Source organism: Bacillus sp. PAMC28571 (genome assembly GCF_014250435.1).
Taxonomy (GTDB): domain Bacteria; phylum Bacillota; class Bacilli; order Bacillales; family Bacillaceae; genus Bacillus; species Bacillus safensis.
Map to the genome: position 1 here is coordinate 115,343 of NZ_CP060191.1, position 57,671 is coordinate 173,013.

General features: G+C 42.4%; 55 protein-coding genes and 1 pseudogene (2 of these 56 running past the window's edge). 36 read left to right on the forward strand and 20 right to left on the reverse strand.

From position 1 onward, the window contains the following. From H7F25_RS00360 to H7F25_RS00375, 4 genes are all read right to left on the reverse strand, one after another. Window positions 1-558: the start of an MFS transporter gene (locus H7F25_RS00360; protein ID WP_185854091.1), read on the reverse strand. The gene continues 993 nt to the left of window position 1, outside the view; only the first 558 of its 1,551 coding nucleotides appear in the window; its start codon is at window positions 556-558; its stop codon lies beyond the left edge, outside the window. A gap of 84 nt (window positions 559-642) precedes the next feature. Next, on the reverse strand, window positions 643-1,497 hold the full coding sequence (locus H7F25_RS00365; RefSeq protein WP_185854092.1) for an SDR family oxidoreductase: 855 nt from the start codon (window positions 1,495-1,497) through the stop codon (window positions 643-645). Beyond that, entirely contained in the window at window positions 1,491-2,588 is a 1,098-nt protein-coding gene (gene uxuA, locus H7F25_RS00370) for a mannonate dehydratase (protein ID WP_034622951.1), read from the reverse strand. Before uxuA ends, H7F25_RS00365 begins: the two co-directional genes overlap by 7 nt. Before the next feature lie 18 nt (window positions 2,589-2,606). After that, entirely contained in the window at window positions 2,607-3,284 is a 678-nt protein-coding gene (locus H7F25_RS00375; protein WP_073203778.1) for a GntR family transcriptional regulator, read from the reverse strand. Window positions 3,285-3,633: 349 nt separating this feature from the next. On the opposite strand from H7F25_RS00375, the gene H7F25_RS00380 reads away from it, so the two are divergent. The 3 genes from H7F25_RS00380 (at window position 3,634) to uxaC (ending at window position 7,488) form a co-directional block, all read left to right on the forward strand. Next, window positions 3,634-4,800: a Gfo/Idh/MocA family protein gene (locus H7F25_RS00380; RefSeq protein WP_185854093.1), complete on the forward strand. Its 1,167-nt coding sequence runs from the start codon at window positions 3,634-3,636 to the stop codon at window positions 4,798-4,800. A 58-nt stretch (window positions 4,801-4,858) separates the two neighbouring features. Beyond that, window positions 4,859-5,956 carry a Gfo/Idh/MocA family protein gene (locus H7F25_RS00385; RefSeq protein ID WP_185854094.1) on the forward strand — a complete coding sequence of 366 codons (1,098 nt, stop codon included), beginning with the start codon at window positions 4,859-4,861 and terminating at the stop codon, window positions 5,954-5,956. Between the two features lie 80 nt (window positions 5,957-6,036). Next, window positions 6,037-7,488 (forward strand): glucuronate isomerase, encoded by a 1,452-nt coding sequence (uxaC, locus tag H7F25_RS00390; protein WP_185854095.1) that lies wholly within the window; start codon window positions 6,037-6,039, stop codon window positions 7,486-7,488. Window positions 7,489-7,559: 71 nt separating this feature from the next. On the opposite strand, the gene H7F25_RS00395 is transcribed toward uxaC, so the two are convergent. Next, window positions 7,560-9,053, reverse strand: a complete 1,494-nt coding sequence (locus H7F25_RS00395; RefSeq protein WP_056765124.1) for a peptide MFS transporter — start codon at window positions 9,051-9,053, stop codon at window positions 7,560-7,562. A gap of 262 nt (window positions 9,054-9,315) precedes the next feature. Between H7F25_RS00395 and H7F25_RS00400 the strand changes: the two genes are divergently transcribed. The 10 genes from H7F25_RS00400 to H7F25_RS00445 all read left to right on the forward strand — a co-directional run bounded on the left by H7F25_RS00400 (window position 9,316) and on the right by H7F25_RS00445 (window position 20,361). After that, window positions 9,316-11,103, forward strand: a complete 1,788-nt coding sequence (locus tag H7F25_RS00400; protein ID WP_185854096.1) for a right-handed parallel beta-helix repeat-containing protein — start codon at window positions 9,316-9,318, stop codon at window positions 11,101-11,103. A gap of 198 nt (window positions 11,104-11,301) precedes the next feature. Further along, window positions 11,302-12,627 carry an LLM class flavin-dependent oxidoreductase gene (locus H7F25_RS00405; RefSeq protein WP_034283773.1) on the forward strand — a complete coding sequence of 442 codons (1,326 nt, stop codon included), beginning with the start codon at window positions 11,302-11,304 and terminating at the stop codon, window positions 12,625-12,627. A 17-nt stretch (window positions 12,628-12,644) separates the two neighbouring features. After that, window positions 12,645-13,148, forward strand: coding sequence for a GNAT family N-acetyltransferase (locus tag H7F25_RS00410; RefSeq protein WP_024427303.1), 504 nt, complete (start codon window positions 12,645-12,647; stop codon window positions 13,146-13,148). Window positions 13,149-13,169: 21 nt separating this feature from the next. Beyond that, window positions 13,170-13,964, forward strand: coding sequence for an amino acid ABC transporter substrate-binding protein (locus H7F25_RS00415; RefSeq protein ID WP_024427304.1), 795 nt, complete (start codon window positions 13,170-13,172; stop codon window positions 13,962-13,964). Between the two features lie 24 nt (window positions 13,965-13,988). Beyond that, window positions 13,989-14,663, forward strand: a complete 675-nt coding sequence (locus tag H7F25_RS00420; protein WP_149125991.1) for an amino acid ABC transporter permease — start codon at window positions 13,989-13,991, stop codon at window positions 14,661-14,663. Window positions 14,664-14,675: 12 nt separating this feature from the next. Next, the gene (locus H7F25_RS00425) at window positions 14,676-15,422 is read left to right on the forward strand and encodes an amino acid ABC transporter ATP-binding protein (RefSeq protein ID WP_044332617.1); all 747 of its coding nucleotides are present in this window, start codon (window positions 14,676-14,678) and stop codon (window positions 15,420-15,422) included. 34 nt (window positions 15,423-15,456) lie between these two features. After that, the gene (locus H7F25_RS00430) at window positions 15,457-16,614 is read left to right on the forward strand and encodes an amidohydrolase (protein WP_151040605.1); all 1,158 of its coding nucleotides are present in this window, start codon (window positions 15,457-15,459) and stop codon (window positions 16,612-16,614) included. Continuing rightward, window positions 16,605-17,939 carry an MmgE/PrpD family protein gene (locus H7F25_RS00435; protein ID WP_185854097.1) on the forward strand — a complete coding sequence of 445 codons (1,335 nt, stop codon included), beginning with the start codon at window positions 16,605-16,607 and terminating at the stop codon, window positions 17,937-17,939. The genes H7F25_RS00430 and H7F25_RS00435 overlap by 10 nt, the downstream gene beginning before the upstream one ends. 312 nt (window positions 17,940-18,251) lie before the next feature. Then, window positions 18,252-18,944, forward strand: a complete 693-nt coding sequence (locus tag H7F25_RS00440; RefSeq protein WP_185854098.1) for a response regulator transcription factor — start codon at window positions 18,252-18,254, stop codon at window positions 18,942-18,944. Next, complete coding sequence (locus H7F25_RS00445; protein WP_041106553.1) at window positions 18,934-20,361, forward strand: sensor histidine kinase; 1,428 nt, start codon at window positions 18,934-18,936, stop codon at window positions 20,359-20,361. The genes H7F25_RS00440 and H7F25_RS00445 overlap by 11 nt, the downstream gene beginning before the upstream one ends. 38 nt (window positions 20,362-20,399) lie before the next feature. Here H7F25_RS00445 and H7F25_RS00450 read toward each other — a convergent pair whose 3' ends face one another. The 5 genes from H7F25_RS00450 to H7F25_RS00470 form a co-directional block, all read right to left on the reverse strand. After that, on the reverse strand, window positions 20,400-21,245 hold the full coding sequence (locus H7F25_RS00450) for a GAF domain-containing protein (protein WP_172881227.1): 846 nt from the start codon (window positions 21,243-21,245) through the stop codon (window positions 20,400-20,402). A 164-nt stretch (window positions 21,246-21,409) separates the two neighbouring features. Beyond that, a complete protein-coding gene (locus H7F25_RS00455) occupies window positions 21,410-22,786 on the reverse strand; it encodes an aspartate kinase (RefSeq protein ID WP_024425532.1) in 1,377 nt (458 codons plus the stop codon). 174 nt (window positions 22,787-22,960) lie between these two features. Continuing rightward, the gene (locus H7F25_RS00460; protein WP_024425533.1) at window positions 22,961-24,397 is read right to left on the reverse strand and encodes an MDR family MFS transporter; all 1,437 of its coding nucleotides are present in this window, start codon (window positions 24,395-24,397) and stop codon (window positions 22,961-22,963) included. Window positions 24,398-24,413: 16 nt separating this feature from the next. After that, window positions 24,414-25,280, reverse strand: coding sequence for a TetR/AcrR family transcriptional regulator (locus H7F25_RS00465; RefSeq protein WP_244948499.1), 867 nt, complete (start codon window positions 25,278-25,280; stop codon window positions 24,414-24,416). 139 nt (window positions 25,281-25,419) lie between these two features. Further along, on the reverse strand, window positions 25,420-25,794 hold the full coding sequence (locus H7F25_RS00470; protein WP_122631475.1) for a hypothetical protein: 375 nt from the start codon (window positions 25,792-25,794) through the stop codon (window positions 25,420-25,422). Between the two features lie 126 nt (window positions 25,795-25,920). Between H7F25_RS00470 and H7F25_RS00475 the strand changes: the two genes are divergently transcribed. After that, complete coding sequence (locus H7F25_RS00475) at window positions 25,921-26,232, forward strand: ArsR/SmtB family transcription factor (RefSeq protein WP_024425536.1); 312 nt, start codon at window positions 25,921-25,923, stop codon at window positions 26,230-26,232. 31 nt (window positions 26,233-26,263) lie between these two features. Here H7F25_RS00475 and H7F25_RS00480 read toward each other — a convergent pair whose 3' ends face one another. After that, entirely contained in the window at window positions 26,264-27,688 is a 1,425-nt protein-coding gene (locus H7F25_RS00480; RefSeq protein ID WP_185854099.1) for a MocR-like transcriptional regulator GabR, read from the reverse strand. A 109-nt stretch (window positions 27,689-27,797) separates the two neighbouring features. On the opposite strand from H7F25_RS00480, the gene gabT reads away from it, so the two are divergent. From gabT to H7F25_RS00495, 3 genes are read left to right on the forward strand one after another with little or no spacing between them, the layout of a single operon-like run. Continuing rightward, entirely contained in the window at window positions 27,798-29,114 is a 1,317-nt protein-coding gene (gene gabT, locus H7F25_RS00485) for a 4-aminobutyrate--2-oxoglutarate transaminase (RefSeq protein WP_133744765.1), read from the forward strand. Between the two features lie 21 nt (window positions 29,115-29,135). Then, a complete protein-coding gene (locus H7F25_RS00490) occupies window positions 29,136-30,524 on the forward strand; it encodes an APC family permease (RefSeq protein ID WP_034622930.1) in 1,389 nt (462 codons plus the stop codon). After that, the gene (locus tag H7F25_RS00495) at window positions 30,499-31,893 is read left to right on the forward strand and encodes an NAD-dependent succinate-semialdehyde dehydrogenase (protein ID WP_185854100.1); all 1,395 of its coding nucleotides are present in this window, start codon (window positions 30,499-30,501) and stop codon (window positions 31,891-31,893) included. Before H7F25_RS00490 ends, H7F25_RS00495 begins: the two co-directional genes overlap by 26 nt. Window positions 31,894-31,937: 44 nt before the next feature. On the opposite strand, the gene H7F25_RS00500 is transcribed toward H7F25_RS00495, so the two are convergent. The 3 genes from H7F25_RS00500 to H7F25_RS00510 all read right to left on the reverse strand — a co-directional run bounded on the left by H7F25_RS00500 (window position 31,938) and on the right by H7F25_RS00510 (window position 34,978). Continuing rightward, window positions 31,938-32,534 (reverse strand): NAD(P)H-dependent oxidoreductase, encoded by a 597-nt coding sequence (locus H7F25_RS00500; protein WP_185854101.1) that lies wholly within the window; start codon window positions 32,532-32,534, stop codon window positions 31,938-31,940. Window positions 32,535-32,712: 178 nt separating this feature from the next. Continuing rightward, the gene (locus H7F25_RS00505; RefSeq protein ID WP_024425541.1) at window positions 32,713-33,327 is read right to left on the reverse strand and encodes a YcnI family copper-binding membrane protein; all 615 of its coding nucleotides are present in this window, start codon (window positions 33,325-33,327) and stop codon (window positions 32,713-32,715) included. 16 nt (window positions 33,328-33,343) lie between these two features. Next, entirely contained in the window at window positions 33,344-34,978 is a 1,635-nt protein-coding gene (locus tag H7F25_RS00510) for a copper resistance CopC/CopD family protein (RefSeq protein ID WP_025093630.1), read from the reverse strand. A gap of 507 nt (window positions 34,979-35,485) precedes the next feature. Between H7F25_RS00510 and H7F25_RS00515 the strand changes: the two genes are divergently transcribed. The 6 genes and pseudogenes from H7F25_RS00515 (at window position 35,486) to H7F25_RS00540 (ending at window position 41,734) form a co-directional block, all read left to right on the forward strand. Then, window positions 35,486-36,928 carry a PTS mannitol transporter subunit IIBC gene (locus H7F25_RS00515; RefSeq protein WP_024427324.1) on the forward strand — a complete coding sequence of 481 codons (1,443 nt, stop codon included), beginning with the start codon at window positions 35,486-35,488 and terminating at the stop codon, window positions 36,926-36,928. Window positions 36,929-37,023: 95 nt separating this feature from the next. Further along, on the forward strand, window positions 37,024-37,458 hold the full coding sequence (locus tag H7F25_RS00520) for a PTS mannitol transporter subunit IIA (RefSeq protein ID WP_012008933.1): 435 nt from the start codon (window positions 37,024-37,026) through the stop codon (window positions 37,456-37,458). Window position 37,459: 1 nt separating this feature from the next. After that, the gene (locus H7F25_RS00525; protein ID WP_185854102.1) at window positions 37,460-38,581 is read left to right on the forward strand and encodes a mannitol-1-phosphate 5-dehydrogenase; all 1,122 of its coding nucleotides are present in this window, start codon (window positions 37,460-37,462) and stop codon (window positions 38,579-38,581) included. Window positions 38,582-38,681: 100 nt separating this feature from the next. Further along, the gene (locus H7F25_RS00530; protein ID WP_125587528.1) at window positions 38,682-40,430 is read left to right on the forward strand and encodes a methyl-accepting chemotaxis protein; all 1,749 of its coding nucleotides are present in this window, start codon (window positions 38,682-38,684) and stop codon (window positions 40,428-40,430) included. A gap of 226 nt (window positions 40,431-40,656) precedes the next feature. Continuing rightward, a pseudogene (locus H7F25_RS00535) lies at window positions 40,657-40,920 on the forward strand (RidA family protein); the annotation flags it as partial. 181 nt (window positions 40,921-41,101) lie between these two features. Continuing rightward, window positions 41,102-41,734 (forward strand): SDR family NAD(P)-dependent oxidoreductase, encoded by a 633-nt coding sequence (locus H7F25_RS00540; protein ID WP_247721754.1) that lies wholly within the window; start codon window positions 41,102-41,104, stop codon window positions 41,732-41,734. Window positions 41,735-41,816: 82 nt separating this feature from the next. On the opposite strand, the gene H7F25_RS00545 is transcribed toward H7F25_RS00540, so the two are convergent. Genes H7F25_RS00545 through H7F25_RS00555 form a run of 3 tightly spaced genes read right to left on the reverse strand, consistent with a single transcriptional unit; the run spans window position 41,817 to window position 42,772 of the window. After that, window positions 41,817-42,050 carry a DUF2651 family protein gene (locus H7F25_RS00545; protein WP_073203838.1) on the reverse strand — a complete coding sequence of 78 codons (234 nt, stop codon included), beginning with the start codon at window positions 42,048-42,050 and terminating at the stop codon, window positions 41,817-41,819. A gap of 25 nt (window positions 42,051-42,075) precedes the next feature. Next, window positions 42,076-42,369: a DUF5316 family protein gene (locus H7F25_RS00550; RefSeq protein ID WP_073203842.1), complete on the reverse strand. Its 294-nt coding sequence runs from the start codon at window positions 42,367-42,369 to the stop codon at window positions 42,076-42,078. Window positions 42,370-42,394: 25 nt separating this feature from the next. Beyond that, on the reverse strand, window positions 42,395-42,772 hold the full coding sequence (locus H7F25_RS00555; protein ID WP_073203845.1) for a VOC family protein: 378 nt from the start codon (window positions 42,770-42,772) through the stop codon (window positions 42,395-42,397). A 184-nt stretch (window positions 42,773-42,956) separates the two neighbouring features. Here H7F25_RS00555 and H7F25_RS00560 point away from each other — a divergent pair, with 184 nt between their 5' ends. The 8 genes from H7F25_RS00560 (at window position 42,957) to H7F25_RS00595 (ending at window position 49,654) form a co-directional block, all read left to right on the forward strand. Continuing rightward, window positions 42,957-43,226: an excalibur calcium-binding domain-containing protein gene (locus H7F25_RS00560; protein WP_080652949.1), complete on the forward strand. Its 270-nt coding sequence runs from the start codon at window positions 42,957-42,959 to the stop codon at window positions 43,224-43,226. 176 nt (window positions 43,227-43,402) lie between these two features. Continuing rightward, complete coding sequence (locus H7F25_RS00565; protein WP_044335092.1) at window positions 43,403-44,110, forward strand: Cof-type HAD-IIB family hydrolase; 708 nt, start codon at window positions 43,403-43,405, stop codon at window positions 44,108-44,110. 182 nt (window positions 44,111-44,292) lie between these two features. Further along, window positions 44,293-45,051, forward strand: coding sequence for a LamB/YcsF family protein (locus H7F25_RS00570; RefSeq protein ID WP_073203848.1), 759 nt, complete (start codon window positions 44,293-44,295; stop codon window positions 45,049-45,051). A 26-nt stretch (window positions 45,052-45,077) separates the two neighbouring features. Then, window positions 45,078-46,295: an NRAMP family divalent metal transporter gene (locus H7F25_RS00575; RefSeq protein WP_073203851.1), complete on the forward strand. Its 1,218-nt coding sequence runs from the start codon at window positions 45,078-45,080 to the stop codon at window positions 46,293-46,295. Window positions 46,296-46,300: 5 nt separating this feature from the next. Beyond that, entirely contained in the window at window positions 46,301-47,092 is a 792-nt protein-coding gene (locus H7F25_RS00580; protein ID WP_041106507.1) for a putative hydro-lyase, read from the forward strand. Between the two features lie 18 nt (window positions 47,093-47,110). Next, on the forward strand, window positions 47,111-47,857 hold the full coding sequence (gene pxpB, locus H7F25_RS00585; protein ID WP_073203854.1) for a 5-oxoprolinase subunit PxpB: 747 nt from the start codon (window positions 47,111-47,113) through the stop codon (window positions 47,855-47,857). Then, a complete protein-coding gene (locus H7F25_RS00590; protein ID WP_185854103.1) occupies window positions 47,854-48,900 on the forward strand; it encodes a 5-oxoprolinase subunit C family protein in 1,047 nt (348 codons plus the stop codon). The genes pxpB and H7F25_RS00590 overlap by 4 nt, the downstream gene beginning before the upstream one ends. Then, on the forward strand, window positions 48,884-49,654 hold the full coding sequence (locus tag H7F25_RS00595; protein ID WP_073203860.1) for an IclR family transcriptional regulator: 771 nt from the start codon (window positions 48,884-48,886) through the stop codon (window positions 49,652-49,654). Before H7F25_RS00590 ends, H7F25_RS00595 begins: the two co-directional genes overlap by 17 nt. A 34-nt stretch (window positions 49,655-49,688) precedes the next feature. On the opposite strand, the gene H7F25_RS00600 is transcribed toward H7F25_RS00595, so the two are convergent. Beyond that, window positions 49,689-50,324, reverse strand: a complete 636-nt coding sequence (locus tag H7F25_RS00600) for an FMN-dependent NADH-azoreductase (protein ID WP_024425558.1) — start codon at window positions 50,322-50,324, stop codon at window positions 49,689-49,691. 406 nt (window positions 50,325-50,730) lie between these two features. Between H7F25_RS00600 and H7F25_RS00605 the strand changes: the two genes are divergently transcribed. From H7F25_RS00605 to H7F25_RS00615, 3 genes are all read left to right on the forward strand, one after another. Next, entirely contained in the window at window positions 50,731-51,363 is a 633-nt protein-coding gene (locus tag H7F25_RS00605; RefSeq protein WP_044335074.1) for a GDSL-type esterase/lipase family protein, read from the forward strand. 88 nt (window positions 51,364-51,451) lie between these two features. Continuing rightward, on the forward strand, window positions 51,452-52,534 hold the full coding sequence (locus H7F25_RS00610; RefSeq protein ID WP_185854104.1) for a C45 family autoproteolytic acyltransferase/hydrolase: 1,083 nt from the start codon (window positions 51,452-51,454) through the stop codon (window positions 52,532-52,534). Window positions 52,535-52,663: 129 nt separating this feature from the next. Then, on the forward strand, window positions 52,664-54,751 hold the full coding sequence (locus tag H7F25_RS00615) for a BglG family transcription antiterminator (RefSeq protein WP_024425559.1): 2,088 nt from the start codon (window positions 52,664-52,666) through the stop codon (window positions 54,749-54,751). 16 nt (window positions 54,752-54,767) lie between these two features. Here the strand turns inward: H7F25_RS00615 and H7F25_RS00620 are convergent, their stop codons facing one another. Beyond that, window positions 54,768-55,403, reverse strand: coding sequence for a class I SAM-dependent methyltransferase (locus H7F25_RS00620; protein ID WP_236626603.1), 636 nt, complete (start codon window positions 55,401-55,403; stop codon window positions 54,768-54,770). Window positions 55,404-55,532: 129 nt separating this feature from the next. On the opposite strand from H7F25_RS00620, the gene H7F25_RS00625 reads away from it, so the two are divergent. Together H7F25_RS00625 and H7F25_RS00630 are read left to right on the forward strand one after the other, a co-directional pair. Beyond that, complete coding sequence (locus H7F25_RS00625) at window positions 55,533-56,402, forward strand: SDR family oxidoreductase (protein WP_024425561.1); 870 nt, start codon at window positions 55,533-55,535, stop codon at window positions 56,400-56,402. A 294-nt stretch (window positions 56,403-56,696) separates the two neighbouring features. After that, window positions 56,697-57,119, forward strand: coding sequence for a pyridoxamine 5'-phosphate oxidase family protein (locus H7F25_RS00630; RefSeq protein ID WP_073203869.1), 423 nt, complete (start codon window positions 56,697-56,699; stop codon window positions 57,117-57,119). Window positions 57,120-57,561: 442 nt separating this feature from the next. On the opposite strand, the gene H7F25_RS00635 is transcribed toward H7F25_RS00630, so the two are convergent. Continuing rightward, on the reverse strand, window positions 57,562-57,671 hold the 3' portion of the coding sequence (locus H7F25_RS00635) for a hypothetical protein (RefSeq protein ID WP_103132435.1). Its footprint extends 70 nt past the window's final position; only the last 110 of its 180 coding nucleotides appear in the window; its start codon lies off the right edge, out of view; its stop codon occupies window positions 57,562-57,564.

Sequence of the window (57,671 nt, forward strand, 5' to 3'; positions counted from 1 at the left end):
CCCATTGTAAAGAAAAACTTGAGGTGAATCTTTTCCGAATATTTCGAATAATCTGCCTGGAATAAAGGTAGCTAAAAATGTTCCTAGTCCTGAATAGATTAATCTTATTGTTGAGAGCTTGGTCCGTGCATTAAAATCATTCGTCATTTCAGCTCCAAGAGTTTCAAATGGAATTAATACCATTGCGGCAAGGAATTCTAACAAAATATAAACCGTTAAATAGTACCAGTAATTCATATCAGAAATCCAAAGAAGAGAATAAATAACCATTAAAGGGCTTCCAACTAGCAAAAAGAACCTGCGTCTTCCAAATTTTTCCCCAAGTTTTGTACGACCAAAATTATCCGTGATATGGCCCATAATTGGGCTTGCTATCGCATCAATAATACGTGCAATTGCAATAATAGATCCTGCTTCAACAGGGGTAAGACCGCAGTATGTAATGAAAAAATATAACATCCATGCGCCTATTATAGCGAATGCTCCCCCTCCAAATAAATCCATTGTTCCATAACCAATATAATTTTTGAGTGTTAGTTTCCTGTTCTCAGTCTGCATTCTTATGTCTCCTTTCCAAGCCTACTTATAAATTTTAAAAAACATATAAAATAAAGATGTATGACAAGGAAAAAAATAAAAATATTAAACACCTGAATACGCCATAAAACCTCCATCAACAGGAATTGTCACGCCGGTAACAAATGCTGACATATGATCATCAACAAGCCATAATAGGGTTCCAAGAAGATCTTCTGGCGTACCAAACCTTCTCATTGGTGTGTTCGAAATAATCTTATGAGACCTTTCTGTATAATCTCCTTCTTCATTTAGGAGAAGGTTTTTATTTTGTGAGGTTAAAAAGAAGCCCGGTGCAATAGCATTTACTCTAATTCCTGCCTCAGCCATATGAACAGCTAACCATTTGGTGAAATTTTCAATTGCTGCTTTTGCCGCGCTATAAGCAGGCACTTTGGTCATTGGAGAAGGGGCACTCATAGATGACATGTTGATGACAACTGCTCCCTTTTGATGAACCATATGTTTAGTGAAAATTTGTGTAGGAATGAAAGTCCCCATAAAATTTAAATCAAATACATTTTGCACACTATCTGTACTTAAATGAAAAAAAGTATTTACCTTAGGATTAGTAAGATCTTCTGTTTGAAATATTTCGTTGGTTGTATTTGCACTGGAGTGGTTACCACCAGCTCCATTTATCAATATGGTACAATTGCCTAATTCCTCTGTTACAATCTTCTCGGCTTGTTCCACACTATCTTTATCCATCACATCACATTTAATCGCAATCGCTTTCCCACCCATAAGGTTAATTTCTTCGGCTACCTTTTCGCCCTTTTCGACTGTTCTATTTAAAATAGCCACAGACACGCCATGTCTAGCAAGTTCCTTTGCCATGGCGCTGCAAAGTACGCCACTTCCTCCTGTGATGACAGCTACTTTACCAGCTAAATTTTTATTTTCTTGTATGTTTACCATGTAGCTTCCTCCTTTGCTTCTTTTCGTACAGACTGTTTATTTTTTAAAGCATCCCAAGCTCCCCACAAATACATAATTCCAAGTGCTCTATCATAAAGACCATATCCAGGCCTACATTGTTCATCCCAAATGTGTCTTCCATGATCGGGTCTGCAATAACCTTTGAATCCGCTTTCATAATAAGCATGTATAATGGCTGAAACGTCTACTGATCCATCTTTTGATCGATGCGATGTTTCAACAAAGTCCCCGTTATCATATACACGTACATTTCTTATATGAGTAAATGGTATTCTATCAATAAATTCGTGAATCATAGAAACTAAATCATTCTCTAAGTTTGCTCCTAAAGATCCTGTACAGAGCGTTATACAATGAGATGGGCTGCTATTTAGTTGTAAAATTTTTCTGATGTTTTTTTGGTTAGTTACTATTCGCGGTAGACCAAAGACAGGCCAAGGTGGATCGTCAGGATGAATAGCCATCTTAATATCATGAAGTTCTGCAATTGGAATAATCTGATCTAAAAAATATTTCAAGTTGGCCCATAAATCATCTTCTGTTATATTTTTGTAGGCTTCAAAAAGTTGGTGGAGGTGATTTAACCGCTCTGGTTCCCAACCTGGCATGGTTAAACTGGAGTTCTCACTAATTTTATTTACTAATTCTTTCGGATCAATATCTTTAATTCGACTATGTTCATAAAATAGAGCTGTAGATCCATCAGAAAGTGTTTTATTTAAGTCTGTACGGATCCAATCAAAGACAGGCATAAAGTTATAACATATGACTTTAACACCCACCTTTGCTAGCTTCTGAATTGTTTTCTTATAATTTTCTATGTATCGATCTCTAGTTGGAAGTCCGAGCTTAATGTCTTCATGAACATTCACGCTTTCAACTACTTCAATATGAAGGTTATGTTTATCAGCTAATTTTTTCATTTCTAACATTCTTTCTATTGGCCACTCTTCTCCTACGGGCACATCATGCAGTGCCCAAACAATTCCTTCCACTCCTGGAATCTGCTTTATTTGTTCCAGTGTGATCGTGTCGTTTCCTTCTCCAAACCATCTGAATGTCATCCTCATCTACCATCACCCCTAATGTTATTTAAAATAATTTGGATATTCTTTCTTCAATAATTCTTTATCAACAAGTGCAATTTTCAAATGCTCTTCCATGATTTTTTCAGCTTTATCAGCATCTTGATCTTGTATAGCTTTGAAGATATTTACATGTTGAGAAAGAATATTATCCCAATTGTAATCTGTTACTAGCCTTAACATGCGACTCCTATTAAAGTGTACATTCATTTGTTGAATAACTAACCATGTTTTTTCTTTTTTACACCGTTTGAAAATCGTTCTATGAAACTCCTCATCTAATTCAAACATTTTTTTATAGTCTTTTTTCTTAACGCAAATTTTTTGCATACTTAAATTCATATCTAAATCATTAATCAGCTCTTCAGAAAATTCCTGACAGGCTAGTCTAATCACTGCCTTCTCGAGATGTTCTCGCATAAACCGTGCTTCCTCCACAAGGTTCAAATCAATTAAAGAAACAAAAGTACCTCGTTGAGGATAGATACTTAATAATCCTTCTTGAGATAATTTTAAAAAGCTTTCTCTTACAGGAGTTCGACTAACATTAAATTGAACTGATATTTCTTTTTCAGAAATATTTGTCCCAGGTGGAAGCTTCAGGCTTAATATTTGATCTTTTAGCATATTGTAAACTTGTTCCCTCGTAGAGAGGTTTTGGTTTTTAAAATCAATATTCATTATTCTAATCTCCTTTCTCTAACATACTACCATACAAGTAGATTAGAATGGTAGACATTCATTTCATTTTTCTGAATACTTTCACTGTGAGCATCTCTTGATGATTCCACTATGTAAGCCATAATCAATCATAAAAGTGTGGGAGATTAAAAAGAAAATTCAAAAAACTATACAAAATTCAAAAAGATTAAGTTATAATGTTTTTGATCTACCATACTAGTATAACTAGAATATTAATAAAACGAACGGTACTCTGATCTTTCAGTTAGGTGAATCATTCAGTTTTTTGAAAGCGCTATCTCATTATTAGAAGTGAAAATTTATCTTATTGCAGAAGGGAAAGATTGATATGTCCAACATCGCCATTATAGGAACTGGATCTATTGCAACTGCCCATATCGAGGCTTATCTTGCAATGCCTGAAATCAGTAAAATTGTAGCTTTAGTTGATATTTATCCTGAAAAAGCAATGTCTGCAGCAACAAAATATAACCTGGAAGCACGAGTTGTCGCTAACTACCAAGAATTATTGAATGATCCTACGATTGATGCCGTTTCCATTTGTACACCTCCTTATATGCACGCAACCATTGCCATCGATTTTCTTAAAGCAGGCAAACATGTTTTAGTAGAAAAACCTATGGCTTCTTCTCTAAAAGAATGTGACGAAATGATAAAAGCATCTATTGAAAGCCAGAAGCTTTTATCTGTTGTTGCTCAAAACAGGTTTATGACGCCCATTATGAGATTAAAACATGTCCTTGATCAAAACCTCATTGGAAAAATCGCTCATACACAAGTTGATTCTTTTTGGTGGCGTGGTCATAGTTATTATGATTTATGGTGGCGCGGTACATGGGAAAAAGAAGGTGGAGGTTGTACACTTAATCATGCTGTCCACCATATTGATATGCTGCAATGGATGTTAGGATTGCCGACTGACATTTTTGCAGCAACTAGTAATACCTTGCATGATAATGCGGAGGTTGAAGACCTTTCTATTGCTGTACTTCGCTATGGAAATGGCAGCTTAGCACAAGTAACTAGTTCTGTTGTTCATCATGGAGAAGAACAACAATTGATTTTTCAAGGTGAAAAAGCTAGAGTATCTGTCCCATGGAAAGTAAATGCTCAAATAGCTAAAGAAAATGGGTTTCCTCAAGAGAAAAATGATGAGGATTTAGAAAATCGTATTCAGGAAGCTTTTCATCAATATCCGGAATTACTATTTGAAGGGCATAAAGGGCAAATAAATAATTTTTTAATGTCTATCAAGGGTAACCAGAAGCTTTTAATTGATGGAACAGAAGGAAGAAAAACACTAGAACTTATTACAGCCATCTATAAATCTGCAAACCAAGGTGTTCATGTGAAGCTTCCTCTTTCAGCAGACGATCCTTTTTATACACGTGAAGGAATGCTCGCGAACGTTAAGCATTTTTATGAAAAACAAAGCAGTGTAGAAAATTTTTCAGACGATACGATAACCGTTGGAGGAAATTACGAGAAACTATGAGTCTAACGTTATTAAATTATTAAAAATAAACTGGAAGCTAGCTAGAGGAGGAACAATTATGCAGAAAAGTGATGGAATGAATTATGCTCCTAAGGGAAAAAGTGCCCCTGTCGTTACAGAAGGACAATTCGTCATGGCGGCTATAGGTCTTGATCATGGACACATCTATGCAATGTGCAATGGATTAACTGAGGCTGGGGCTACATTAAAATGGGTTTATGATCATGATCAGAAAAAAGTACAAGAATTTTGTAGAGCATATCCGGAGGTACAGGCAGCCAAAAGTGAGAAAGAAATCCTCGAAGATCCAGATGTCAGGCTCGTGGCAGGCGCAGCCATTACATCTAAACGCTGTGATTTAGGGCTGCGTGTTTTAGATCATGGTAAGCATTACTTTACGGATAAATCACCTTTTACAACGCTAGAACAATTGGAGCTTGCTCGTAAAAAAACAGCTGAAACGGGGCTTAAATGGGCTGTTTATTATAGTGAACGTTTGCACGTGGAGAGTGCCGTATTTGCTGGTCAATTGATTGAACAAGGAGCCATTGGAAAAGTGGTACAAGTTCTTGGAACTGGCCCACATCGTAGTAATGTAGAAAGCAGACCAAGCTGGTTTTTCGAAAAGGAATATTATGGAGGTATTCTATGTGATATTGGCAGTCACCAAATTGAACAATTCCTTTACTATTCTGGCGCAAAAGATGCAAAAGTTATACATAGTAAAGTGGGCAATTATAAGCATCACCAATATCCAGAATTAGAAGACTTTGGTGATGCTACTTTAATTGCTGATAATGGGGCTACAAACTACTTTAGAGTAGACTGGCTGACTCCTGATGGCCTTAGCACTTGGGGGGATGGGCGCACATTCATTCTTGGAACAGATGGGTATATTGAAATTCGCAAATACGTAGACATCGCAAGGGATAAAACAGGAGACCATTTATATTTAGTAAATCAACAGACAGAGCAGCATTTTTCTCTAAATGGTGAAGTAGGATTCCCTTACTTTGGTGAACTTATTTTAGATTGTTTAAACGGTACTGAAAATGCTATGACTCAAGAACATACTTTTAAAGCCGCAGAACTTTGCTTAATTGCACAACGAGACGCAATCTACGTAAATACGGAGTTTGAATTAAGTAAGATCTAAAAAAGTGAGGTGTTATTTTTGTTAATAACACCTTATTTCATTTAATTGATTTTCTAAACATAAGTATAGAGGTGACGATATTGTCTACATTCCTAAGCGAAGATATGATGCTTCATCACGAAAGTTCAAAAGTTCTTTATCATGATTACGCGAAAAATATGCCAATCTATGATTTTCATACGCATTTAATGGCTGATGACATTGCTGTTAACAAAAAATATGAAAATATGACTGATATTTGGCTTAATGGTGATCACTATAAATGGAGGGCGATGCGATGGTTAGGCATAGAAGAAAGATTGATCACGGGGAATGCAAGTGACAAGGAAAAATTCTTAGCTTGGGCGCAAACTGTTCCATATACAATAGGAAACCCTCTTTATCATTGGTCACATTTAGAATTAAGTCGTTATTTCAATATAAATGAGTTGTTCTCAGAAAAAAATGCACATCAAGTTTGGGATATCTGTAATGAGAGATTAAATGAAAGGAACATGTCCACAAATGGAATTTTAGAAAAATTTAATGTAAAAGTTGTATGTACGACTGATGATCCAATCGATACTTTAGAAATTCATCAAATCATACGTAGAGATGTAGGAATTACAACTAGGGTCCTACCTACATTTAGACCGGATCATGCTTTAAATATTGAACAATCAAATTTTGTGAATTATATAGAAAAGTTAGGTGAGTCAATCAACGGCGCTGTTTTAACATATGAAAACTTTATCGCTTCATTACATTCACGAATTGATTATTTTCACGCGAATGGATGCAGAATGTCTGATCATGGTTTTGAAATATTTCCATTTTCACCAGCTACTGAACAAGAAGTGTCTTCTATATTTGTACGTGCTCTGCAAGGAAAAACACTATCTCTAGAGGATATCAATAAATTTAAAACAAACACTCTTCTTCACCTGAGTAAAAAATATCATTCTCTTCATTGGACCATGCAATTACACATAGGTGCTTTAAGGAATAATAACACACGAATGTTCAAGTTAACGGGGAAAGATAGTGGGTACGACTCTATGTCTGATTTCCACCTAGCAAGCCATTTAAATGGTTTTTTGAATGAATTAGACAAAGACAACCTTTTACCTAAAACCATTATCTATAATTTAAATCCCGCTCATAATGCGATTGTGGCCTCTACTATAGGGAATTTTCAGTCTTCTGATGCCAGAGCAAAAATTCAATTTGGGTCTGGGTGGTGGTTTAATGATCAAAAAGACGGCATGCTAGATCAAATGAAAACATTATCTAATATAGGTTTGCTTAGCACTTTCGTAGGGATGCTTACAGACTCAAGAAGCTTTTTATCGTTCCCTCGCCATGAATATTTCAGAAGAATCTTATGTGATTTATTTGGGACTTGGATAGAAAATGGTGAGCTTCCAAGGGATTACGAATTTATAGGAAAAATAGTCAAAGATATTTGTTATCACAATGCCGTGAATTATTTTAATATTGAAATAAATGAGACAGTACCAATGAAAACGAATGAATCATGCAGTAAGATATAAAATTTCTATATGGAGGATGATCATCAATAAAGTGAAAAACTGGACATGATGTACTCATGTCCAGTTTTTTATTAATGAACGCCTTTCATCGCTTTCTTAATCACTGGTGTCAGTAATAGCATCACAACGCATAAAACGATGGCAAGGAATCCGATGATACCGAAATAGACGGTTTCCGGCACTTTATCAAACAGTTTGACTACTTGCGCATTGATCGCCTGTGCCATTGCATTTGAAAGGAACCAAAGGCTCATCGTTTGCGCTGAGAAGGCAGCAGGGGCCAGCTTTGTTGTCGCTGACAGTCCAACTGGTGATAAGCAGAGCTCTCCGATCACGACGAGGAAGAAGCTCAGAACGAGCCATAATGGGCTCACAAGTGTGTTCGGACCGGACATGTATGCAGGAATGATCATGATGATGAAGGATAACCCTGCAAACAGAAGGCCGAGTGAGAATTTAATCGGGGTAGACGGCTGTTTCTTCCCAAGTCTGACCCATAACCAAGCAAACACTGGAGACAGCAGCACAATAAAGATTGGGTTCAATGATTGGAACCATGAAGACGCTAGTGTCATCCCAAGGAAATTCAAGTTTGTTCGTTGATCTGCATATGTCGCTAAAATGTTTGAGCCCTGCTCTTGAATCGCCCAGAACATCACGGCAGCAAGGAACAATGGAATATAAGCGAGAACCCTGGATTGCTCCACTGCGCTCGTCTTTTTACTGAAATACATGACAATGAAATAAACAATCGGAATGAGTACACCAAGGGCACTAACAAACCAAGTGAATAGATTAATTGTGAGTGCGCCTGTTTGAATGCCAATGACAGCAAAAACTGCAAGCAAAATCACAACCAATGATCCGTAAATTTTGAAGTTCTTACGTTCGGCAGCTGATAATGGATTTGTCACATATGTGCCGGCAAGACCAAGGTTCGGTTTTTTTGTGACCACAAATGTAATAAGTCCAACAAGCATCCCAACGGCAGCGAGTGAGAACCCGAGGTGGAAATTCACTTTTTGACCGAGTGTTCCGACAATTAATGGGGAAATAAAGCCACCCATGTTGATCCCCATGTAGAAAATACTAAATCCAGAGTCCCTGCGCGGGTCTGTTTTTGTATACAGGTCGCCAACAATGTTTGAAACGTTTGGCTTGAGAAGACCTGTCCCAATAATAATCAGTCCCATACTAATAAAGAGCGCTGTTGCTCCGCTTGGCAAAGCCAAAATCACGTGGCCAAGCATAATGAAAACTCCGCCATAAAAGACCGTACTGGATGATCCAAATACCCGGTCAGCGAGCCATCCGCCAATAACGCCTGACATATAAACAAGTGCACCATAGACAGACATGATCGAATTGGCTGTTGTCTGGTCAAAGCCTAGACCGCCTTTTGTCACCTCTGTGTACATATAATAAATAAGCAGTGCACGCATGCCATAATAGGAGAAACGCTCCCAAAATTCAGTGAAAAACAGTGTGTAAAGTCCTTTAGGATGTCCAAAAAACCCTTTTTGAGGAACACTTTTAACAATTTTATCGTGGTCAATTGTAGACATGGCATAGATCCTTTCTTAAAAAAAGAGATATGAGAAAAATGATATTCTTGTATAGTTCTTGTGTCAATATAAAACTATTCTAAAACAGGAAAATGTTAGTTCAATAGGCGTAAAGACTCAAAAAGATGAAAAATTCATTGAAGTGAAAATTATCGAAAAGTTATTTCAAAAGAATTTATTTAAAATTTGAAGCAATGTACAAGCAAACCTTTACCACATGCATAGGATGACGAGAGAACATGTGTGAAAAGGAGTGATTAGGTTGGGGGAATTGAATGAAGCTGATCTGAAAAAACCAGTTGTCAATGTACTAGATTTTGGCGTAATTGCTGATGGGAAAACGGATTGCACAGCTAAGCTCAATGAATGTTTAGAGTGGACAAAAGCACAGGGGTATTCCCATATCTGGCTGCCGAGCGGCACGTATTTAATTGATGCGGTGTACAGAGGTGATCCATTTTTTCCTTTCCGAGGTGCAGGTATACGGGTGCCAAGTCATATATGCATTGAGATGGCGTCAGACGCTGTAATAAAGGTGAAACCAAATGATTCATGGGGGTATGCAGCTTTTTATATAGGAAAGGTAGAGCATGTGACCATTCGAGGCGGGCGTATTGAAGGGGATCGACATGAGCATGTATACAAGCCGCTCCCAGCTGAACGAAGAACCCATGAATGGGGCTTTGGGATATGTATTGAAGGTGCCTCCCATGTAGAGGTCAATCATGTCCAAATAAAAAATTGTACGGGAGACGGCATCATTGTCAGTCCTCACGGTTTGTTGACAGAGGGTGAACCATACTCGCCTGCTGCATCTATTGATATTTCTGGCTGCACCATCACAGATTCGAGACGCAACAATATTTCGATTACAGGCTGTGATGGGGTTATTGTGGAGGACTGTCTCTTGGAAAGAGCAGGAGTAAATGGGGTCGAGCCAAGAATGGGCATTGATATTGAAGGCTATGGAGAAAATGCCGTTAATATGGAGGAGCCTCTAAATATTCAGATTCGCAACAACATCGTCAGAGGAGGTGCAGCGAGCTCCATCTATAACTTTAACGGTTATGGTGTGATCATTGAAGGCAATCATACAGATAGCAGTATCTCCTATGGCTTCTCCACCGAAACGATCATTGCCAACAATATGATTCGTGCAGTGGGAGGAGGTGTGACAAAAGCAGGGATTACGAGTTTAGGCGTCTCACTTGGCCAAACGGAAAACAATGTGATGATTATTGGCAATATGATTGAGGGGTTTGAAAAAGGAATTGATGTGAGGGGAGACAGTGTTCACATTACAGGCAATAAGATTAGTCTTTTTGAAGATGCGGCTGTGTCCGTTTATATGGCGAATCGTATTCTAATAGAAGGAAACCATATTGAATCAGGAACGAATACCGGAAAAAGAAGCGCCTCGTTGCGTATCTATCAATCGGATAGTGTCGTCTTTTCAAACAATACGGTCTACTCTGTTATCGATGCGGCCGTGGTGAGAGGAACGAATATTCTCATCCAGCACAATCAATTCAAAGAATTCAGCAGAGGAATCTGGGTGCAGGAAGGGGAAGCAGGAATCAACGGCAACCACTTTATTCAAGAAGGACACCCGGAGCTAGATTCTTCGTATACGATCAGTGTTACTGGAAATGCAAAGGCTTTCATCTGGCAGAATCGCTTTAAGCACTATCAAAACTACGCTGTATACAGCAGCACGACGGGGGCATTGGAAATTAAAGATAATTCCTTTGAAGAAACATCCTTATATGTGGTGATGTATATTAAAAATGGTTCACCACAAATTGGAGATAACCGCTTCTATTTAAATCGATCGATCGGACAGCCGACGGCGATCTTTATTGACCAGGCCGCCTCAGCCCGTGTGCTGCGCAATAACATCATCAATCTATCTCCTCAAAAAGCGATTGCTGTCCGCACCGCAAATTCCACTCATTCTGTCATCGCTCACAACATGCTGGAGCGTAGTCAGTTGGTGACACATACCACAGACCGGCTCATCGGAAATATTGAAATTGATACACCGTCATGAGCGTTTGGAATCCCTTATTTTGGAGGTTCAGAAGGCGGTTGACAATCCTGTAAAAAGGGCATATAGTAATAATTATTTTTCATTTTTCGCAACATTTGCCCTTTTTTTATTAATAAAACCGATTAATTCAATCAGAAAAATGTATCTTCTAAGGACTTCGGTTTGATACATTTAGAATATAGAAAGGATGAAGAACAAGTGTCACAGCCGAAAAGGAAGCTCAAGTTAGGCGTATTCATCGCAGGAACTGGACATCACGTTGCCTCTTGGAGACATCCGAATGCAGTACCAGATGCAGCCATGAACCTAGATTATTTTAAACAATTAGCGAAAAAGGCAGAGGAAGGAAAGCTGGATTTGCTCTTTTTAGCCGACAGTTTATCCATTAATCAAACCTCTCATCCGAACGTATTAACGAGATTTGAACCGCTCACGCTGCTTTCATCCATTGCTGAGTCTACTTCAACCATTGGTTTAGCAGCAACAGCTTCCACTACATACAGTGAGCCTTTCCATATTGCAAGGCAGTTTGCCTCCCTTGATCATTTATCAGGCGGAAGAGCGGCATGGAATGTGGTCACATCTTCTATTGAAGAAACAGCGAAAAATTTTAGCGGAGAAGAGCATTTAGCACACCATAAACGATATGAGCGGGCAGAAGAGTTCGTCGAAGTCGTCAAAGGTCTCTGGGATTCTTGGGAAGAAGACGCCCTTGTCAGAAACAAGGAAACGGGAGAATTCTTCGAATCTAGTAAGCTTCATGAGCTCCAGCACAAAGGGGAGTTCTTCTCAGTAAGAGGTCCTCTCAACGTATCACGTACGCCGCAAGGGCAGCCCGTGATCATTCAAGCAGGATCTTCTGAAGATGGCCAAAAGCTTGCAGCAAAAACAGCAGAGCTCATTTTCACTGCACAAAACGATCTCGATAAAGCGAAGGAATTTTATCAAAGCTTGAAGGGGAAAGTAGAGGCTGCTGGTCGTGCTAGAGAGGACGTCAGCATCATGCCGGGTATCTTCCCGATCATTGCTGATACAGAGGAAGAAGCCCAAGCGAAATATGAAGAATTACAGGAGCTGATTGTTCCTGAGATTGGACTGAGCATTCTGCAAAATTACTTAGGCGGGATTGATCTGTCTCAGTATCCTTTAGACGGACCGCTTCCAGAGATTGATCCAAGCACGTCAAATGCGGTGAAAAGCCGTTTTGATCTCGTGATGAATATGGCGAGAAAGGATAACCTGACCATTCGCCAGCTCTATCAATCGGTTGCCGGCTCACGCGGTCATAATATTTTCATTGGAACGCCGCAGCAGCTGGCAGATGTGATGGAAACATGGCTTCGTGAAGAAGCAGCAGACGGCTTTAATGTCATGCCGCCGCTCTTGCCAGAAGGGCTGGATGTGTTCGTAGACCGCGTCGTCCCAATCCTTCAGGAACGAGGCTTATTCAAAACCGATTACACAGGACAAACCTTACGAGAAAATCTTGGATTAACAGAGCCAAAAAATCGCTATACGACATAAGGGTGAGGTGACTAACGTTGGGATACACGTTTCGTCTGGCAACAGAGGCAGATATAGAGGCGCTGCTTGAACTGACAACAAGAGCCTACGAGCCAATTCGTGAGCTAGGCATCCAGTTCCAAGCAGCACATGCTGATTTCGCTCTCGTTCAGAAAAATGTACAAAAGAATCTTTGCTATGTGATGGAAGAAAACGGAGAGCTTCTATCCACCTTATCACTCCGTATGCCTTGGGGAGAGCAGCCAGGACCATTCGGCGTCCCTCACATCTGGTGGTTTGCCTCAGAACCAGCCGCCAAAAAAGGCACAGGCTCAGCCTTGCTGGAATGGGTTGAAACCGAAGTGCTAAGGGATACACTGAAGGTGCCGTACGTGTCGCTCGGTACAGCTGATAAGCATCCATGGCTCATAGAGATGTATGAGCGTAAAGGCTATGTCAGAGCAGGTGAAAAGGATTTAGGCAAAGGTCATATCACGGTTTATTTCAAAAAACAATTAAGATCAGATATCACACAACCATAAGAGGAAGAAGGGTTTTCGAACATGAAAAACAAAAAGTGGCTAGTCGTTCTATTTGCAGCAATGCTGGCAGTTTTAGCAGCTTGCGGCGGCAACAATCAGAGTGAAGGCAAAGACGAAAAGGTGTTAAAAGTAGGCGCTACAGGACAAAGCTATCCGTTTGCTTATAAAGACAATGGCAAGCTTGTAGGATTCGATGTTGAAGTAACAGAAGCCATTGCGAAAAAGCTTGGCTACAAACTAGACTGGCAGCTGAGTGAATTCAGCGGACTGATGGGACAGTTGACGTCTGGTAAGCTCGATACAGTGTCAAACCAAGTTGCCATCACAGACGAGCGTAAACAAACATTTAACTTTACAGATACGTACGCTTACGCAGGAACACAAATCATCGTGAAAAAAGACAACAACGACATCAAAGGTCTTGACGATTTAAAAGGAAAAACAGTGGCGGCGGTTCTTGGCTCTAACCATGCTAAAAACTTAGAGAGCAAAGACCCTGACAAGAAAATTAAGATTAAAACATATGAAACGCAAGACGGCGTATTAAATGAAGTGGCAAATGGCCGCGTAGATGCTTATGTCAACGGACGCAGTGTATTACTTGCTCAAATTGAAAAAACAGGTCTGCCGTTGAAAATCGTAGGCAACCCAATTGTGTATGAAGAAGTAGGCTATCCATTTGCGAAAGATAAAAAGCATGACAAACTAAGAGAAGAATTTAACAAAGCCATCAAAGAATTAAGAGAAGACGGGACACTTAAGAAATTGTCTGAGAAATATTTCAAAGACGATGTGACAGTGCCAATTAAAAAATAACGACAGCGGCGGTGAAGAGCAGACATGAACAAAATTGATTGGCAGTATATGGTGACGGTGTTTCCGACATTGCTTCAATACTTGCCGATAACGATCTTCATGGCGATTGTCTCCATGGTATTTGCCATTATCATTGGTGTGGTATTCGCTCTCATTACGAAAAACCGGATACCTGTTTTATACCAATTTGCCAAGCTGTATATTTCTTTCTTCAGAGCGGTTCCAACCTTGGTTCAGCTCTTTCTCATTTATTTTGGTCTCCCGCAGCTATTCCCTGCGATGACCTCAATGGATGCTTTAACAGCGGTCATTATCGGATTAAGTATTAAGAACTCAGCATACTTAGCAGAAATTTTCAGAGCGGCTCTGAACTCAGTGGATGAAGGACAGCTTGAGGCATGCTTATCTGTCGGTATGACAAGATGGCAGTCTTACGTTAGAATTATTTTCCCGCAGGCCGTCAGAAATGCAATTCCAGCGACAGGGAATACCTTTATCGGTCTTTTAAAAGAAACATCTCTTGCCTTTACGATTGGTGTGGCAGAAATGTTTGCACAAGGGAAGATGATTGCATCGGCGAACTATAAATACTTTGAAACCTATTTAGCCGTAGGGATCGTGTATTGGGTGATGACGATCATTTATAGCTTCCTGCAGGACCTATTTGAACGAAAAATCAGCAAACCTTACCGGAATTAAGGAGGTGTGGACATGATCAAGCTCACCAATTTGAAGAAATCATTCGGCGACCTTGTCGTCTTAGACGGAATCAATCTCGACGTGAAAAAAGGGCAGGTTGTGGCCATTATCGGACCTTCTGGCTCCGGTAAATCCACCTTGCTGCGCTGTTTAAATTTATTAGAAACACCTGATGAAGGCACGATTGAAATTGGCGATGCGAAGCTCGATGCGTCCAAATATTCACGTAAAGAAGCCTATCACCTGCGTCAACAAACGGCCATGGTGTTTCAAAACTATAATTTGTTTAAAAACAAGACAGCACTGCAAAACATTACAGAATCATTGCTAGTAACGAAAAAAATGACGAAGCAGCAGGCGAATGAAATCGGTATGAAACTGCTGAAGCAGGTAGGATTAGAGCAAAAGGCTGACAGCTATCCAGTCACATTATCTGGCGGACAGCAGCAGCGGATTGGGATTGCCCGCGCGTTAGCGGTTGATCCACATGCGATTTTGCTGGATGAACCAACGTCAGCGCTTGATCCAGAGCTTGTCTCAGGTGTGCTTCAAGTCATTAAATCCATTGCGATCCAAGAAACAACGATGATCATCGTCACACATGAAATGGCGTTTGCAAGAGAAGTGGCAGACCATGTGATTTTCATGGCGGATGGTCATATTATCGAGCAGGGGACGCCAACTGAGCTATTTGATGAAACAAAGAATGAACGGACGAAACGATTTATCCAAAAAGAAGCAGCGGCTGAAGAAGCATAAGCTGCTTTTTATTCTTTAGAGGGGTGAGTGTCTAGTGAAACCAATAGGAAATGAAGCTTTAAACAAACGTTTGATCAACATTCGCCGAGCGCTTCATGAGCATCCAGAGCTGGCGTTTGAAGAATATGAAACGACAAAGAAACTGCGCCGCTGGTTAGAAGAGGAAGGGATCACTGTACTTGATATCCCAGCCCTTCAAACAGGCGTTGTCTGTGAAATCAAAGGAGAACAAGAGGGGCCGACAATTGCTTTGAGAGCCGATATTGATGCACTTCCGATTGAAGAGGCATCTGGCGAACCATTTTCTTCAAAGGTACCGGGTAAAATGCATGCATGCGGTCATGATTTCCATACAGCTTCTATTTTTGGTGCGGCTCTTTTATTAAAAGAGCGGAAACACGAGATCAAAGGAACGGTCCGTATTTTGTTCCAGCCGGCTGAGGAAGTTGCTCAAGGAGCGAAGCACGTTATAGAGGCAGGCGTTTTAGATGGAGTCAATGCGATTTTCGGTATGCACAACAAGCCTGACCTGCCAGTTGGCACGATTGGCATTAGAGAAAAAGCATTGATGGCGAGTGTGGACCGGTTTGAAATCGATATTAAAGGAACGGGTGGCCACGCTGGTATTCCAAATCACACGGTAGACCCAATTGCCATCAGCGGGCAGATCACAAGCGCCCTTCAGCAAATCGTCAGCCGCCGCATCAGCTCCTTGCATCATGCGGTTGTCAGTATCACACGTATCCAAGGTGGTACATCATGGAATGTCATACCCGACCGTGTTGAGATGGAAGGAACCGTTCGGACGTTTGAGCCTGAAGTAAGAGCGATGATTCCGGAGCTTATGAAACAAATCGTCAGCGGAATTGCAGAAGGATTTGGAGCAGAGGCTGAAGTGAGATGGCATCCTTATTTGCCATCTGTCATGAATGATGAGCGTCTGACAAAGGTGGTAGAAGAAACGGCTGGCTCACTTGACTTACATGTCGTGCAGGCAGAGCAGTCACCGGGCGGAGAAGATTTTGCTCTTTATCAAGAACGCATTCCAGGCTTTTTTGTATGGATGGGGACTAGTGGTACGAAGGAGTGGCATCACCCTGCGTTTACATTAAATGAAGACGCACTTCCAGTTTCTGCTGCCTTCTTTGCTGAGCTTGCTGTTCGGGCATTGGAGTCTCGATCATGGAATTAACAAAACAACTGGCAGAAGCAGTGCTTTCTGCTGATCCGCTGCAGGATGAGCGGGCCATTCAAATGGCTAGAAATGGCCTGTTAGACGCTGCGGCATCAGCGTTTGCTGCGAAAGAGGATGAAGGGATTCAGCAGCTGATGCAGCTTATTGAACAGGAAGGCGGAGCCGCTCAGATTCCTGTCATTGGACAAGGAAAGAAGATGAGCCGCCAATCCGCAGCGATGCTGAACGGCTACCTCATCCATGCCCTGGATTATGATGATGTGCACTCAGATGTGAGAGGACATCCAAGCGCGGTCATCATTCCAGCGCTGCTATCACAGCTGACAGAAGGCAAAGGGTATGGCGAGCGGTTTTTAGGTGCCTACATCATAGGTGTTGAAGTGATGGCAAGACTTGGCGAATCCATCGGTAAGGCGCATTATGAGCGGGGCTGGCATAATACAGGAACACTCGGAGCCATTGCGGCAGTATGCGCGATTGGTTATTTGAAACAAGTCTCCATGGAAGAACTGACGAAAGCAATCGGCTTTGCCGGAGCGCAATCATCCGGAATGCGAAAGCAATTTGGCTCTGATATGAAACCATTACAAGCCGGCTTAGCTGCTAAAACAGCCGTTTGGTCTATGGATTTAGCTTGTTCAGGTTTTGGCGGGAATGACTCGGTTCTTGATGGCGCACTTGGTTTCTTTTCACTCTATGGAGATCTGGAACTTGCGAAAAGCCGTTTGCTAGAGGGCTATGGTTCTACATGGCGTATCGTTTCGCCGGGGCTGTGGTTCAAAGTATATCCATTCTGCTCAGCAGCCCACCATGCAGCAGATGCGATCCAATCCTTAATGAAAGAGCGGTCTTTCTTGCCGGAGCAGGTAAAACAGGTCGATGTCATATTCCCGCCAGGCGGAGATGCAGCGCTTATTGAGCGGACACCTTTAACCGGGGAAGAAGGACGATTCAGTGTCGAATACGTCATTGCACTTGCAGTGTTTGGACAGACGCTTACGCTGGATGCCTTTACGAAAAAAACCATTCCATCAGACATACGGACATGGATGAAGCGGGTAAGCAGAGGATATGATCAAACGACAGAACCCCATCCCGATGCTGTTCCAAAAGGACGCTTTACGATTGTGAAGCTCACCTTATCTGACGGCACCACCATGAGCAAGCGGGTTGATATTCCTCAGGGAGCACCAGGCTGTGCGTTATCGAAAGAAGACATCATACAAAAGTTAAGCAGCGTCACAAGCGCATCTCAGGCACAGCAGATTTTACAGGCGGTTGAAGAGGAAAACAACGCTGCTTATTTGAAGTTGCTGGCATGATAAAAAAGCTCATCGAATAGAGATGAGCTTTTTTAAATAGATCTATCATATAACTGTCATGAAGTTCTTTCTATAAATATATGTAAATGAAGCTGTCCTATTTTCAACTAATATCTTGACCATCTTCTGCAATGCCATCATAAAAAAACCTCATGTGATTCACTGCAGTATTAGTTCTTTCAAAAAGTATGAATAAAAGATGACCAAACGATGATAAGTTCATAAAAACAGTGGAATCCAATTGAGATTTGAAAGGGAACATGTAAAATAAAGCTACATAAAGAAAAACAATGGTAGCAGCGGAGGCTGATCATGAAAATATTAATGATTGAAGATAATCAGAGCGTTTGTACAATGACGGATATGTTTTTTCAACGAGAGGGATTTCAAGCGGAATTCGTTCATGATGGATTAGATGGATTGAATCGCTTTAAGCAAGAGGAGGATTGGGATCTGCTCATTTTAGATGTCATGCTTCCTTCGATGGATGGTCTGACCATTTGCCAAAAGGTACGCCAGATCAGTGACATTCCGATTATCATGCTGACAGCCAAGGAAACCGAATCTGATCAGGTACTTGGTTTTGATCTTGGAGCAGATGATTATGTGACCAAGCCCTTTAGTCCACTAACCTTGATGGCAAGAATTAAAGCGGTGAAACGACGCTTTGCTCATACAACGACTCAAGAAAAGGTGAATGATGGCGAACGGCTGGAGACAGCACATTTTCAGTTGGATAAAAAAACGAGGGAAGTTTTCCTGGATGGAGAGCGAATAGAGAACCTCACACCGAAAGAATACGATCTGCTGTGCTTTTTTATTCAGCATCCTCGGCAAGTATTTTCACGAGAACAATTGCTTGAGCAAATTTGGGGATACCAATTTTATGGAGATGAACGAACGGTAGATGTTCATATTAAACGGCTGCGTCAAAAAATTGGGGACGGGCCTAAGCCCTTTTTGTATACAGTATGGGGCGTAGGGTATAAGTTCGATGAAGATTAAATATTTTTATCAGCTGCTGATCAGCCACCTTGGGTTATTGCTCATCGCCATTGTCATTATCAGCACCCTTTTATCTCATTTTGTGAAAGATATTGCCTATCAAAACAGAGTGAATGAAATGAGCTCCTATGGGAATGAAATCTTGCAAGATTATAAACGACTCCCTAAAAGCGAGATGACCTTTCGTCTGCGGCCATTTGAAGATATTCTTTCGACGAGGCAAATTCGTTTTTTCGTGTTTGATGAAAAAGGAGATATTCTGTCTCAGCAGCAAGAGATGCCGCCGCATGAAGTATTACTGACAAAGGATTTATGGGCCAAACTCTCAAAAGGAGAGCAAATCATTGTGAAACGAAGTGATTCACGCCGCCTTGATCAAGAGGCATCACTTGTGGCGCTCCCTGTCATGGAGGATGGAAAGCTAAAGGGCGGAGTTGTCCTTATTGCCCCGATTCAAGGCGCTGAACAGCTCATCGCCCAAATGAATCGTTATCTGTATATCATCGTATTTGTGGCGCTGACGATCACCTTTATTCTCAGCCTGTTCCTGTCTAAATTTCATGTGAACCGCATCAAAAAGCTGAGAGAGGCGACTGAAAAGATTGCGCAAGGTGATTACAACATCAAGCTTGAAAACAAACACCTTGATGAAATTGGCACACTTGGTGAGGATTTTAATATGATGGCCAAGCGTCTTCAGCAATCAAGAGAGGAAATTGACCGGCTCGAAAAGCGCAGACGTCAATTCATCGCAGATGTGTCTCACGAATTGAAAACACCGCTGACCACCATTCGAGGACTGGTAGAATGGCTGAACACTGCGGATGTGTCAGCAGAAGAGAAAGAGAAATGCTATGCCTTAATCACTGACGAGACAAAACGTATGCTGCGACTCGTCAATGAAAATATGGATTATGAGAAAATTAGATCGAATCAAATTACCCTTCAGAAATTTCACTATCCACTCATTGACACATTTGAAGTGATGAAAGAGCAGCTGAGCCGAATCGCCGAAGAGAAAAACAATCAGCTGATCGTGGACGTTGATCCCGAGCTAAAGGTTTATGCAGATTATGACAGGCTCATTCAAATACTTGTCAATATCACAAAGAATGCGATTCAATTCACAGAAGACGGCCGTATTTACTTAAGAGGAAAACAAGAAAATCAAGAGACGATCATCGAAGTGGAAGACACAGGCATTGGCATTGCGCCAGACGAAGTCAAACACATATGGGAACGTTTTTATAAAGCGGATATCTCAAGAACGAATACACCGTATGGAGAATACGGATTGGGCTTGTCTATCGTGAAGCAGCTTGTGGACCTGCATGAAGGGCATATTGATATGAAAAGTGAAAAAAACAATGGAACGACATTTACCATACGACTGCCGTTTCCAGAAGAAAAGGGCTAAAATGAAGTTCATTTTAGCCCTTTTTGGTGAATCACCACTTATTCATTTTTAGTAAACGTCAATCCAATATGAGCAAGTGCCTGCGGCAAGTCTTTCCGGATGGTGATGTCTTTAAACGATATATTGGATTGAATCGCACTTAAAGCAAGATCTTGCTTAATACCTGTTAAAACTGCCGAAATTCCTAAAAGTCTCAGCGTTTGTGCGTAGCTGACCAAATATTGAATGCTTTGTTCATTCAGGCTTTTGGTTCCCGATACATCAATGACCAAATGAGAGAGCGACAGCCTGTAGCTTTCCTGTAAAATGGTTTCCAAAATATGCTGAGCACGTGTCTCTTCGATATCACCAAGCAGAGGAAGCACAGCGACACCGTCAACAACTGGTACGATCGGTACAGACAATTGCCGAATTTGCCGGTTGGCACGGTCTAGTTCGAGGACATAGCTTAATAATGAAGCCATCGTTTCAAACATATACACTTGCTCTTCTGTGAACTGCTTCGGCTTCAAATCAAGTCCGCAAATCGTTCCGTAGTTCGTCCCATCTGTGAAATCAATGGGAACTCCAATAAACGAGCCGCCTTGAAGATTTTTCGTAACCTCTAAGTATTTAAAACGGTCATCCTTCGAAATGTCAGGAATCACAAGTGTATCCCGATGATCGACCGCAAGCTTGCAAAATGTCTTTTCGTAAGGAAGTTCTTCTCCTTCTTCAAGAAGCTGCTCGTCATGATTTAGCACCTTTACAATTTGATTGGTGTTTTGATCATTTTTAGCAATAAACAGTGTATTCACATCAATGAATTGACTCATCATGTTTAAAATACTAGTAGAAGCATCATGAAAATTGCGAAACTGTTTTAATAGTTGTTGACGAGGCATTGTTTTAGGACTCCTTGTAGCTCCGAACATAGGCCGGAACAGATAGTTGATTTGTCTCTATCATACAAAATCAAACAAGAAATAGATACACTTTAATGCGCAAAAACACTCTGATCGTCGAGATGAAAAAAGACTGCCGATCCAAAGATCTGGCAGCCTTCTGATTAAAGAGAGACAGGGACAGTAGACATAGAGAAAAATTCCTCATACAAGGCTTGAACAGCTTCTTTTTCTTGAGCCGCTTTGACGCCAAACATCATGCTGACCTCTGAAGAGCCTTGATTGATCATTTCAATATTGACCTTCGCTTTTGACAGTGCCTTTGCCGCTCTTGCTGTTGTACCAACATTATGACGCATCGCTTCTCCTACAACCATAATCAGCGAGAGATTTCGCTCTAAAACGACCTCATCTGCATCAAGCACGACCTTCAAGCGGTCTAGTAGCTCCTCTTCAATATGCTGCTCCTCCAGCTGATCCTGCCGTAAAATAATGGTCATATCATCAATGCCAGAAGGAACATGCTCATACGTAAGCCCATACTCTTCTAGTGTTTGCAGCACCTTTCGTCCAAAACCGACTTCTCTGTTCATCAAATATTTACTAATGTAAATACTGCAAAATCCATTGTCTGAGGCGATTCCAACAACAGGTCCATTTGTATGGTCCCGCTGATTTACGATTTTTGTCCCTTTTGCTGACGGGTTGTTGGTGTTTTTAATCTGAACCGGAATGCCTGCACGGAAGGCTGGAATAAGTGCTTCATCATGGAACACAGAAAAACCAGCATAGGACAGCTCTCGCATTTCCCGGTATGTCAGCTCTGTAATCTCTTTCGGTTCATGAACGATTGTTGGATTGACGGCATAAACAGCATCGACATCTGTAAAGTTTTCATATACATCTGCCTTCAAACCGTTCGCCAAAATGGAGCCGGTAATATCGGAGCCGCTTCGCGAAAAGGTGACGATGTCTCCCGCGAGACTAAAGCCAAAAAAGCCAGGGAATATAATAATGCCAGAGCGCTCTCTTAATTTGTACAAATGATCATAAGACTCTGGCAGAACTTGTGCTTGGCCAGGCTCATCGCTCACAAACAAACCAGCTTCCTTTGGATTCACATAATGAGCTTCCACACCTTGGTGGCGGAAATAGGCGGCAATGAGCTTAGCGTTATTGTCTTCACCGCTTGCTTTAATGGCATCAAGATAGCATTCAGGGCGGGATGAATCAGCCTGTAATAATGTGTCTAGATCTTGCCTGATGGTATCGATAATGTCTTGACCTAATCCGAGTTCATCCGCTATTGAGGCATACCTCTCAATGACTGCTTCTTTTAAATCATGTGCTTCGCCTAAACGTAAATATTGTTCACCGCAGCTAATTAATAGATCGGTGACCTTTGTATCCGTTGAATGCCGTTTTCCTGGTGCGGAAACAACGACTGCTTTTCGAGCTGGATCTGCTGTTACTATGTCAAATACCTTTTGCAGCTGCTTGCCAGATGCAAGTGAACTGCCACCAAATTTAACGACCTTCAATGCATACATCTCCTATAGTAAAAATTTTCTCACAAATTGAATAGTTCCTATTATCAACTCTTTTCTTTAAATTATCAAGGTTTTTCTTCACTAGAAATACAAATGTGTTTACAGAGAGGACGATATTGTATGAGTATATGAAAAAAGAGCCGGCCATATGCCGAGCTCTTTTTCTTATGAAGAAGACGAGGAGGAAGATAGCTCCTGCTTCATCACTTTATTCTCACGTTTTTTTTCCTTTAAGAAAAAGGAGAGGACGAGTCCAATGACGGCAATCAGACCAGAAATGAAAAATGACGTATTCATTCCATGAACGGCCGATTTTAATGGATTGGCCAATTCTGCATTTGCAGCAGAGCTGCTCATGATAGAGACAAGCACAGCCGTTCCAATGGAACCGCCTATTTGTCTCATCGTGTTATTCATCGCTGTCCCATGAGGGATCAAATGAGGCGGTAAAGAGTTAATACCTGCGGTTGTCAGCGGCATCATGATCATCCCAACCCCGATTAACCGAAGCGTGTAGGCGACCGTAATGAGGGCGATTGATGAATCAAGGGTGAGCAGCATAAATGGCAGGGTGGTAACGGTGAGTATCGTAAATCCGCCTAATGCCAGCCCTTTTCCGCCGACTTTATCAAAAATCCGTCCAATAATCGGTGACAGGAGTCCCATGAAGAGAGCACCTGGCAATAAGATAAGCCCTGTATCAAGTGCAGACAGCCCTCTGACATTCTGCGTATAAAGCGGCAGAATCGTCTCTGTCCCAATTAATAAAGCAAAGACAAGCATCCCGAGGAAGGTTGTCAAGCTAAAGATCGCAAATTTAAATACGCCAAACTCCAGCATCGGTCTTGTTAAGTTCGACTGGCGCAGGATAAAGAAGAACAAGCTCACGGCGCCGACAATCAGCGAAATGAGAACAGTCGCACTCGTCCATCCATACGTGCCGACACTAGAAAATCCGTAAAGCAGCCCGCCGAAACCGAACGACGACAAGATGACAGATAAAACATCAATACGTGTTTCTCTTTGCTGCGTCACATTTTTCATTAAGAAGAAAGCAAGAATGAGATCAATGATACCGATTGGCAGAACAATATAGAACAAGAACTTCCAGCTGAAGGAATCAACAATCCAGCCGCCAAGTGTTGGTCCAAGCGCAGGTGCGAACGAGATGACAAGTCCGACCATGCCCATTGCCTGCCCGCGTTTTTCTTTCGGGAAAATGGTTAAAAAGATCGTTTGCATCAGCGGCATTAAAATCCCTGCGCCTGCTGCCTGTACGATACGCGCTGCAAGTAACACCGGGAAATTCGTTGCAAATGAAGCAAGAATTGTACCGGCTGTAAAGATGCTAAGTGCCGTTAAAACTAAAGAACGGCTTGAAAATTTCTCAATGAGGAAAGCCGTAATGGGGATGAGAATCCCGTTTGTCAGCATAAAGGCTGTTGTAAGCCACTGTCCTTTGCTGACCTCAATATTGAAATCTTCCATGATATGCGGGATCGCTGGAATGAGAAGCGTTTGGTTTAAAATCGCAACGAATGCCCCAACGAGGAAAATCCCAACAATCACAGATCGATTATACGATGTAGTTGATTGGTTCATGTTATCCCTTCTTTATCTATAAAATGATGTTTTTCAGCTGTGACACGTTTTGTGATAAAACGCTGTTTTTGCCTAAATAATCGAGCAGTGAGCTGATTAAAAAGGTTCTCGGTTCATCCTGTGATAATTCTTGATTGAGCAGCTCATAAGCAGAGAGGAGATCGTCTTTTTCTTCTCCGTTTGACAGTGCGTGAAGCTCTTGTTTGATCTTCGTTAAGTACGAGATGACAAGTTTTTCTTCATCATATCCGTCCTGTGAGGAAAACAAATAAGAGTCCATGAGCTGATCTGTTAACACAGGCTCAATTGAGCAAGGCTTTTTCGATACACGGTCCATCACACCGATAATCATCTCAGCAGCATTTTCTAATTTGATGTTCTTGTGCTCAATCGCCAGCATTAAGATGAATTCTCTCATTAATCCATTGAGAACAATCACGAGATCCCAGACATAAGGAGCGACAGATTCACCATAGGTGCTCAGGATAATGTCTCTGTGCCGCTGCATGATAATGGAGCGTGTCTCGCGTAAGTGTTTAATGACAATAGGCGAATGCTGAGAAAAAGCTTCAAAGGACAGCATGTTCAAAAATTTATGATTCTCTTTAAACTCTTCAAGCTCAAGCTTGATCTTCTTTGTGAATTTTTCCTTTTTGGACAGCGTCGTTTCTGAATGAATGATGCGGGAAATCTCTCTCATTTTGCGCTGATTGTATTTAATCAGTTCTAGTAGAAGAGCTTCCTTTGAATCAAACAGTTTATAAATAGACGCTTTTGATATTTTACAGGCATCGGCAATTGACTGCATGGAGACACTCATATAGCCTTTTTGAGAAAATAATTTCTTTGAAACCCGCAAAATCTCTTCTTGCTTTTCGTTCATCTTCATAAGTCCTTTCCGAATCGGTAAAACCATATGGTCACAATGGAAACCGAGTGGTCACTTTTGCTATGATAACAAAACCAATGACCCATGACAAGAAAATGAACTTAAAAAAATACCCGTCTGCATGACAGGTATTTTATCCTTCCGCATGTGCGGTATATATTTTTGTTTTGCCGTGAAGTTCGACGACCAACATGTCTTCTCTCTCCTTCACAGAGTAAATAGCGGTCCCTTTTTGCAGCCTAGAAGCTGTACCATGTTCAAAATTTTTGGCGGCTGTTTTCTGAATGACACCTACTTGCTGATGTTTTGTGACGTGTAAGGATGTCGTCCAATCTACATTTGTTTCATAGACCGTTCCTTCCCATTGAAATAAATCTGCCTGCTGATCGATAGCTAATAACTCTTCCGCACTAGGTGGTTTTGACTGAGAATATTGGACGGACTGGCAGGCGCAAAGGAAGATCGCGAGAATCATCATCAATAAACTAATCCATATATTATGTTTCAAAACGGGTTCCTTCCCTTCAGACAGTCTCATGAATAATGGACGTTTGTGAAGTCATATCGTTACTTGACTAGTCAGCTCCAGGTGAATGAGATTGTATGTTGGCACAAAATACGATACATTTATTGTATGACGAATCCAAACCATCCAAACAAAGAAGATATGAGATTGATTTCTGTGCTGCACGCATTGGCTGATCCAATCCGGTTAGAAATTGTCCGCTGCTTAGCGGAAGCGGGGGAGAGGACATGCGGCACGTATGAGATGAATATTGCCAAATCCACGCTTTCCCATCACTTCAAAGTGCTGAGGGAGGCAGGCGTCGTGAAAGTGAGAATTGACGGGAAGCACCGTTACTATTCTTTAAGAAAAGAAGACATCGAGACCGCTTTTCCTGGACTCATGTCATCGATTCTAGCTATAGATAAAGAACGGTGGTAAGCCAGCTGTCTGTGAAGAGCAGCTGGCTGTTTTATTTCCCGAAAATGGCGTCATACAGCCGTTTTACTGCCGGCTGAATATCCTCTCGCCTCATATGTGAGAAGCCGAGGACGAGCGGGACAAAGCCAGGCTGATGTCCTGGCAATTGCTCATCAAGGGTAAAACGATCCATTCCGTACATTTTCAGCTTTCTTTCTTTCGCTCGCTGTAAAATCTCATGCTGCGTCCGTTTTGAACGGAACTCTGCAATAAAATGAAGACCGGCATTTTCTCCAATAATCCGCACATTGTCAGTAAAAACCGTATTGAGCTCTTCAATAAGCTGCTTCCGTTTTTCCTCATATAAACCATTCATTCTTTTAATATGCCGTTGATACGCCCCATCTTTTATAAAATGAAGAAGGGTGTATTGTGTAAAAAGATTGGCTGTTTGAATGAAAAAATGCTGTTCCTCCTTATAGCGTCTCAATAAATGCTGAGGCAGCACCATATAGCTTAGCCGCAAGCCGGGCAGCAATGATTTTGAAAAGGTGCCCATATAAATGACTTTGTCATATCGGTCAAGACTTTGCAGCGCCGGAATGCTGTCTGTGCCATATTTAAATTCACTGTCATAATCATCCTCAATAATATAACGATCTGGCTGATCAGCTGCCCAGTTTAACAGTTGAATACGCCGGGAAATCGGCATAATCACCCCTGTTGGAAATTGATGTGAAGGGGTAATGATCAACACATTTGGCTGTTTCTTATGAATGTCGCTCATTCGCACACCTTTTTGGTCAATGCCAATCGTTTCAATTTGGTGATGATTGTTTTTCAGCATTTGATAGAGCCGGCGGTAGCCAGGGTTTTCTAACCCATATATTTGATCGGCCGGAAGAATGCTTGATAACGAATGGATCAGTGACTGTGTGCCTGCACTTAAAATGAGCTGTTCTGGGTAGCATTTGACCCCTCGTGCAAGTCCGATCAATCGGGCAATCGTTTCCCGCAGTTCATACACACCTTGTGGATGCGGAAGCTCACCGAAGGCTTCTTGGTGGAGATGGATCGCCTTTTGTTCACTTTTCAGCCAGCTTTTAAACGGAAAGTTCGCTGTATCGACGGAGATATGTGAAAAGGAATACCAGTCGTCTCGTGCAATCGGTTCTTCCTTTAAATCTACAGGAAGAGAAGAGGGTTTCAGCTGACCAGATTCATGAAATGTTTCTAGTGATTCCACGAAAAAACCTTTGCGTTCAACCGAATATAAATATCCCTCAGCAAGCAGCTGCTGATAGGCGCCATTCACTGAATTAACGCTGACGTTTAATGTATCGGCTAACTCTCGTTTAGATGGTAATTGATCATGCGGCTGCAGGTTGCGATTTAAGATTTCTTCTTTAATTTTCATATAAATTTGATGATAAATATATCCGTTTTGTCCTGTTTGATCTAGTTGAATTGTCAGCATCTCACCATTCCATCCTCTCTGGTACCATGAAAAAAATGATATTGGTACTTTCTATCATACCAAAAAATATTCAGAATAATAAAAAAGGATATAAAGGGGATGGGTGACAATGAGTCAAACGACAACAAACCGTTTTTCAACCGAAGAATGGCAGGGGAAAAGAGATCAATACGTCGCAAGAGGCGTGAGTAATGGCAACCGTCATCTTGCAGCGAAGGGGAAAGGAGCCGAGCTGTTCGATATTGATGGGAAACGATTTATCGATTTTGCAGGCGCCATTGGCACATTAAACGTAGGACATTCACATCCAAAGGTCGTGGAAGCGGTCAAAGCACAGGCAGATAGCCTGATTCACCCAGGATTCAACGTGATGATGTACGAATCGTATATCGAATTGGCAGAGAAGCTGTGCCATCTCACACCAGGGGATCATGATAAGAAAGCCATTTTTCTTAATTCAGGTGCAGAAGCTGTTGAAAATGCGGTGAAAATTGCACGTAAATATACGAAAAGACAGGCTGTTGTGTCGTTTACAAGAGGTTTTCACGGCAGAACGAATATGACAATGAGCATGACGAGCAAGGTCAAGCCATATAAATTTGGCTTCGGGCCATTCGCATCTGAGGTGTACCAAGCACCGTACCCTTATTACTATCAAAAACCTGAAGGATTAAGCGATGCAGCGTACGACGAGTACATCATTGACCAATTCAATCAATTCTTCGTCGCAGCCGTTGCACCTGAAACTGTTGCTTGTGTGGTCATGGAACCAGTCCAAGGGGAGGGCGGATTCATTGTGCCATCGAAGCGTTTCGTTCAGCATGTCGCTTCCTTCTGTCAGCAGCACGGGATTGTCTTTGTTGCAGATGAAATCCAAACCGGTTTTGCGAGAACAGGGAAATACTTTGCGATTGAGCACTTTGATGTGGTACCGGACTTAATTACTGTGTCAAAATCTCTTGCAGCTGGCTTACCGCTGAGCGGAGTCGTCGGCAGAAAAGAAATGCTTGATGCGGCAGATCCAGGGGAGCTTGGGGGAACATATGCAGGAAGTCCGTTAGGCTGTGTAGCTGCACTGGCTGTCCTTGATATCATTGAAACAGAACAACTGAATCAACGATCTGAACATATTGGGCAAGTCATTGAGGACAAAGCAAATGAATGGAGACAGGCGTATCCATTCATTGGGGAAGTCCGCCGGTTAGGGGCAATGGCGGCGATTGAAATTGTGGAAGATCAAACAACGCGTACACCGGATAAGAAAACAGCCGCAGCGATTGCAGCATATGCAAATGAGCACGGGCTGCTTCTTTTAACGGCAGGGATTAATGGGAATATCATTCGTTTCTTAACACCACTTGTCATCACAGATGAGCTGCTTCACGAAGGACTAGGGATTATCGAGGACGCCTTCAAAGCACGCTAAACAACAAAGGGGGATGGTTGTATGCAAAAACAACAAATGGCAAAAACGATGTCGCAGTCTGACGTGCTGTTTTTGTCCATTGGTGCAATGCTTGGCTGGGGCTGGGTTGTACTTTCGGGAGATTGGATTTTAACAGCTGGATTTTTAGGCAGTGTGATTGCTTTCGTTATAGGCGGTATTCTCGTCATCTTTATCGGACTTACGTATGCTGAGCTTTCGTCTGCGATTCCAGAGACAGGCGGAGGGCTCGTTTTTGTCCAGCGGGCATTTGGGATGAAAGCAGCGTTCGTCTCAGCATGGGGCGTATTATTTGGTTATGTGTCTGTGATTACGTTTGAAGCAGTCGCCTTGCCGACCGTCATTGATTATGTGATTCCAACACAGCATGCTGGCTTCTTATGGAATATAGGAGGATGGGACGTTTATTTCACATGGGTATTGATTGGATCTGGCGGGGCATTGTTTTTAACAGCGCTGAATTACATTGGAGCGAAGCCTGCTGCCATTTTTCAGTCCGTGTTCACAGTGGCGATTATTCTGACAGGTTTTCTCCTTTTAGGCGGCGCAACATTTAATGGAGATTTTGCAAACCTTGAGCCGATGTTTCAAGGCGGGGTTGGGGGGCTTATGGCGGTGTTAGTCATGATTCCCTTTTTATTCGTTGGGTTTGATGTCATTCCGCAAGTAGCGGCAGAGATTAACGCACCAAAAAAAATCATTGGGAGAATCTTGATTATCTCCATCGTGAGCGCAGTCGTTTTTTATCTGCTTATTGTTTTTGGGGTAGCTGCTGGAATGTCAAAAGGACAGCTCGAAGCTTCCTCATTAGCGACCGCAGATGCGATGGTACAGCTTCTCGGTCATCAAGCGTTTGGAACAGTGCTGGTCATTGGCGGTGTAGCAGGAATTGTGACGAGCTGGAATGCTTTTATTATCGGTGCAAGCCGTATTCTATATGCTATGGCGGAAAGAGGTATGATTTCCAAATGGTTTGCGTATATTCATCCAAAGTATAAAACACCGACAAATGCCATTTTATTTCTTGGAGCTTTAGCTTTTTTCGCTCCATTATTAGGGCGTCCTGCCCTCGTATGGATTGTCAATGCGGGCGGTGTCGGAATCATCGTCGGGTACTTAATCGTGTCCATTGCCTTTATGAGACTTCGCAAAACAGAACCTGAGCTGGAGCGTCCATACAGTATTAAATATTGGCGGACGACAGGTGTTTTAGCCATCGGACTGAGTCTTCTTTTCCTTTCATTTTACTTTCCAGGAATGCCGGCTTCCTTATCGTGGCCAGCTGAATGGATATTGCTTTTAGGTTGGGTACTCATTGGGTATATACTATATGTAATGAATCCAAGAACGAAGGAGACGGTAGAGCATGACAAACGAACTCAAAGTGTATAATCCTGCAACAGGAGAAGAAATTGCTTCAGTTGCTCAGCATACAAAAGAACAGATCGAAGACGCAATTTCCCGTTCACACAAAGCATTTAAATCATGGGCAAAAACGTCAGCGCATGAACGCGCCAATATCATTCGCAAGTGGTTTGATCTGATGATTGAGCATAAAGAAAGGCTTGCGAAAATCATCACAGAAGAAAACGGAAAGCCGTATCAAGAAGCATTAGGAGAAATCGTCTATGCGGCTGGTTATATTGAATGGTACGCAGAAGAAGCAAAGCGAATCTACGGCAGAACCATCCCGTCACATACGACGAACAAACGCCTTTTCGTCACAAAACAGCCAGTTGGTCCTGTTGCTGCCATTACTCCGTGGAATTTCCCTGCGGCGATGATTACGAGAAAGGCAGCTCCTGCGCTTGCAGCAGGCTGTACGTTTATTGTAAAACCTGCTGAAGACACACCGCTGACAGCCATTGAACTAGTAAAATTAGGTCATGAAGCTGGCATTCCAGAGGATGCACTGCAATGGGTTGTGGGAGATGGCAAAGAAGTGGGTGAAATCTTCACAGATAGTCCATTGATTCGAAAAATCACGTTTACAGGCTCAACGCCCGTCGGAAAGCATTTGATCAAAAACAGTGCCAGCACAGTCAAACACGTATCAATGGAGCTTGGCGGTCATGCTCCGCTCATCGTAGACAAGGATGCGAATCTTGAACTAGCTGTCAAACAGGCAGTGGCATCTAAGTTCCGGAATGCGGGACAAACCTGTGTCTGTGCCAACCGCTTAATTGTGCATGAAGACATTCATGAAGCATTTGCGCAAAGCTTCAGCAAAGAAGTAGAAAAGCTGAAAGTGGGCAATGGCTTTGAAGAAGGTACATCCATCGGTCCAATTATCAACAAGCGCGGCTTTGATAAAATTGTCGGTCAAATTCAAGATGCTGTGGATAAAGGGGCGAAAGTTCTTGTCGGCGGCGATACGCATTTCGACGATGACAAATCATATTATTTTGTCCAGCCAACGGTTCTTACACATGTGGATCCTTCGATGAACATCATGCATGAAGAGACATTTGGTCCAGTGGCACCAATTACGACATTCAAAACGTTAGACGAGGCAATTGATTTAGCCAACGATACACCTTTTGGCCTTGCAGCTTATTTCTTTACAGAAAATTATCGGAACGGACTCTACATTTCAGAACATCTCGATTATGGGATTATTGGCTGGAATGATGGCGGTCCATCGGCTGTCCAAGCACCTTTTGGCGGTATGAAAGAGAGCGGAATTGGCCGAGAAGGCGGCATCGAAGGAATCGAACCTTATTTAGAAACAAAATATGTATCCATTGGGTTAGACGAATAAACGTGAAAAAGACTGTCAGAGGGATCTCGGCAGTCTTTTTTATGTTAAACAGCCGGCGGAAAAAGCTGATCCACCGTTTCTTTCGTTTCTTTCAAAATTTCATGTATGTAATCTGCAGATGCCTGCTCCATGCTGCTGAACAAAAGCCGTTCGACAGGCTGAACGCCAATAAAATTAAAGACTTCAGTATCGGTTGTCATGTGATGAGAGGAGCTGAAGACCTTATTGGAATCAAGAAAAGTCCTCGGGGCATCGTGCGTGTTGATAATGACACCTTTTTTGTGCTGAAGCAGATTTTCAATCTCTCCATCCTCACTGATCTGATAAGCAAAACCTTCAGAAAACACGCGCTCTACATATCCTTTTAGCATGGCCGGCAAGCCTGTCCACCATATTGGAAAAATAAACGTCAGCACATCCGCTTGCTGAATCAGTGTCTGCTCTCTTTGAATGGCAATCGGGACATCACCGCATTTGATGGCAGCCTTTTCTGCAATGGTGAGCTCTGGCGGAAAACCTAGGGCATAGACATCACGAACAGTCACTTTATGACCATTGTTCAATAGAGTGCTCACAACAAGATCTAATAAGGTTTGATTTAAGCTTTGCTGGGGATGAGCAAATATAATTACATGGTTCATCTCATAGCCTCCTATGTGGTCATCTGTCTCATTATGTCACGCGGCTTTATCCTATTCAATCCTATATTGGTAATAACAAGTTGGGAAAATGGAAAATAATTGATTTCTAATAAAAGTAAACAGTCTGTGGTGCAAGAAAAAGCGATCGTTTCTGAGAAAACGATCGCTCATACAGCTTTTATTTCTTTCTAAAAGCAAGTCCAAGTGCAATCAGTGCCACGACTAGAGCAGCAATGGACAGACCAAGGACAAGTGGTGAGGAAGAAGCAGAGGCTGTTTCAGAGGCCTTTTCTTCTTTTGGTTTTTCCTGGCCATGTGAATCCGTTACAGTATTAGATGCCACAATGTTTGTGATGGAATGAGGTTTATCAGCATCTTTATCGCCAGTCCATTCAACGACTGTTCCATCTTTATAATATTGATACGCATCCCAAGCAGCTTCACCTGCTTTTTCAGGGTTTTTCGCTACAAAAACGAATTGTTGGAATTGTCCAGCAAGCACACCTTTACCTGTTGCTTCCCAAGTCACTCTTGTTACCTTGCCATCTTTCTCTTCAGTTGACGTTTTCCAGCCAGGTACTGGCTCATATTGCTGGAATTCTACGCCTTTAGGTATTGACAAGACAACCTTTGTCGTCGGGCTGTCACTCTCAGAAGGAACCTTTAATGTATAGGTCTCCCAAGCATTTGTCGCAGATGTATCAGGCTTGACTGTTACGTGCGCACTCACAGGAATTGCTAATAAAAATGAAGCGAGAAGCATTGGTAATAAAGCTTTAACGTATTTTTTCATATGTGATGAACTCCTTTTAGTTTCTTCTAATAAATGTGGTATCGATATTCTTAAAAGAACCAGTTAACGCATGGATTTCAATTTTCCATGTGCCTTTTTCATTTAATAAGAGATTTTCAGCAGAGAAATGACCATTTTTTAATCGTTTCAGCTGAAATTCACTCGGTGTCTCATCACCGAATAAAGCCACCTTATGGATCTTGGCTGTTACAGATTGAATATCAGTGATCGTTTCGCCATTCTTCTTTGTAAATGCCACTTCAAATGAGTTTTTCCCCGGGGCATTCGGAGTAATGCTCAAGGACACAATATCACGATGCTCGACCTGATTTGCACCAAAGAAGGGCTCAGGTGCAGGCGGAGGAGGGCTCGGAATATTGGTAAAGACAGCTGTTAATAACAAAATGGCGATCCCGATCATCCATTCGGCTCGTAAGGAAATGCTGCGTTTCTGCTTCTTTTCCCATCTCAGCATCAAGTAATGCATAAGCCCAAGAAGGCCCATGATGATAAATAAACCAAGCTTGATTAAAAAGGTGCGTCCGTATGCTGATTGGAAAAGAGCGTCAAACGATTGCAAAATAAAGATGGCATTCACAAATCCTGAGAACACAATGAGCCCAACAGAGAGCAGTGCCCAAGGATGAAATGCTGCTAGCGTACTCCGAATGAGCGGCTGATCTTCATTTGGCAGTTTCTTCATCAATAGAAGGACGATGGCTGTTAAACCCCCGACCCAAATTGAAGCAGAGACGAGATGGATGAAATCAAGTGATGTTGTGAGTATTTTATTGTCTGTTGCGGCTGGATGTCCGATTTGTGCCTTCAGCCAAAGGAGCACTGTGAAGAGGAGCAGTGGAAACAGCCAAACCCGAAAAGAAGAGAAGTCCCCTTTTCTCACCGCTACAATCGTCCAGATGGTGAGAAGAACAAATGATGCCATAAGCATCATCCACAGACTACCGCCAGAAGTGGACGCAATCGTTTCTTGTAAAAGCGAAGGCTGAAATGCCCCCCAAAAGGACACATCTGCCGCTGATTTTGTCTGAATCGGCAGCTGGAACACAAGTGCTCCGCCCATCATAATCAATGACACGGTCAAAAGCCGCTTCATTCGTTTCGCCAATGCAGGTGAAATCGCAGTCTTAAACCAAAGCAGTCCAAACAAAATGGTCCCAAGGAATAAGCTGAATGACGTATAAAGAAAGGCTTTATCAATAGTTGAGGCCACATCAATGGATTCATTCGTTTGACCTTGCTCTAATTGGTCAAAACCGCCATCCGCTTTTCCAATACTAAACGGAATCATGCCAGAGACAGAGTGTCCGTCCGCTGATACCGCATTCCACTGGATGGTGTAAATTCCTTTTGGTAAATTCTTTTTCAAAGCCGCTTCCATGATCTTTTGATCTTTAATGACCGTATCTCCTTTATCCACACGATCACCTTTTGCATTTAGCACCTTAATGGCATGAAATCCGCTTTCAATCCCTTCACTAAATGTGATCGAGACTGAAGGAGGCTGCTGATCCAGCTCTTCATTTGCCGCTGGGTTTGAGCTCACGACGTATGCGTGAGCAAATGCTTCCTTTGGAATGAAAAAAGCGAACATGACCATAAGAAGCAGAAGCCACTTACTATTTTTAAACAAGGTGAATAACCGCCTTTCTACCTATGAAAATGTCTCATGTATCAGAAAGAAAGCGGCAGTAAACTGTGAGTCACAGAAAAAACCGCTCTTCCTATTGTACCGCCCTCTCTAAAAGGTAAACGAAACAAACAGCAAGATGGTTCACTTTTTCTGTGTCATGTCTGCGCAGACATTTCTTAATTGAATAGGTTTGATCAATTATAAGCCTATTCGATTTAAGAAGAGGAAACAAGAAGAGACCATTTGAAAGTTGTGAAATTCCCATGAATTTTGCTTCAAAACAACGGCAGATCAACCTTTTCTCCCCTTTTGTATTGGGATCTGAAGGTGATGTCACATCATTTTTCAATTTTGTCACACACTATGTGACAAAGTGACATTTAGTTTCAATTGAAGAGAAAGTGAAAGCGTTTTACGATAGGCATAAGGGCTTCACTGAATCTTGTTCTTATATCTTTTGACCTATAAAGCCCTAAATAAAGGGAGAGAAGAAAGGAGTTTTCATAGATGCAGGAAAAAAGCGGATTTCGCGTAAAAGTACAGCGCTTCGGAAGCTATTTAAGCGGTATGATCATGCCGAATATTGGAGCGTTTATCGCTTGGGGACTCATCACCGCATTGTTCATTCCAAGTGGTTATTTTCCAAATGAACAATTAAATACACTTGTTGGACCAATGATCAACTACTTGCTGCCGCTCTTAATCGGTTACACAGGCGGGAAGCTCGTATATGACCATCGAGGCGGGGTACTCGGTGCAACCGCTACGATTGGGGTTATTGTCGGTTCGGACATCCCAATGTTTCTAGGCGCAATGATCATGGGGCCGCTTGGCGGTTATCTCATTAAGAAAATCGACCAGCTGTTCAAAGACCGAATCAGATCAGGCTTTGAAATGCTGATTAATAACTTTAGTGCAGGTATTCTAGGTGCCATTTTAGTCGCCATTGCTTTCTACGCCATCGGTCCAGTGGTACTAGGTTTGAATAAAGCCCTTGCGGCAGGTGTAGATATCATTGTCAATGCCCATTTACTTCCGCTGGCGAGTATCTTCATTGAACCAGCGAAAGTATTGTTCTTAAACAATGCCATTAACCAAGGGATTTTAGGTCCATTAGGAGTAGAGCAAGCGGCGAAGACAGGCCAGTCTGTTCTGTTCTTGCTTGAAACAAACCCAGGGCCAGGTCTCGGTGTTCTTCTAGCTTACATGTTCTTTGGAAGAGGGACGGCAAAGCAGTCTGCACCGGGTGCGATTGTCATTCAATTCTTAGGGGGAATCCATGAGATTTACTTCCCATACATCTTAATGAAGCCAAAGCTCATTTTGGCGGTTATTGCTGGGGGAGCAAGCGGCGTTCTGACCTTTACACTGTTAAATGCAGGCTTAAAGGCTGTGCCGTCACCAGGAAGTATTATCGCTCTTATGCTCATGTCACCAAAAGGCGGCCACCTTGCCGTTTTAGCAGGTGTTGTCGTGGCAGCGGTCGTATCGTTCCTTGTCGCTTCTGTTATTTTAAAAGCATCTAAAGCAGTGGACGAAGACTTAACAGCAGCAACAGAAAAAATGCAAGACATGAAAGGCAAGAAAAGTGCAGCAGCAGCTGCTCTTACAGCACAAAAAGAAGGTGCTGAAGCAAGCGAGCAAGCAGCATCTCCGGATGAAATCAATCCAGATAACGTGAACAAAATCATCTTTGCCTGTGATGCAGGAATGGGCTCAAGTGCGATGGGCGCATCCGTCTTAAAGAATAAAGTCAAAAAGGCAGAGCTTGATATTGATGTGACAAATACATCCATCAGCAACATCCCAGATGATGCCGATGTGGTCTTTACTCATAAAGATTTAACAGATAGAGCCAAGGCAAAACTGCCAGGAGCTGTCCATATCTCAGTTGATAATTTCTTAAACAGCCCGAAATATGATGAGCTGATTGAGAAATTGAAAAAATAACATGACGAAACGGGTTGAGTCCAATTTTTCCTAATTGAACTCCCCGTTTTGGTTGTTCTCTGATTTTCTATTCTAAAAAAGGTGTGTGATCTTTCATGAAACAAGTACTTTCAAAAGATAATATTTTTCTAAACGAACAAGCGGGCTCTAAAGAAGAAGCCATTAAAAAAGCAGGCGAAGTCTTAGTGGCAAACGGTTATGTCACAAGTGATTATGTGGACAAAATGTTTGAAAGAGAAAACATTTCTTCTACATTTATGGGCAACGGAATTGCCATTCCTCATGGAACAGAGGATGCGAAAGCGGCTGTCCTTCATTCAGGAATTTCCATTATCCAAATTCCAGATGGCGTTGAATATGGCGAGGGGAATATTGCTAAAGTTGTATTTGGTATCGCTGGTAAAAACAATGAACATCTCGATATTCTTTCCCAAATTGCGATTGTCTGTTCAGAGGAAGAAAACGTAGAGCGTATCATTCATGCAAAGGATCAGGATGAACTGATTGCCATCTTTAACGAGGTGAACTAACATGAAGGCACTTCATTTTGGAGCAGGAAATATTGGCAGAGGGTTTATCGGATCTTTGTTAAAAGCATCAGGCTTTGAGCTCGTTTTTACCGATGTAAATGAAGCGGTGATCAACGAGCTGAATGAAAAAGGAGAATACACGGTTGAACTCGCAGCACCAGGGCAGCAGCAAGAAGTGGTTGGTCCTGTGTCAGCCATCAATTCCGCAAAAGATCCAGCCGCATTAACAGAGGCAGTTGCAACAGCTGATCTCATTACAACAGCTGTTGGACCAGCTGTTTTGAACATTATTGCTTCATCGATTGCTGAAGGTTTAAAACAAAAAAAATCTGATCATATCATCAACATTGTGGCATGTGAAAATATGATTGGCGGCAGCTCTCATTTAAAGGAAGCTGTTTTCTCTCATTTAACAGCTGATGAACAAGAAGCGCTGTCACACACAGTTGGTTTTCCAAACGCTGCGGTTGACCGCATTGTCCCCATTCAGCACCATGAGGACATTTTGAAAGTATCAGTCGAGCCATTTTTCGAGTGGGTCATTGATGAGACAGGCTTTATTGGAGACGTTCCTCAGATCGATGGAGCGACCTTTGTACAAGATTTGACGCCTTATATTGAGCGTAAGCTCTTTACTGTCAACACAGGACATGCACTAGCTGCTTATGTCGGGTACGAAAAAGGCGTGCAAACGATTAAAGAAGCTGTCGATACACCAGAGATTCGTCAAGTGGTCGAAGGTGCACTTCACGAAACGGGCAGTTATTTAATCGACACATATGGTTTTCAAAAAGAAGAACATGATGCGTATATCCAAAAAATCATCAAACGATTTGAAAATGCCTTTATCTCTGATGAAGTCACGCGCGTCGCACGTTCCCCGCTTAGAAAGCTTGGAGCAAATGACCGTTTAATCGGTCCAGCGAAAAAAATCAGACAGCCACAGTATTTAATTAAAGGCATTGTGGCAGCTTTGGCTTACGACTTTACTGAAGACGAAGAAGCTGTTCGTCTGCAGGCATTACGAAAAGAAAAAGGCATTGAAGGTGTGCTGGAAGAGGTATGTGGACTCTCGCCAGCAGACGATCTTTATCAAGCCATTCTTAAAGAAACAGCTCGATAATGAGAAAAATCCCTTTCCAACGTGAGAAAGGGATTTTTTCTATGACTTTTTTAATACTTTTCCCTGCTTGACGATATATAAAGTAAGGGGGAATTTGTACATGAAAAAGAAAGCGTTTGCGTCAAGAAGTGTCTTTTTTCAATTAATGTCTGCCATTATCGTGATCACGATTTTAACGGGCGGACTTGTTGGAACAACGGGGTATTTGTTAGCGAAACATGTATTAATTGATGCAGGGAAAGCAGATTTAAAGCACATCGTCAGCGGAGCAATGGCCACACTTGAACAGTTGAATGACCGTGTGGAGAAAAAAGAACTGACGCTTGAGCAGGCGCAAGAACAAGCCCGGCTTTACTTGAGCGGACCCAAAAATGAAAACGGGAAGGGATACCAATCTCAAAAATCAGATTTTATCTATAAAAATAAAGGCTATCTGATCGCATATGGCACTGACTATTCTACCCAGGTTCATCCGGTCAACGACATTGGCGTCATTCCAGATAACACGACCAATCGTGAAAAAATGGTCGCTGGCGCTAATGCAAAAGGTGAGGATGCACACTATGTGACCTATATGGATAAGGACGATGCAACCGGCGAAGAAAAAGAAAAGCTCGCCTATATGAGCCAGTTTACGCCGTGGAATTGGAGTGTAGGTATCGCTGTCTTCCAGGACGAATTTTATAAAGAATTAGAGCAGATGAAGCTCTATATTATTCTCATTACAGCAGGTGTCGCCCTTCTGAGTCTAGGCGTCTTTTATTTAGCTGCCCGAGGAAAAGTCAGACTGCTGAAGCAAGTCACTGCTGCTTCAAAGGAAATTGCGGCGGGTAATATTGAACGCACGAACTTAAAGGAAACAACGGATGAAATCGGACAGCTGGCAAAAGGCTTTAACCATATGTCAGGAGAGCTCAGAACACTGGTGAGCGGTTTACAGGAAACGAGCAGTCAGCTTGTTGAATCAGCGACAGATTTATCGGCGATATCTGAAGAAACCTCAGCCAGCAGTGAAGAAATTGGACGAGCCATCGGAGACATTTCGACTGGAACACTTCATCAAGCATCCGATCTTGAAGTAGCCAATCAACAAATGACCCAGTTTAATCAATCTATTGAGAATGTCAAAGAACAGAGTGATCAAATTAAACGGATTTCCGACCAATCAAGTCAATCATCACAGCAGGGGCAGCAAATCGTACAGCAATTAAAACAATCGAATGAACAATCGATTCAGGCATCTCAAGGCATTAGAGCAGGAATCGAGCAGTTAACTACAAAAGTACAGGATATTTCTCAAATCACAGATACGATTGAAAGCATTTCAAATGAGACGAATTTACTGGCGCTGAATGCAAGTATTGAGGCAGCACGGGCGGGAGAGCATGGCAAAGGCTTCTCAGTTGTAGCGAGTGAAGTGCGGAATTTAGCAGAGCAGACAAAACAATCAGCCGTTCAAATTCAGCAAATGATTCAAGGCATTAAAGAAGAAACGACGGCAACAGCCGGCATCATGTCGAGCACAATGGATCGTTTTGCCGAGCTGGATGAAGCGGTGCATGCAACAGAACATGAATTCAATGCCATCTCTACATTGATTTCACAAACCATCGTTGAAACAAACGCGATGGCAAAAGAGCTGAATACACTGCTGGAGCAAAACGACCTCATCACAAAAGCCATGCACGGCGCAGCACATGTTTCTCAAGAAAATGCAGCGGCGATCGAAGAAATCACTGCATCCACAGACGAACAAGTGACAGCCATCTCTAATGTGGCTAAAGCAGCAGAAAGGCTCAATGAACTAAGCATGCGATTGAATCAGGACATTGCACGTTATCGTCTATAAATCATTTTGACGATGTATCACTTGTCAGGTACGATGAAGTTAATCAAAACCTTGCTCACGCAAACAAAAGGAGTGTTCCGGTCATGAAAAAGAAGATATTGATGTTCTTACCTTGTGGCTATGGATACTCCACTGCTGTTTTCTTTTAGGATAGATAGAAATTGGTGAAGTCTGTCTACAAAACGAAGAAACTAGCAGAAAAATAAACGTGAGTGAGGGATATCATATGGAAAAAATCACGAGAAAAAACCCAGAAAGTATGCCGAAACCTGTTGGTCACTACAGTCATATCACAAGGGTGCCAAAGGGTGCGGGATTATTTGTTACATCGGGTCAGGTAGGGTCAGATATAGATGGGCAGATCCCATCAAGCTTAAACGACCAAGTAACGAATACGTTTGAAAATATCAAAAAAATCCTTGAATCAGAAGGGTTGAATGAAGAACATGTGATCAAGGTCAATATATGGGCAACAGAAGAAATCGAATGGGTGTAAATTTTGGTTTTATTTTTCATTAATACAAAAAGCTATCCATAATAAAGGATAGCTTTTTTTAAGGATACGAATATCAATCGCTTATGGAAATATATTAAAAAATTTCCCTTGACTTGGTGTTCACTCCAAGTAGTAATCTGTGTTTACTATCGGAAACACAGAAAGGAAGAATAAAATGAACGAACAAAATAAAATGGTATTGATTACAGGAGCCAACTCTGGGATTGGATTGGAGCTGACGAAAAAGATTCTATCTCAAGGATGGGAAGTAATTGCTGTAATTCGTACTGACTTTCCAAATGATCAACCAATAATTATTGATGCTCTTAAAAAGAAGCTATTAAGAGTATATAAAGCTGATTTAGCCGAATTCTCCAGCCTTAGAAACGTACTTAGCCAGATTAAGAAAAGCGAGACCAAAATTGACTTGATTTTTAACAATGCAGGAGTCAGTTTTGCTGAATACAAATATTCCAAACAAGGGCGTGAAATTCATTTTGAAGTTAATACATTAGTGCCTTATATCGTTACAATGGAACTTAAAGAACTGTTACTACATGGGCAGGAGAAAACGATCATCAATACGTCTTCCAATTCTTTATTATTTTTGAAGCAATTTGACTTAAATACAGTAGTCGATCCTAAGATAATTCCATTTAAAAAGATTATAGGTCCATATGCGAACAGTAAATTAGCCCTTTCCCTGTGGACGAATGGAATTGCTCCGAAGCTATTGACCGAGGGAATAAAAATTCGCAGTGTCTGCCCAGAGCCAAACAGGACGAAGTTGACCAAAGGAAAGCTTTAGGATGGCCTGAGCTTAAAATTGAAATTGAACTATGGTGTGCGGATATATGATTCAAAAAAAGAACAGTGGAAACTGTTCTTTTTTACTTGAGCCGCTTTGTGATCCATCCAGCAAGGAACGTAAAGACGGTATAGACAATCACCCAAATGAGAAAGGATTCATTCCCGTCAATATAAGTGAACATGAAGATCATGCTCGCTAACAGCACAATCAAAGTAGGCATCCATACATTCTTCAAAAAGAGCGTGCCAAAAATGCCAATCAGCACAGAGAGAATAGGAAAGCCAAATACAATGAATAGAATAAAAACAGCCATAAGACTAACTCCTTTTAACAAGTGTTTACATCAAAACATAAAAGACCGACGCAGCCATGTGTGGAAGTGCAAAAATCATCACAAGAAAAGCCGTATCAAGGCGCCACATGCGGTGTTCTTTTGTTTCAGAATGATAGGCTGCTCGTGTCTCTTCTCCACTTGTCCAAGCACCCATTAGCACCCCAGACATCACGACCCCAATAATTGAGATGCCGCCACTGACAAACCCAATCCATTCAAGGTGCTGCAACAGGATAGCGGCGCTGCAAATCACAATCATTGAGCAAACACCGGCGAAAAAAGCATGTTTTTTTCTCATTCTGGTTCACTCCCTTCAAAGACAATTAGGAGACCGCATCACATATTTCAATGAAATGACCATCAGGATCAGACACATAAGCGACTGTTTGACCCCATGGTTTTTTTGCAGGTTCTTTGATGATCGGTACCCCTTTTTCTTTCATTGATGCAATCGTTTGCTCCACATCATCCACAACAAAGCCAATTTCAAACGTTTGAGATGTTTGATTTGTTTCAGGGACAGGCAATCCGAGTGCTTCTTTGACATCCTGGCGTGAATTAATCGATAACGTCACGTCTCCAGTGTCAAACTCAACATAGGATTCAACCCTCAATTTTATTGGGAAACCAAGTACATGCTGATAGAAATGAATACTCGCCTCCACAGCGTTTACATATAAAATGGTATATTTCATTTTCATGTGAAAAACTCCTCTCTTCATATACGTGTCAAAAACGGAAAGGTTTCCCACTCATTGTACCATATAGGATATAAGGTGTATTTCATGCCAAAAAAACCAAAATATTTAGCTCAATAGTCTTGAAAAACAAAAAGTGGTGACATATGATAAAAATGTAAAATTAGAAAAAATAGGGGGATTTTACATGTTGAAAAAAATCATGGTGGCTGTCCTGTCTTTAGGTCTTTTGCTAAGCTTTACACAAGTCGACACCCACACAGCAGATGCAAAAACGGTCAAGTCTTACAAAAACTGCAAAGCGCTGAACAAAGTGTATAAAGGCGGCGTAGCAAAAAGCAAAAACACGAAAAACAAAGGTGGAAAAACAAAGTACAAGCCTTATGTATCTAAAGCACTTTATCAAAAAAATAAGCACCTTGACCGCGATAAAGACGGCATTGCGTGTGAACGCTAAGCACATGTGAAAAAGACCTGCAACAAGGTCTTTTTTCTATGGGATCAAACTCGTCCCTTTGTACCTTCTTCCTCTTTATATTAAAATAAAGATAGTTTCAAAAATCGATACAAAGTGGGGTACTCAATTTGTCAACACAAGCTCATAAGAAAGACATCCGATTGATTGCCATTGATATGGATGGCACGCTGTTAAACAGTGAGCACATCATTCCAGAGGAAAATAAACAAGCCATTAAAGAGGCTGAAGCAAAAGGGGTCCATGTGGTCATTAGCACAGGGCGGACACTGATGACATGCCGAGAGCTGGTTGAGCCGCTCAAGTTATCGTCTTACCTCGTGACAGCAAACGGAAGTGAAATCTGGGATTCAAACTTCCAGCTGATCGAACGGGATCTGCTGCATCCTGATCACGTCCAAATGATGTGGGATTTAAAAAATAGGTACGAAACCGATTACTGGGCTTCGACTGTGGATAAGGTGTGGAGAGGTGAATTCCCTGAACGAATTCATGACCATGAATGGCTGAAATTTGGCTTTGATATTCATGATGATGACGTTCGTGAGGAAGTCCTCAATACATTGAAAACAAATAAGCACCTAGAGATCACAAACTCAAGTCCAACGAATATTGAAGTGAATGCAGCCGGCATTAACAAAGCGGCAGCTCTTGCAAAAGTAGCTGAACGCATTGGCTGTACGATGGATAACGTCATGTCACTTGGCGACAGCCTCAATGATATGGCCATGATTCAAGAAGCCGGATTAGGCATTGCGATGGGAAATGCCCAGGAAGTGGTGAAAGAGGCCGCTGATTGGATTACGGCTCCTAACACAGAACACGGCGTGGCAAAAGCCATCCAACATTGGGTGCTGTCTAAATAAGGTGCATTTCATTACAGAAAAAGTGAGAGGACTTTACCTCTCGCTTTTTTTGTTTTCTCCTAGTTCGATTGTTATATTTTCTGACAATTTCATGTGCAGTCTATCCAAAGTTGGTATAATCAATATAAATTCGAATATTCGGACTTTATATTCCGTATTTCGGAACAACAAGGAGGGATTCTATGTATCAAGTGGATATCAACTGTGATTTGGGAGAAAGCTTTGGTCAATACACAATCGGTGCAGACGAACAAATCTTAGAATATGTCACCTCAGCCAACATTGCTTGCGGTTTTCATGCAGGAGATCCAACGGTTATGAGAAAGACAGTCAGAATGGCATTGGATAAAGGGGTCAAAATTGGTGCACATCCTGGTTTGCAAGATTTGGCCGGCTTTGGCAGACGTCCAATGGCTATCTCCGCAGAGGAAGCCTATGATCTTGTCATCTATCAAATTGGCGCTCTATCAGCCTTTCTCAAGGCCGAGGGCGGTACGATGCAGCATGTCAAACCACACGGAGCTCTCTACAACATGGCGGCTAAAAATACTGAATTATCTGAATCGATTGCGCAGGCTGTGTATGATGTGGACCCAAACCTTGTGTTATTTGGTCTGTCAGGCAGTGAACTTGCGTTAGCAGGTGAACGAATAGGTTTGCAAGTGGCACATGAAGTGTTTTCTGATCGGACGTATCAAACAGACGGGACGCTGACATCGCGCCGCGAACCACATGCACTCATTGAAGAGGATGAGCGGGCCGTCCAGCAGGTTGTTCGTATGGTGAGAGAAGGCAGGGTTCGTACAGTTCAAGGAGAAGATATCGAGCTCAAAGCAGATACGGTCTGCATTCACGGAGACGGCAGCCATGCGCTTCAATTTGCGAAAACCATTACAGCGAAGCTAAAAGAAGCCGGTATTCATCTCAAGGCCTTTCAATAAAAATTGTCATCAAAGGGGGAAACAGCATGAAAACAGAGAAAGTCAAACACATGAAGGCTCCAAAGGGGAATCGGTCTATGCTGATGGGCGCTGCCTTTTTAATGGCGACGTCCGCGATCGGACCGGGATTTTTAACACAAACAACCGTCTTCACACAGCAGCTTGCGGCTAGCTTTGGGTTTGTCATTTTGATCTCCATTTTATTAGATATTTTTGCACAAACAAATGTATGGCGCATCATTGCCGTTTCAGAAAAACGAGGTCAGGATATAGCGAATATGGTGCTCCCGGGTCTGGGCTATGTGCTGGCCTTTTTGATTGTCATTGGAGGACTTGCCTTTAACATCGGAAATATCGCTGGAGCTGGTCTCGGTTTTCAGGTGATCACAGGAATTGATCCGCGAATCGGAGCAGCCATCAGTGCTGTGATTGCCATTTTGATCTTTGTGATTAAAGAAGCTGGGAAAGCAATGGACCGTTTCACACAAATAGCAGGTTTTGTCATGATTGGCCTGATGCTGTACGTGGCGGTTTCAACAGCACCGCCCGTTGGAGAAGCAGCGCTCAGAACATTTGTCCCAGAAGAAATTGATATTTTATCAGTAGTGACACTTGTCGGGGGGACAGTTGGCGGCTATATCGTATTTGCTGGTGGGCATCGTCTATTGGATGCTGGCATTAAAGGGAAGGATGCACTTCCTCAAGTGACAAAAAGCTCTGTTTTCGGCATTCTCATTACATCTGTGATGCGTGTCGCTTTATTTTTGGCCGTTCTAGGAGTGGTCTCAAAGGGCTTGCAGATAGATCCATCCAACCCGCCCGCCTCTGTTTTTCAATTAGCTTCAGGAAATATCGGATATAAAATGTTCGGGATTATTATGTGGGCTGCGGCGATTACATCCGTCATTGGAGCAGCATACACATCTGTTTCCTTCTTTAAAACCTTCTCACCAAAAATTGAGCAAAACCAGCGTGGTATCATCATTGGCTTTATTGCCCTCTCGACCATTTGTTTTATTACGATCGGAAGACCAGTGAACATCTTGATATTAGTTGGAGCAATCAATGCATTGATTTTGCCGCTCGCCCTTGGCACATTACTCGTTGCGGCGTATAAGAAAGACATTGTCGGAGATTATCGTCATCCATTCTTTTTGACAGTGACTGGTGCATTTGTTGTGGTCATTATGGCGATGATGGGCGGCTATACCATCATTAATGAAATCCCGAAACTATGGAGCTGATTCAGATGAATACTTATCAAACATATGAGCCATCACAGATGAGAGAATTGATTCGCGAAAAAAAGATCACAGGACCAACGGCTGGCTTTGCAGAAGGGTTTGCTCAAGCCAATTTAATGATTGTCAAAAAGGAACTTGCCTTTGATTTTCTTTTATTTTGCCAGCGGAATCCGGCTGCATGTCCATTGCTTGATGTACTGGACCCAGGTGATCCAGTGCCAAGAAGGTCGGCGCCTCAAGCGGATATTCGTACGGACTTTCCTAAGTACCGTATTTACCGAAAAGGGATTCTTGAAGAAGAGGTGACAGATATCACTGCTTATTGGGAGGATGATATGGTTGCCTTTCTCATTGGATGCAGTTTTACGTTTGAGCACGCGCTTATGCTGAATGACATTCCTGTCCGCCATATTGAAGACGGTCATAACGTACCCATGTATCAAACGAATATAGCTTGTGAGAAAGCAGGAGTCTTTCATGGCCCGATGGTGGTCAGCATGAGACCCATTCCGGCGCATCAAGTCACAAGAAGTGTTCAAGTGACATCTCGATTTCCATCAGTCCATGGTGGTCCAATTCATATAGGGGACCCAGCGGTGATTGGCATTTCCGATGTGAATCAGCCTGACTTTGGAGAACCATCTGTGATCAAAGAAGGAGAAGTCCCGGTGTTTTGGGCATGTGGTGTGACGCCGCAAGCCATTGTCATGCATACAAAACCCGACATTGCGATCACTCATGCACCCGGGCATATGTTCATCACAGATCGAAGAGATCAAAAGCTAGGTGTACTGTAGAAAGAGAGGTGTCCTCAAGTGGCTTTTTCAACGATAAAAGATTCCATCACCTACCACCCGCTGGGAGATGCAGCGATCGTCATCCAAGCTGGAGCTGACATACGTGAGGAGATTCATGCACGTGTTGAGCAGCTGTTTGCATGTATTGAACAGCACCCATTTGAAGGGTATGTAGAAGCAGTTCAAGCCTTTACAAGCGTGACTGTTTTTTACGAGCCTTATACCGTACATCAATCGGCCCAGCTTCAAACACAAGACCTGTCTCCATATGAATGGGTCAAAGGCTATATTGAACAACTTCTTGAAGACAAATGGCAGGAGGGAGTTCAGGTGAAGCGCCGCATCGTTGACATTCCAGTCTGTTACGGGGGAACGCTGGGCCCTGATTTAGAAGAGGTTGCCCGTATCAATGGTTTAACGCCAGAAGAAGTCGTGCGTATTCACACTGCCGGCACGTACCTTGTCTATATGATTGGATTTGCCCCAGGGTTTCCGTTTTTAGGCGGGCTGTCTGAAAAGATCGCAGCACCACGCAGAGAAACACCAAGGATGTCCATTCCAAAAGGCTCTGTTGGTATTGCAGGAAAGCAGACAGGTGTTTATCCAATTTCTACACCCGGGGGCTGGCAGCTCATTGGACAAACCCCGCTGCCGCTTTTTCGCCCAGCCGAGGAAATTCCGAGTCTATTGAAAGCAGGGGACGAGGTCAGATTTGTCCAAATGTCTGAAAAGGAATTTTTCAGCATGAAGGAGGCAGAACGTTGAGTATTCATGTCATCAAGCCAGGGATGTACACAACCATTCAAGATAAAGGGCGGCAAGGCTATCAAAAGTATGGCGTCTTAACGAGCGGCGGCATGGACCCGCTCTCACTTAGAATCGCCAACATTCTCACCGGCAACCAAGAAAATGAAGCCGTGCTGGAAGTGACGTTGATGGGGCCAGGGCCTGTGCTCACATGTGAGAGGGATCAGCTCATTGCATTCACTGGTGCTGATGTTGAGATTGATATTGATGGAGAGCGGGCACCATTATGGAAGCCGCTCTTTGTCCGATCAGGAAGCACGATCACTTTTGGTCTTTGTAAGAGAGGCTGCCGCGTTTATCTTGCTGTGGCAGGTGGATTTGATGTGGAACCAGTCATGAAGAGCAAAAGCACCTATGTCAGAGCAGGGATCGGTGGACTGAAAGGACGACCGCTTGAAAAAGGCGACGTTCTGCCTGTTGGAGAGCCGTCTATCGTAGCGGATCATTTGTTTGATAGGCTGAAAAATAAAGTGAAACAGGCGGGATACGGCGCACCCGATTGGACAGTGAGTCATGATCATTTTTTACCGCTGCGGAAATCACCAGTGATTCGTGTGCTGGCAGGCAGGCATCTTTCTCATTTTCAAGAAACATCTCAAACCGAGTTTTTTGAGCAGCCTTATCAGGTCACACCCCAATCAGATCGCATGGGCTGCCGGCTAAAGGGAGAGCCGGTTCATTTAAAAGAAAAGCTGGAATTGATCTCAGAAGCGGTCGCCTTTGGATCTATTCAAATTCCTCCTGATGGCCAGCCGATTATTCTGCTGGCAGATCGACAGACGACAGGCGGATACCCGCGTATTGGAGAAGTAGCGACTGTTGATTTGCCGCTTATTGCACAGGCGATGCCTGGGGCAAAGCTGTATTTTGAACAAATAGATCATCGGGATGCAGAGCACGCGTTATTTAAGCAAGAAGCAGAACTGAGGGAGCTGGCCGCAAGGATCAAGCTGGAAGCATTCTCGTTTAGAAAAGGTGAAGAAGATGCAGAACACAAATAAAACGGTTGTGAAATCAATGGAGATTTTGCGGCTGTTTATTGCTCACGATCAATTAACATTAAATGAAATGATTGAGCTTTCCGGTATGCCGAAAACATCTGTCCATCGCATGGCGAGCTCTTTAGCCGATATGGGACTGTTAGAGAAGCAAGAAACAGGTGTTTATCGATTAGGCTTAATGTTCCTTGAATACGGTCAGCTTGTGGCGGACCGCCTTGATATTCGAAGGATTGCAAGACCATTTATGGAAAGCTTACGGGATGAAGTAGGAGAAGCTGTACAGCTCATTGTTCGTGAGGGCGACGAAGCCATTTACGTGGAAAAGATTGAAGGTACGCAGCCTGTTCGACTCTACACCGCCGTTGGCAGACGGTCTCCCCTATATGCGGGTGCCTGTGCGAGAAGTATTCTTTCCTTTTTGCCAGAAAGAGAGAGACTTGCCTATATTGACTCAATTGAGCTGGGGAAGATCGGAATTGGGACCATCACAGATAAAGAGGTTCTAAGAAACATGCTGGAAGAATCAAATGCGCGGGGATATACGCTAAGCTATTCTGAGCTTGAAAACTATACAGCTGCGATTGGAGCTCCTATTTTCAATCATCTAGGGGAAGTGGCAGCAGGTATTAGCATTGCAGGATTTGAAGCAGGCTATCAAAAAGAACGCTTACCTTACTTAATTAAACAGGTGAAAAAAGCCGCCAGTGATATTTCGAGAGAATTAGGTTTTTCTGAACAAATAAAAAGCCAATGACCGTAAAGATCATTGGCTTTTTGTGTGCAGTTGATTAGAAAGTTTTTCCTAAAGCTTTCGCACGTTCGATTGCATCTGCTTTAATTTGCTCTGCTTTCGCAGGCTCAGCATTGTGGCCTTCAACGATAAGACCTTCGAAAGAAGGGATTCCGAAGAAGTTAGCGATTGTACCAAGGTAACGATGACCTGCTTCAAGTTCAGCAGCAGGACCTTCAGAGTAGTATCCGCCACGTGCTTGGATGTGAAGAGCTTTTTTGTCTGTTAATAATCCAACAGGACCTTGCTCAGTGTATTTGAATGTTTTACCAGCTACAGCAACAGAGTCGATGTATGCTTTAAGAACTGGTGGGAATGAGAAGTTCCAAAGTGGTGAAACAAATACATATTTGTCAGCAGAAACGAATTGATCACTTAATTCGTTTAGACGAGCAACTTTCGCTTGCTCTTCAGCTGAAAGTGTATCGAAACCAGCGCCAGATTGAAGTTTGCCCCAGCCAGCGAATACATCTGCATCAATGTGAGGGATGTTTTCTTTGTACAAATCGATATGTACAACCTCGTCACTTGGATTTGCTTCCTTATAAGATTCGATAAATGCCTTAGCAGTAGCCATACTGTAAGAAACTGTTTCATCATGCGGATGTGCAGTGATGTATAAAACTTTTGCCATGTTCATTCAATCCTTTCTGTTTCGGTTATTTTTTTAGCGTATCCCAAAGGTACACTGAAGATGTGGCATCTTTAATCATATTGGAATGCTATGAAAAAGATGTAACAAGCACAGTTACATGAAAACTGATATTTTCATTGTAATCACTATGTAGTTTGAAGTCAAGGTAAAAAGTCTCGAAATCAAGATAAAAAGTTTGTAAATTTTTCTGGAACGCGTAAACACGCAGTTTTCAGCGCAAAAAGCCTACTCTTATTGAACAAAAAATTGATCGATATCGCAAGTAAAGAGTTTGTAAAGGCGCTGCATCTCAAAAAAAGATGGATGCCCCTAAGTCATCTGCTACAAGCATCTGTTCTACGGTTTCGTATATATAAGAGAAGGCAGGAGAGAGTGAGGGATAAGAGTGGGACGATCCTATGTTGCGATTGGAGATTCCTTAACAGTTGGGGTGGGGGCACGTTTATTTGGCGGAGGATTTGTTCAGCGGTTTTGGTGGATGCTTGAAAAAAAGACGCATGCACCAGTTGAGCTGTCCGTATTTGCAAAATCAGGATTAACGACCGAGCAGATTTTACAACTCTTCAAACGGTCAGAGGTGAGACGTTCGATTGCGGCAGCTGACATCATCACCATCACAGGCTGTGGGAATGACCTTGTTCAAGCTGTTCAGCAGTATGAGGAAAGTGAAGATGAAAAGAAACTGCTGCAAGCAGTCATACATTGTCAGGCGAATTTTAGCAAGATGATTCAAGAAATCGCTCAGATCAAAAGAGGGCAGCATCAGCCCTACTACGTGTATTTCATGAATTTATATAATCCATTTCCGCAAATACCAATAGCCGGTCGGTGGCTTCAGCAATATAATCAACAGCTTCGTTTGCTTGCTGCGAATCCGCATGTAGAAGTTGTGGATGTGTACCGGGCGTTTGAAGGACATGAAAGAGCCTACTTATCGATTGATCAATTTCACCCGAATCCTAAGGGGTATGAAGCGATGGCAGAAGCATTGTTTAAGGCATACTGTAAACAGCTGTAATCCGTGGGATTGCAGTTTTTTTCATCCTTTTCAATATATGACGGTTTCGATATGATAAAAGAAACGAAGGCGAAAGAGGTGTGCAGGCATGGAGGAAATCAGTGCGTTTTTTCAAAAGGTGTCAGGAACGGCTTATGAAGTAGGAAAACAGCAGGCTGTCTGGCTTAAGGAGAACCCGTTGCTAAAGACACAATATATTCGAACAGAACCGGTAACACAACAGGCTGTGAAAGAAACGAAGCAGTTGATCCGTCCCTTTCTTCCTCAATTAGATGAAGAGATTGCTGGATTTTGTGATGAAATGCAATTAGATGAGTGTTATTTGACCTTTTTCTATTCATCTTATCTTCAGCCTGGCTGTTCCCATTGCGTGAGGCAGGGGAATATGGCGGCCGGTCAACAAACGGTCATGCTGCGTAACTATGATTTCTCCCCGATTTTTGATGATATGCGTCTTGTGACGACACATGTGAAAGGCTCAGTATATCATACAGGCTCGTCGCTGCTGTTGTTTGGCAGATCTGATGGAATGAATGAGCATGGTCTTGCTGTGACTTTCTCTGCTTGCGGTCCGCCGGTTGGCAATGAACCCGGTTTAAAGCCTCCAGCCGTCGCCGGTTTGCAGGTGTATCATGTGATTCGCTCTGTTCTGGAATCCTGTCCAACGGTTGAGGAAGCCATTCGCTCTATCGAGGAAATGCCCGTTGCCTCAAATGTTCATATCATGCTTGCCGATCGAAAAGGAAAGGCGGCTGTGATTGAAATCATTGATGGTCAAAAAAGGGTGAGGAGACCGGAGAGAGGTTATATTGCTGCAACGAATCATCCGGTAGCTGATCAAACAGCAAAAGGGATGACCAAGCATCATTCTGTTGTCAGATACGATATGTTAATGGAAGCTTTAAAAGAGCAACGATCAAGTGATTCTCTTGTGAAGCTGTTCCAGACAGAATATCCTGATGGTCTGACTGTGCACAATTATGAGGAGCTGTTTGGAACGATGCGAACCGTCATGTTCCGTCCAGAAGAAGGCACAATCGATTATTGCTTTGGCTCTCCCGTATACAATCCGACTTATTCTTTAAAAGCCGGGGATTCATTGCCTTTTCAAGAACAAAAGGTTCAATTTCATCAAAAGGATTATGGATCGTCATTTTGGAGAAGTGTCTGATGATCCCTTGTTTATATTTTGTCATAGCCGCTGTGCCAAATTCAGATCAACTTAAGATTGCAGCGCTCGTTGAAAGCGTTTTATATTAAGGTGTGACAATAGACCTATTTATACAGAAGGAGGCATTTCATGTACATAACGGCACGAGAACAGAAAGTCATTAAATACATCATTCAGCAAAATCGTTATGTCACCATTCGTGAGATAGCCGATTCTGTTCAGGTAAGTACTAGAACGATCCATAGAGAACTAAAATCCATTAAACCAATATTGAAAGATTATCATCTTTCATTAGATAAACAGCCGGGGAAAGGCTTGAAGGCAGTCGGCGAACAGGAGGATAAACAGCGGCTTCTTGCTCATATGTCAAATGAGGATCAAATCGAATATAGCTCAGATGAACGAAAGCTCTTAATTCTATGTGCGCTGCTTGAAGCGAAGGAACCGGTGAAATTATACACACTCGCAGCTGACTTGCAGGTCACAAATGCGACGATCAGCTATGATTTAGATGAACTAACAGAGTGGATTGCTCCATACGGTTTGCAGCTTATCCGCAAGCGCGGGTACGGCATTGAATTAAAAGGGCCGGAGGAAGCAAAACGAAAAATTGTCGGCAATCTCATTGTTGACCGGCTCGACATTCAATTATTTTTAGAAACGATTGAAATGAATATCAAACATCGAACGAAAGCGACGGAAAAGGTGTTTGGCGTTGTCAGCAGAGGACAGCTGCTAAAGGTAGAAAGGCTGCTCTTTCATTTGAAAGATCGACTGTCACTCTCATTATCTGATAGTGCCTATATTGCACTTGTTGTTCACTTAACCTATGCCATCGAACGTATTCAGCTTGGGGAAACCATTCGAATGGAAGAGGAAGAGCTGCTGGAATTAAAGCGGACGAAGGAATTTGAATCATCACTTCGAATGGCAAGGGCGCTTGAACGCATGTTTAATGTGGAGATTCCTGAAGCGGAGGTCGGATATATGACCATCCATCTTCGCAGTGCAAATCGCAGCTTTGGGGCAGAATACCGTATTGATGAAATTGAGCTGGATATAGCGCTGAGAACGAAAAAGCTCATTGATTTTATTTCAAATAAAACCGGCTATCATCTCAATGAAAATGATTCATTGTATGAGGGGCTCGTGTCTCATCTTGAGCCTGCCATGAACCGTCTAAAGGAAAAGATGAGAATCTATAATCCGCTCACACAACAAATAAAAAAAGACTACTTTTTGCTGTTTATGGCGATTGAAGAAGGAGTCGAGCGTTTCTTTCCAGAGATTGAATTTCCAGAGGATGAAATCGCCTTTCTTGTGCTTCACTTTGGCTCAGTGCTTGAAATCAAAAAAGAAGAAACAAAAATTCATGCGCTCGTTGTTTGCTCAAGCGGGATTGGTTCCTCGAAAATGCTCGCCTCCCGGTTGAAAAAAGAATTGCCGGAGATCGCCAAATTCGATCTATCCTCCTTGATGGAGCTAAAGGAAATCGATGCATCAAGCTATGACATGATTGTCTCGACCGTTCCGATTCCCTATGAGCATATCGATTACATTATGGTCAGCCCGCTTTTAAACGAGGATGATGCCATGCGTGTGAAGGCTCATATTAAACGGAAGATTCCTTATATCATCGAGAAAAAAAGAACAAAAGAATCTCCTAAAGAATTGGTGCAAGAAACCGTTGATATGATGGCGGTTGCAGAGCAGGTGGCGAATTATATGTTTGTGATTCGCAGCATTCTGTCCCATTTTACCATCGAAAAAAGAAAGACGATGCCGCAGCATGATGAAACCATCAGGCAGCTGCTTTGTCAGCTTGAAGAGGAAGGGTTTATCATACATGCGGATGATGTAGCGGGCGGCCTTTTGGAACGTGAACAGCAAGGCGGCTTAGGCATACCTGGGACTGAGTTTGCTCTTTATCATTTAAAGCATGCATTCATCAAAGAACCAATCTTTCATATTTATGATCTTGATCAGGCATACGAGGTTAAAAGCATGGATGGCGGGCAGCAGCAGATGTCACGAATGCTCATGATGCTTGCGCCGCAAGAGCTTGGCAAGGAAGGGTCAGAAATGTTTAGTCTGATCAGTTCATCCATCATTGAAAGTGAAGAAAGCATGGCGCTTTATGGACAAGGAACAAAGGAAGACATTGAACAGAAATTACATCAGCTTTTCTATCAATTTGTCAAAGAGGCAAAGTGGTAAGAAAAAGGCCGAGAGCTTATTCGCTTCTCGGCTTTTTTGCTGTGACACAGACGGCAAGGGTAGGGCGAATTTCTTCATACTCAATAGAAAATTGGTCAAACCCAGCAAACTGCAAGTCGTTTAATATGTTTTCACCCATCTCTTTTGTCCGATTGGCATCAGCTCCTTTTTCTCTTGGCTGCATCACAATAACGAGTGTTCCGCCTGGTTTCAAGGTGTGATAAAGATTGAGTAAGCCCGTTTTTGGATCATCCCAAATCGTAAAATTGTTAACAGACAGCACTTTATCATACTGCTCTCCGGGAAGACGTGTTTTCTCGATTTTTCCGACATACAGCCGAACCTGTTTGTCTTTTGCCCGTTTGCTGACGCGTGACTGTGCTTGCTCCTGCATGGTGGAAGAAGCATCAAGCCCATCAATATGAAGATCTTGATAATGCTTGAGCATATGTTTAATACTGTAGCCGGGTCCATAGCCAATTTCTAAAATGTTTTCACCATCTGTCAAATCTAAGTGGCGGATGGCCCACTGATTCAATGCTTTATTTTCATTTGCCATAATGAGTCCAGCAATGCTTCCGAGCCAGCCTTTTGGTCTGCTAAAGGTTTTCGAAATAGACAGCATGTGAGAACGCTCCTTTTTGATGATCATGTAACCGATTTTTCCCCTCTTCAAACATGCTGATTTTCGGGAACACATCAGTACAGCTTTATGATGTTTGAGTGAAAAAATGAGGTGGTAATGAAAGGATACATCAACAAATCAAGGAGGAGCTTATACATGGATTTACGTGAATATTTAACAAATGGCATTCCGCGCCAAACGCAGGATCAGCAGCCAGGCAGTGAAAGAGAAATGAATCCAGCGCCGATCTTTGAGGATGAATCATATCAAGGTTCTGGCAAGCTTAAAGGAAAAGTGGCACTGATTACAGGCGGAGATAGTGGAATTGGACGGGCAGTATCTGTTGCCTATGCAAAGGAAGGTGCACATGTTGCCATTGTGTATTTAAATGAACATGAGGATGCAGAGGATACGCAAAAGCGTGTAGAACAAGAAGGCGTTAAATGCTTAACGATTGCAGGAGATGTCGGTGACGAAGCCTTTTGTGAGAAAGCAGTAGAAAAAACAGTTGAAGCCTTTGGTCAATTAGACATTTTAGTAAATAATGCGGCTGAACAGCATCCGCAAGAACGTATTCAAGATATTTCGAGTGAACAGCTTCACCAAACCTTTAGAACCAACTTCTATTCCTATTTCTATTTTACGAAAAAGGCACTGGATTATTTAAAACCAGGAAGCTCCATCATTAATACAACATCAATTAACCCATATCGGGGAAACCCAGTGCTGATTGATTATACGGCGACAAAAGGAGCCATTAACGGCTTTACGCGTTCTATGGCACAATCGCTTGTGAAAGATGGGATTCGGGTGAACGGTGTAGCGCCAGGTCCAATTTGGACGCCACTCATTCCATCTACATTTGATGAAGACAGTGTGGAAAGCTTCGGCGCAGAAACCCCAATGGGAAGACCAGGACAGCCTGTTGAGCATGTCGGCTGCTTTGTCCTGCTGGCTTCTGATGAATCGTCTTATATGACAGGACAAACACTTCATGTCAACGGCGGTTCCTTTATGAATACATGATCTACCGCGGCACCGCCCAGCTTTGATTGGGCGGTGTTTTTAGTATTTCTTGCGATTTTTCTGCACAGATATGACAGACCATACGATAATGCCTACAACAACTGCCGCAATGACAAGTGAACTCAAATGGAACATCGTTTCATGATGCATGTTCAATTTCTCCCTTCATTGAACCTGTTTTCTATAGCATCAGCCAGAAGGTCTCTTTTTATGAAAAACACATTTCTTTGTTTAATGAATGGGCTGTCGTGGAAACCTACGTATACGGATGAAATTTTGAAGGAGTGAAACGATATGTCTCAAGAAGAATTAAAACAGAAGGTATTAAACCTATTAGATGAACAAAAGGTCGGGACACTAGCGACTGTTGAACAGGATAAGCCGCATACTCGCTACATGACGTTTTTCCATGAAGGTCTGACGTTATATACACCAACGAGTAAAGAAACACATAAAGCAGATGAAATTGAAAAAAATCCGAATGTTCATATTCTTATTGGATATTCAGGCGAAGGATTCGGTGATACTTATGCAGAAATTGCAGGTACCGCAACATTAACCGATGATCGGGAACTGATCGACCGTCTTTGGTCTGATGAGATGGAGAAATGGTTTAAAGGAAAAGAGGATCCGAATTTAGTGATTCTGAAGATTGAGCCAACCTCCATTCGTTATATGAATGAAGGAAGCCGTACACCAGCAGAATTATCACTTTAACACTTGCGTAAGCAGGGGGAATGTGTTATAGTTTTATATTAGTGTTGAAATAAGCAAATAAATAAAGAAAGTAAACTTTCTTTTTTCTATGACATAATGAGAAGCAATAGAGCTTCTACTTGATAAGAACGAGACGCTGTCAAAGCGAACAAACTTATTCTTTTCCTTCTGCACCCGCCCCCTATAAAAGCGGAAGAATGGAAAAAAGACGTTTTGATTTACAATTCACACTGGCACGGCTTCGGAGCCGTAAGGACGAATGAGAGGTAGGGCTTTCGTTGTCTTGTTATCCAGAACTTCCATGGCGTTTACTTTCAAACGTAGGTTCACTCGGAACACATATGACACACTGATATGATCGAATCTTAATTCATACACTCCGTAACGGAGATTAAACATTGATTATTTATTTGCATGAAAAGAGTAAGGAACAGGCTGCCATCTATTTGGCAGCCTTTTTCATTAGGTCAAACAATAGAACCCCGAAACCAATGAGAACAAGAAAAGGAAAAACAAAGGTCGCAACCATCCGCATAGCGTCCGCTCCAAAAG

Bases quoted from the DNA above. Each gene is read 5' to 3' on its own strand.
- H7F25_RS00365 (WP_185854092.1), bottom strand. From the start codon at position 1,497: ATGGTAAACATACAAGAAAATAAAAATTTAGCTGGTAAAGTAGCTGTC.
- uxuA (WP_034622951.1), bottom strand. From the start codon at position 2,588: ATGAGGATGACATTCAGATGGTTTGGAGAAGGAAACGACACGATCACA.
- H7F25_RS00375 (WP_073203778.1), bottom strand. From the start codon at position 3,284: ATGAATATTGATTTTAAAAACCAAAACCTCTCTACGAGGGAACAAGTT.
- H7F25_RS00380 (WP_185854093.1), top strand. From the start codon at position 3,634: ATGTCCAACATCGCCATTATAGGAACTGGATCTATTGCAACTGCCCAT.
- H7F25_RS00385 (WP_185854094.1), top strand. From the start codon at position 4,859: ATGCAGAAAAGTGATGGAATGAATTATGCTCCTAAGGGAAAAAGTGCC.
- H7F25_RS00395 (WP_056765124.1), bottom strand. From the start codon at position 9,053: ATGTCTACAATTGACCACGATAAAATTGTTAAAAGTGTTCCTCAAAAA.
- H7F25_RS00415 (WP_024427304.1), top strand. From the start codon at position 13,170: ATGAAAAACAAAAAGTGGCTAGTCGTTCTATTTGCAGCAATGCTGGCA.
- H7F25_RS00420 (WP_149125991.1), top strand. From the start codon at position 13,989: ATGAACAAAATTGATTGGCAGTATATGGTGACGGTGTTTCCGACATTG.
- H7F25_RS00425 (WP_044332617.1), top strand. From the start codon at position 14,676: ATGATCAAGCTCACCAATTTGAAGAAATCATTCGGCGACCTTGTCGTC.
- H7F25_RS00435 (WP_185854097.1), top strand. From the start codon at position 16,605: ATGGAATTAACAAAACAACTGGCAGAAGCAGTGCTTTCTGCTGATCCG.
- H7F25_RS00440 (WP_185854098.1), top strand. From the start codon at position 18,252: ATGAAAATATTAATGATTGAAGATAATCAGAGCGTTTGTACAATGACG.
- H7F25_RS00445 (WP_041106553.1), top strand. From the start codon at position 18,934: ATGAAGATTAAATATTTTTATCAGCTGCTGATCAGCCACCTTGGGTTA.
- H7F25_RS00450 (WP_172881227.1), bottom strand. From the start codon at position 21,245: ATGCCTCGTCAACAACTATTAAAACAGTTTCGCAATTTTCATGATGCT.
- H7F25_RS00460 (WP_024425533.1), bottom strand. From the start codon at position 24,397: ATGAACCAATCAACTACATCGTATAATCGATCTGTGATTGTTGGGATT.
- H7F25_RS00465 (WP_244948499.1), bottom strand. From the start codon at position 25,280: ATGAACGAAAAGCAAGAAGAGATTTTGCGGGTTTCAAAGAAATTATTT.
- H7F25_RS00475 (WP_024425536.1), top strand. From the start codon at position 25,921: ATGACGAATCCAAACCATCCAAACAAAGAAGATATGAGATTGATTTCT.
- H7F25_RS00480 (WP_185854099.1), bottom strand. From the start codon at position 27,688: ATGCTGACAATTCAACTAGATCAAACAGGACAAAACGGATATATTTAT.
- gabT (WP_133744765.1), top strand. From the start codon at position 27,798: ATGAGTCAAACGACAACAAACCGTTTTTCAACCGAAGAATGGCAGGGG.
- H7F25_RS00490 (WP_034622930.1), top strand. From the start codon at position 29,136: ATGCAAAAACAACAAATGGCAAAAACGATGTCGCAGTCTGACGTGCTG.
- H7F25_RS00495 (WP_185854100.1), top strand. From the start codon at position 30,499: ATGACAAACGAACTCAAAGTGTATAATCCTGCAACAGGAGAAGAAATT.
- H7F25_RS00500 (WP_185854101.1), bottom strand. From the start codon at position 32,534: ATGAACCATGTAATTATATTTGCTCATCCCCAGCAAAGCTTAAATCAA.
- H7F25_RS00505 (WP_024425541.1), bottom strand. From the start codon at position 33,327: ATGAAAAAATACGTTAAAGCTTTATTACCAATGCTTCTCGCTTCATTT.
- H7F25_RS00515 (WP_024427324.1), top strand. From the start codon at position 35,486: ATGCAGGAAAAAAGCGGATTTCGCGTAAAAGTACAGCGCTTCGGAAGC.
- H7F25_RS00520 (WP_012008933.1), top strand. From the start codon at position 37,024: ATGAAACAAGTACTTTCAAAAGATAATATTTTTCTAAACGAACAAGCG.
- H7F25_RS00525 (WP_185854102.1), top strand. From the start codon at position 37,460: ATGAAGGCACTTCATTTTGGAGCAGGAAATATTGGCAGAGGGTTTATC.
- H7F25_RS00530 (WP_125587528.1), top strand. From the start codon at position 38,682: ATGAAAAAGAAAGCGTTTGCGTCAAGAAGTGTCTTTTTTCAATTAATG.
- H7F25_RS00540 (WP_247721754.1), top strand. From the start codon at position 41,102: ATGAACGAACAAAATAAAATGGTATTGATTACAGGAGCCAACTCTGGG.
- H7F25_RS00545 (WP_073203838.1), bottom strand. From the start codon at position 42,050: ATGGCTGTTTTTATTCTATTCATTGTATTTGGCTTTCCTATTCTCTCT.
- H7F25_RS00550 (WP_073203842.1), bottom strand. From the start codon at position 42,369: ATGAGAAAAAAACATGCTTTTTTCGCCGGTGTTTGCTCAATGATTGTG.
- H7F25_RS00555 (WP_073203845.1), bottom strand. From the start codon at position 42,772: ATGAAAATGAAATATACCATTTTATATGTAAACGCTGTGGAGGCGAGT.
- H7F25_RS00560 (WP_080652949.1), top strand. From the start codon at position 42,957: ATGTTGAAAAAAATCATGGTGGCTGTCCTGTCTTTAGGTCTTTTGCTA.
- H7F25_RS00565 (WP_044335092.1), top strand. From the start codon at position 43,403: ATGGATGGCACGCTGTTAAACAGTGAGCACATCATTCCAGAGGAAAAT.
- H7F25_RS00570 (WP_073203848.1), top strand. From the start codon at position 44,293: ATGTATCAAGTGGATATCAACTGTGATTTGGGAGAAAGCTTTGGTCAA.
- H7F25_RS00575 (WP_073203851.1), top strand. From the start codon at position 45,078: ATGAAAACAGAGAAAGTCAAACACATGAAGGCTCCAAAGGGGAATCGG.
- H7F25_RS00580 (WP_041106507.1), top strand. From the start codon at position 46,301: ATGAATACTTATCAAACATATGAGCCATCACAGATGAGAGAATTGATT.
- H7F25_RS00595 (WP_073203860.1), top strand. From the start codon at position 48,884: ATGCAGAACACAAATAAAACGGTTGTGAAATCAATGGAGATTTTGCGG.
- H7F25_RS00600 (WP_024425558.1), bottom strand. From the start codon at position 50,324: ATGGCAAAAGTTTTATACATCACTGCACATCCGCATGATGAAACAGTT.
- H7F25_RS00610 (WP_185854104.1), top strand. From the start codon at position 51,452: ATGGAGGAAATCAGTGCGTTTTTTCAAAAGGTGTCAGGAACGGCTTAT.
- H7F25_RS00615 (WP_024425559.1), top strand. From the start codon at position 52,664: ATGTACATAACGGCACGAGAACAGAAAGTCATTAAATACATCATTCAG.
- H7F25_RS00620 (WP_236626603.1), bottom strand. From the start codon at position 55,403: ATGATCATCAAAAAGGAGCGTTCTCACATGCTGTCTATTTCGAAAACC.
- H7F25_RS00625 (WP_024425561.1), top strand. From the start codon at position 55,533: ATGGATTTACGTGAATATTTAACAAATGGCATTCCGCGCCAAACGCAG.
- H7F25_RS00630 (WP_073203869.1), top strand. From the start codon at position 56,697: ATGTCTCAAGAAGAATTAAAACAGAAGGTATTAAACCTATTAGATGAA.